Source organism: Nocardia sp. NPDC060249 (assembly GCF_042728755.1).
Lineage (GTDB): Bacteria > Actinomycetota > Actinomycetes > Mycobacteriales > Mycobacteriaceae > Nocardia.
Genome location: NZ_JBHXAQ010000005.1, coordinates 400,902 through 458,572, shown reverse-complemented (window position 1 = coordinate 458,572; position 57,671 = coordinate 400,902). Strand labels below are relative to the sequence as shown.

The window sequence follows — 57,671 nt, the reverse complement described above, 5'->3', positions numbered from 1 at the left end:
CCACCCAATAGCCCGCGACCAGTGACCCGATCACGATCGTGGCAGCCATCGGCGCGAAGATCGTCGCGGTGCGCGCAGCCGAATACGACTGCATCACTTGCAGATACAGCGCGGTGAAGAAGAAGATCGAGAAGATGCCGAAGTAGACGGAGAAAGCGACCACCAGCGCGCTGCGCACCGCGGGCAAACGGAGATAGCGGAAGTCGAGCATGGGTGCGCGCGCCCGCAATTCGACGGCGATGAATCCGGCGAACGCGAGACCACCGACCGCGAACAGCGCGAGCACCGACGGCGCGGTATAGCCCCGATCCTGACCGACGGTCGCGGCGTAGATCACCGACCCGAACGCTGTCGCGCCCAGCAGGGCTCCGGCCCAATCGATCGGTTCGGGGCGCGGGTCCGCGCTCTCCGGAATCGACCACAGCGCGGCGGCGAGTGCCACCGCCGCGATCACCAGGTTGAACCAGAAGATCGAGCGCCAGCCATACGCGTGGACCAGGACGCCACCCAGCACCGGTCCGGCCGCCAGGGCCAGGCCCGACACCGCCGCCCACACCCCGATCGCCTTCGCGCGTGTGCGGTCGTCCGGGAAGATGTGCCGAAGCACCGACAGCGTTCCAGGCTCCGACGCCGCCGCGCCGAGCCCCATGATCGCGCGACCGGCGATGAGCACCGCGACACTGCTCGCCAGCGCCGACACCACCGACCCGGCGCAGAAGATCACCAGCCCGACGATCATCACCCGCTTACGCCCCCAGCGGTCCCCGAGCGACCCACCGGCCAGCATCAGCCCGGCGAAGACCACGGTGTAGGCATTGACCACCCACTGCAGCGCGGTCACGTCCGCGCTCAGATCACGCCGAATTTCCCCCAGCGCCACGCTGACGACGGTGGTGTCGAGGAAGGTCACAAATACCACTACAGCGACTGCGGTCAGAGCAACACGCGGTCGCGCCGTCCCGCCCGGCGCATTGCCCATCGGTCTCACGGGCACAGGGTACTGGTGGGTTCATCCCGACGCCAGACGGCCACCGGCCGACGCCGTCAGCGGGACGCGCACCGGCGGAAGTGCCGGACGCCCAGCGGAATTCCCTGCGTCACCTGCTGACATTTCCTCGTCGCCTCGCGCCGTTTTCCGGACATACCGCGAAACAGTTCGCCGAGGGACGCACCGCGATTTCATCGAGGTTTCGCGCGCCGCACATGTCGATTCTTCGGCCGCCGAGCGAATACGCACTCGCCACCGCGATGCTGGGCCGGTAACCACGGGCGGTGCACGGGACACACGACGGTCGTCCGCCCAAGGCGCGGGGTGTGCGAGACTGAGGCGGTGAGCGATGCCGATGCGGGCACCTACGTCGAGGCGGGCGAGTTCCGCCGCGATACCAACTACATCACCACGCGGATCACTGCCGACGGACGTGACGGTTACCCGGTCGAACCGGGTCGGTACCGGCTCGTGGCGGCCAGGGCGTGCCCGTGGGCCAATCGCACGCTGATCGTGCGCAGGCTGCTCGGGCTCGAGCCGGTGCTGTCGCTCGGCCTGTGCGGGCCCACCCACGACAAGCTCAGCTGGACCTTCGATCTGGATCCGGGCGGGGTCGATCCGGTGCTCGGCATCCATCGTCTGCGCGATGCCTATCTGGCCCGGTTCCCGGACTATCCGCGCGGCATCACCGTGCCCGCGGTGGTCGACATCGCACCAGGGCAGGTCGTCACCAACGACTACGCGCAGATGACCCTCGACTTCTCGACCGAATGGGCCGCCTACCACCGGCCGGGTGCGCCGCAGCTGTATCCCGAACCGCTGCGCGAGCAGATCGACGAGATCAACCGAGACGTGTTCCGCGACATCAACAACGGCGTCTACCGGTGCGGGTTCGCCGGCGATCAGGATGCCTACGACGCCGCCTACGTCCGGCTCTTCGCCGCGCTCGACCGGATCACCGAGCGGCTGCGCACCCAGCGCTACCTGGTCGGCGACACCATCACCGAGGCGGACGTGCGGCTGTTCACCACGCTGGCCCGTTTCGACCCCGTCTATCACGGCCATTTCAAGTGCAACCGCACCAAACTCAGCGAGATGCCGGTGCTGTGGGCCTACGCCCGCGACCTGTTCCAGACTCCCGGCTTCGGCGACACCATCGACTTCGGGCAGATCAAAGAGCACTACTACGTCGTGCACCGCGATATCAATCCCACCGGCATCGTCCCCGCGGGGCCGGACCTGTCGAACTGGCTGACCCCGCACCACCGCGAGGAACTCGGTGGGCGGCCCTTCGGCGACGGCACCCCACCGTCCGCACCGATTCCCGCTGAGCGAGTACCCGCGATCGGCTGAGCCTTCCCCCGGTCCCGATAGCCAAGCGCGGCAACGGTTTCGGTGTTTCGCCGGAACGGTTTCGTGTCGGTGCCCATCGCTAGCGTGCCGGGTATGGACACCGTGCCCGCTGCCTGGCTCGCCGAATTGCTGACACAGCTGCGCGCGAGCGACTTCCGCGCCTTCACCCGGCTCGATGTCGAGCAGGTCTGCCGTACTGCGGGGTGGCTGATCCAGGGTGAAAGCGCGGTGATCATCCCAGGAACACCGTCCGGTGGCTACATCGACGACGCCAACGACCCCGGTGCCGACAGCGAGCGGCGCGTGCACCTGTCCATCGCCGTCGCGACCATCGAGCCCGAACAGTTCCGTCACTACCTGGACCTGGCGGTGACGACATGGGGTGCACCGACATGGTTTTGCGGCCTGTCGGATCTCGGCGTCGGCTGGGTCGACGGCAACGCCCTGCGCACCCTCGAGCTCTCCGGCCGGGGCGCGGTGTCGCTGCGGATCGAGTCCCTCGACGCGGACACCCATCGCAGGTGGTGGAACTGGAAGACCCAACACCACTACCCGGATCTCGTCGACGAAGGCGACCGGTTCCCGGCCGACGAGCACGATGTCGCGGACACGAGCGCCGACGACTACGAGATCAGCTTCGCCTGGTCGGCCGGTTCGGCCGGGCGCGGACGCGAGATCTGGAGCGTCTACACCCTCGGTCACCTGCGTGGCCTGCTGAGCGAGCTGCTGGGCAGTGTGCACCTCGCCATGCGAGCGCTGGGTCCCGGCCCCGAGCCGCTCGTCCTGCACTTCTTCGACCGCGACAAGACACCGGACCGCTACGCCCAGCTCGAGCTGTCGCCGACCGAGATCCGCCTGCGCGCCTTCACCACCGAGACCACCCGCCCACACCTCGACCGGCTCGACTTCATCGACTGTGGTGAGGGCAGCGCGACCCGGATCTGGCCGACCGACCAGGCACGGGCCGCGGCCACCGTCACCGCGGTCTTCCTGCACCGCGTCGGGCTCGGCTCGCAGAATCTGACGATGACCGAGTCGGGGAATCCGCTACCGCTCGACCATTTCTCGGTGGATTTGCAGGTCGACCTCGAGGGCGAGGGCGGTCTGTCCGACGAGATCCCTCGTCGGTGAGAATCCCGAGGTCACTGGGGCGTGGGATCGCGCCGGTGGTCAGCCCCCGAGGGGTTGCAGTACGCGCAGGATCGGGTCGTAGGCCCAGTTCAGCATGCGCTCGGCGTCCTGCCTCGCGGCGGCGCTGCTGTGGTCGGAGCTGTGCAGAACGACGCCGATCAGCGGAATGCCTGCTCGGATCGTCTCGAACATCAGGCAGTGTCCGGCGGCGTCGGTGTTGCCGGTCTTGATGCCGATGGTGCCGGGATATTCGTCCAGCATGCGGTTCGTGGTTTCCCAGTGGTGCTCGCGGTTGGCGGGTCCGGCGGGAACGTAGAAGTCCCTCGCGGCGACGATCTCGCGGAACAGCGGCAGGTTCATCGCGCGCACGCCCAGGGCCACGAGGTCCGCCGGGGTGGAATAGGTGGAGTAATCGGTGGGGTACGGCATACCGGCCGGATCGCTGAAATGCGTTCCCGCCAAACCCATCACCCGCGCGGTGTCGTTCATTCGGGCCAGGAAACCGCCCTGTCCGGGACCGAACGACTCGGCCACGGTGTAGGCGGCGTCGCAGCCCGACGGCAGCAGCAGCGCGTAGAGCAGTTGGCGCGCGGTGAGCACCTCGCCGGGAACCAGTCCCGCGGTGCTGCCGTTCTCCCTGGCACAGTAGGCACCCGCCTCCTGCGGCACCGTCACCGGCCGTTCGAGGTCCCCGCTGACGATCACCACCACCGCCGTCATCACCTTCGCGATGCTGGCGATCGGGACCGGGGTGTTCGCCTCACGCGACCACACCACCGTCCCGGTGAGCCCCTCCGCCAACGCCGCACCCGAGGCATGGACGCCATCGGGCCCGGCGGCCGGCCACGGCAGCAGACCGTCAGCACTCCCGGAGGGTGCGGCAGCCGCAACACCGTGACCAGCAGCGACGATCAGAATCCCGACAGTGACGGCATGCAACGCCTTGGCGAATGTCCGCATGGCGACATTCTGGCGCACAACTATGCCGACCTCCGGGATTTACCCCCTCGATTCTCAGAACTCGTTACGTTCCGATCGACGGACCGACAGAGCTACGCCCGGAACTCCCGCACGTAGCTCGTGTCGACGCCGAGCACACCGACCGAGGTCGCGCCGCCCGGCTGACCGAGTGGCTCCACCCGTCCGGGTAGCGGTTCGTGAAAGAAGCGCACATTTTCGGTGACGAACTGTTCTTGCCCAGGCGGCAGATCGTCCTCGTAGTAGATCGCTTCGACCGGGCAAGCAGGTTCGCACGCGCCGCAGTCGATGCACTCGTCGGGTTGGATGTAAGCCATCCGATCGCCGATGAAGATGCAGTCGATCGGGCACTCCTCGATGCAGGCCCGATCCAGGATGTCCACGCAGGCGGCGCCGACCACGAACGTCATGTTGTGCTCCTCAGCTGTACTGGCCCGCAACTTGCGGTAGTGCTGATCCTGGTGCGCGCGCCCGCGGGCGGGTAGACCCCGATATCCACCACCTCGTAAGGTTTCCTTATGAGCTTGCCGCCGGGTACCCCTGATCTGGAGGTGCTCGACCTCCTGGTGTCGGTGGCGGAGCTGGGCAGCCTCGGTGCCGCGGCGCGCAGGCACGGCATCAGCCAACCCGCGGTCGGAATGCGCATCAGCGCGTTGGAACGACGGCTGCGGCTGCGGCTGATCGATCGCGGACCCACCGGCTCGGCCTTGACCGATGCCGGTGCGGCCGTGGTCGAACTCGGTCGACCGGTGCTGGCCGCGGGACTGGCCCTGATGGACGGTGTCGCGAACCTGCACCGCGAACTGTCACCACAGCTGCATGTCATCGCCTCGAAAACCATTGCCGACCATCGCATTCCGCAGTGGTTGGCGGCCCTGCGCAAGCTTCGGCCCGAGCTCGCCGTCGAACTCGACGTGGCGAACTCACAGCAGGTCACCACCGCGGTGCGCGATCGCGAGGTCGCGCTCGGATTCGTCGAAGGGCCGCAAGCACCGGCGGGACTCGGGAGCCGGGTACTCGTGGCCGACGAGCTGGTCGTGGTCGTCGCACCGACCCATCCGTGGGCCACCCGCGCGCGCCCGGTGAGCCCGCGTGAACTCGCCGATACGCCGCTGGTGTGGCGCGAGAAGGGATCCGGAACACGCGATACCGTCTGGGCGGCACTGCACATTCACGGCACTCCCGCGCGGCCCGCGGCCGAACTCGGTTCCGCCGCGGCGATTCTCGCGACCACCCGCAGCGGGCTCGCCCCCGCGGTGGTCAGCCGGCTGATCGTCGCCCACGAACTCCGCGCGGGCACTCTGCACGAGGTCGACCTGGCCGACTCACTGGTTCTGACCCGGAAGTTTCGCGCCATCTGGCACCGCAGCACCCCACCATCCGGCCCCGCGGGCGACCTGGTGGACCTCGCTGCCCGCATCGAAGCGGCCCGGCCGACGGTGCGACGATCGCCGAGAGACTGATCCATCGACCGGGCCCTTCGGGCGTCAACCGGCTGGGTGCGACGTAACTACGGCTCCGGGAGGATTTCGACGTAACCGTCGGTGCCGTGCACGCGGATGCGCTGCCCGTCGCGGATCAGCTCGGTGGCGTGTTCCACGCCGACGACGGCGGGGAGGCCGTATTCGCGAGCGATCACCGCACCGTGGGTCATCAGGCCGCCCACTTCGGTCACCAGCCCCGCGATCCCGACGAACAGCGGGGTCCAGCTCGGATCGGTGTACGCGGTTACCAGGATGTCACCGGATTCGAGGTCGGCCTGCGCGATGTCGGCGATGACGCGGGCCCGACCTTCGACCGTCCCGGCCGAGACCGCCAAGCCGGGCAGTGCCCCGCCGGGGAGGTCCTCGCGCCGATACGCCCCGGTGAGCGCCTCGCCGTCGGAGGTGAGCACTCGCGGTGCGGTGAGTGACCGATACGAACGGAACGCGTCGTGTCGTTCGTCGACGAGTTCCCGGTCGGCCCGGCGCGTGCGAACGACCTCGTGCAGCTCATCGAATCTCAGGAAGAAGATGTCGCCGGGCTCGTCCAGCACACCGGCCGCCATCAGCCGTTCGGCTTCGCGCAGCAGCGCCTGCTTGTAGACGAAGTACCGGCTGACCATGCCGTACTTCGGGTATTCCCGATATCCGGAGAAGGTGCGGACACGTTCGATCATCCGCGCGGTCTCGGCGGCTTTCCGGTCTCCCTCGGGGAGGGTGCGCAGGCGACGCAGGATCTGTTGTTCCGATCGCTCGGCTTCGCGCAGGCCGTCCACGAAGCGACGTCTGCCCTCACCGGGCCCGAAGTTCTTGATATTGCCGAGGATTGTCGGCACCAGCGTGGCGGGACTCTCGCTCCAGCGCGGCCTGGTGATGTCGATTTCGCCGGTGCAGCGCATGCCGTACCTGCCGAGGAACTCCTCGATCGCGGCTCGGACGTCACCACCGCCCGGATGATCGGCCAGACCGTCCAAGAAGTCGTCACCCTCGATCCGCTCCAGGTACGCCACCACCTGCGCATGCGGGCGGATCACATCGGCGACATCCAGCAATGCCAGACCCATCTCCGATGTCACGTTGCCGGGGACCGACTGGGTGAGTGCGTCGGCGGCGTTCTTCTCGCCCAGCCATTCTCGCAACCGATCGGTGAGCCACTCCGTGGCCGCCATCGCGGCCATGATCACCTGTAGGCCCTGGGGAGCGAACAGGACCCGCCGCAGCTCCTGCTGGATATCGGTCCGGATGAAGTCGAGCAGCGCCGGTCCGGACAGGTCTCCGATGTCGCGCTTCAGCGCCGCCAGCGATGCCTCGCTCTGCGCGATGAGCTCGGTGACGATGTCGGGATCGGTCTCGATCGGCGCGGGAGCGGTACCGAGCGGCATGCCCGGCGCGCCGGAATCCTCTTCTGGCACTTGACGAACGAAGTCGCCGCGTTCGAGGACCGTGCGCAGCGCGTCTCCCATCAGCGGGTCGGACTTGCCGAGTCCCGCCGCCAAGGCGGCGCCTTTCGCGGGCGCGGACGCCATCGCGGTGACATCGACGAACAAGCGGCCGCCCGCGTCGCGCATGGGCGCGTTGCTCGTCAGCTGCCACACCGACAGGCCCAGCGGCTTCATCGCGTCGGTCATCATCTGCTGATGGCCGACCGACACATAGACGTGGTTCTCCCCGTCATCGGCGACGGGGATCGGGAACAGGGTGGTGATCGGCCTGCTCTGCACGATGCGGAAATCATCGCCGTCCGAACACCATTCGATGTCCTGAGGAGTGCCGAAATGCGCTTCGACGCGCCGGCCGAGCCGCGCGAGCCGCAGCACCTGCGCATCGGAGAGGACCTGTTCGTTTCGGCGCCCGCCCGCGATCTCGCGCACCTGAGTACCGCCTGCCTGCACCGGCTCCACGCGCACCTTCTTGGTGGCGATCGCCTTGCCGGTGATGTGGCCGTCGCGGACCCGATAGACGTCGGCATCGACCAGACCCGACACGAGCGCCTCGCCGAGACCGAAACCGGCGTCGATGGACACGACGGTCCGGTCCGAGGTGAGGGGGTCGGCCGTCATCAGGATGCCCGCGGCGCGCGCGAACACCATTCGCTGCACGACCACGCCCATCCGGATCTTCTTCTGGTCGAAGCCGTTTCGCAGTCGGTAGGTGACCGCCCGCTCGGTGAACAGCGAACCCCAGCACAGACGGACATGCTCGACAATCGCCGCCGACCCCACGACATTCAGGAAGGTGTCCTGCTGGCCGGCGAACGAGGCGCCCGGCAGATCCTCGGCCGTCGCACTGGATCGCACGGCGTAGGCGTCCGCTGATCCGAGCCGAGCATGCGCGGCGAGGATCGCCTCCACCACCGCGTCCGGCACGACCAGCTCTTCGAGCATGCGCCGCAGTTGCGCGCTCAGCTGAGAAATCGCCGCCCGATCCCCCGGCTCGAGGAGCGACAACTCGTCGAGCCGATCGTCGAGCGACGGCTCACCCGCCACCGTCCGCGCGAAGGCATCGGTTGTCACACAGAACCCGTCCGGTACGTCGACACCGTCGATCCGCGACAACTCACCGAGGTTCGCCCCCTTACCACCGACGATCGCGACCATTGTTCGATCGACCTCGTCGAACCCGAGCACATAGGCCATCCCGCTACTCCTCACCTGGTGGTTTCGGTCCAACGCGAGCGATTATGGACCAGGAATCAGCGCCTCATGAGGGCCCGGAATCGTGTATACAGTAAAAGGGGGAAGCAACAGGAGCGCCCGCGCACTCGACGCCGGCGACGAATCCGTGAGCACACCGGGTTCCCGCCGACCACAGCTTCGATCGGCGCCGATTCGACTCTGGTTACCGCACCTCTGGTGAGCCGATCTCCGCGTGCCGGGTGTTCATGTTGCCGATAGATTGCGGATGCCGAGATTTTCACCTCGCGCGCCGATCCGGGCCGTCTGCGACCCCGAATATCTGACAGATCAGCTAGCACGCAGCATCCAGCCCCGGCTTTGCCTGTGAGGACAACATGGCCACCGAGAACCCTTTCGATTCCCCGCCCACGGCCGATTCTTCCGGCGAACCGGTGCCACCGTCCTGGGCCGCGCCTGCCCTGCTCCTGTCGCTACTGATGCTCGGTCTCGACCTGGTGGCCCTGATTCCTCTCGGTGCGTGGATGCGCGACTACGGCATCGGCCTGGTCTGCACGATCTACCTGATCCATGTCCTGGCGTCGACCGCGATGGCCGCATGGACCGTGAGCCAGTTCCCGCTGCGGCTCGATATCGAACCCGACCAGCCGAACACCTAGCCGTCGCGCCTCGGCCACGGGACGCGAGTGCATCCCTGCTGAATTGTCGGCGAACACCCGGTACGCGGCACCGTCGGGCCTCTCACGCGCGGTGCGCCGATGGGATGATGGGAGGCGGAGTTCGCCTGATCTATCCGGAGCACCGCTGCACCATGACTCGCATTCACACCCCGCACTCTTCCGATGTGTCGCGAACCGCCGGCGGCGACCTGGTGAATGTGCGACTCATCGTGCTGGCGTTGACCATCGGCGTCACCCAGCTGTTCGTGATCCCGCTGGTACTGCTCCCACTGGATGCCGCCTGGGGCTGGGCCCTGGTGCCGCTGACGCTGACCATCACGCCGTTCTGGTCACTGATCCACGAGGCCGTGCACGGGTCGCTGCTGCGGAATCGCACACACAACGACCGGCTGGGACGCATCCTCGCGGTGGTGTACGGGTCGCCTTTCGCGATGCTCAAAGTGGGCCACCTGCTCCACCATCGATACAGCCGGGTCCGTGAGCGCAGCGAGATCTACGACCCGCAGACGACCAGTTGGCGGGGCGCCGCTCCCCCGTTCTATCTGAAACTGTTCGGCGGTCTGTACCTGCTCGAGGTGCTCGCGCTGCTGCTCGCGCCGATGCCCGAGCGAACCATTCGCGCACTGGGACGTCGGGTGGACGCACCGGATTCGGTCGGTGGTCTCGTGCTCGACCGAGTCGCCCAGCCGGTGATTCTGGGCAAGTTCCGCACCGACGCCGCCGCGATCGTCGTCGTCCACACCGCCGCGTTCCTCGCCTACGGCGCACACGGCTGGATGTTGCTCGCCGCGTTCGGCGGCCGCGCCCTCATCATCTCCCTCTCCGACAACGCCTACCACTACGGCACCGACCTCGAATTGCCCAGGGCCGCGATGAATCTGCGCCTGCCGCGCATGCTCGAGCGTTTCGCCCTCAGCTTCAATCTGCACGACGTGCACCACCGACACCCCGGCCTGCGCTGGTACGAGCTGCGCTCCCGATTCGACACCGGAGGCGCCGAGTACCACCTCGGCTGGTTCCGCGCGGTTGCCCGTCAACTCCGCGGACCGATCGAACTGACCATGATGTCGACGCCCTCGGCGGATCCGCTGCGGCATCCAGAAGCGACGGCTTCGTAGCTGATCAGCGCAGGTCGAGGTGGGTGACCGCTTCGGGGCCGAGTGCGATGCGGGCGTGCCATGTCGGTGGCTCCCATGGATCGGGAGCCATGCCCTGATAGCGGGCGGACAGGTCGAGGTAGCGGGAGCCGCCCACCTCGGCGGCCACGAATTCGTAGTCGTACCAGGTGAGGTCCGACCCGGTCGGCACGTGGAGTTCGATGGCGCCGTCCGCATCCTCGCGAGCCTCCCTGGCCTCGAGATCTCGGACCAGAATCGCCACCGCCGCATAGAGTTCCACGCTGGTCGCCGTGGTGAACCGGTCAGCCGGATAGCGGCCCTTCCAGGTCGACGGATCGGCGAGTACCACGTCCTGGAGCGGTTCGACGACAACGCGATTCGACGATGCCGAGTCCGTTGCCACTGCGCTGCAACCGGATTGACCGCGCAGGAGCGCGTTCGCGGTCACCAGGACCGAGGTGGGTTGTCCGGACCCCGGACTCGCCCCGGTGGACCAATGTCGTGGGGCATCCTCGTCGTGTCCGGCCATGAGCTCGATGATCGCGGCAGCTTCGGCGCCGTCGACAGTCGCGCACAGTGCTCGACCGTAGCCGCCGACACCCAAGGGGCGCTGCGTGAGTGGGACGGCGAACGGCCATCCGGTCGGCGCGGGCAACGGCTCGTCGTCCGAGGACACCGCGGGCTGGAACGCGATGTCGAGGGCGGTCGGCGTGTACGGCGCACGGCGCCGCACCGTGAGCTGCTCGTCGTCGGGTAGTGCTCGCAAACGGTCGATCACGGTCGCCAGCCTGCCCGTCTCACCAGTGCCGGAACGGGTTCGCGACTCGGTATCCAGACCGTAGACCGAGACACCGACCGGCCCGTCGAAGTTCGCGTACCCCACCGTCGTCGGCTGGTCCGTCGGCGGCGAGAACTCGCGGTAGTGGGCGTCGTTGAAGGAGAGGTCGTCGAACCACGCGCGAACCTGCTCGATGCCGTCCTCGGTGAGCCGGGCCCAGTAGACGCCGAACATGCTCTCTTCGGCGCCGTCGGCCACGTTGGTGAAAACCGTACCGTCGCGCCGCAATTCGAAGAAGGGAACGCGGCGGCTGCCAACACGTTCGGTCTCCAGGAACCCCGGCGATTCGGCGATCGACACCAGCACCTCCGCGTCACGCGCGGCGGGCGGATCGCTCTCGCCGCGGCCGAACACAGTGCACGCACAGAGCAACGACGTGGCGATGAGCATCGCACCGAGAACAGCCGATCGGTGGGCCATATCCGAGGGTAGCGCGCCCGGTGATCTTGCACGGCCGAGTCGCCCGCTCCTTCCGCCGGCCGCGGGACGCGTATTCGGTGGGGCGTCATCGTGGCGATTTCACGACCCGGCCTCGTAGGCTTGCGCTATGGCACACGACACCGATCAGCCCGTCGACATCAAGCCACGCTCCCGCGATGTCACCGATGGACTCGAGAAAACTGCCGCTCGTGGCATGCTCCGCGCGGTCGGCATGGGTGACGAGGACTGGGTCAAACCGCAGATCGGTGTGGCCTCGAGCTGGAACGAGATCACACCGTGCAATCTGTCGCTCGACCGGCTGGCCAAGGCGGTTAAGCGCGGCGTCCACGCCGGTGGCGGTTTCCCGCTCGAATTCGGCACGATATCGGTGTCCGACGGCATCTCGATGGGCCACGAGGGGATGCACTTCTCCCTGGTCAGCCGCGAGATCATCGCCGATTCCGTGGAAACCGTGATGATGGCGGAGCGCCTCGACGGTTCGGTGCTGCTCGCCGGCTGCGACAAGAGCCTGCCGGGCATGCTGATGGCCGCCGCACGACTGGACCTGGCGAGTGTCTTCCTCTATGCGGGGTCGACCCTGCCCGGCAATATCGACGGCAAGGACGTCACGATCATCGACGCGTTCGAAGCTGTCGGCGCCTGCATCAAGGGTCTGATCACCCCCGCGGAGGTCGACCGCATCGAGCGGGCGATCTGTCCGGGCGAAGGCGCGTGTGGCGGCATGTACACCGCCAACACCATGGCCTCGGCGGCCGAGGCGCTCGGGATGAGTCTGCCCGGATCGGCCGCGCCGCCCGCCCCGGACCGTCGCCGTGACGACTTCGCCGAGAAGTCCGGCGAGGCCGTCGTCGGATTGCTGCGCAAGGGGATCACGGCCCGCGACATCATGACGATGGAGGCGTTCGAGAACGCCATCACGGTCGTCATGGCGCTCGGCGGGTCGACCAACGCGGTGCTGCACCTGCTGGCCATCGCCCGCGAAGCCGGTGTCGGTCTCACCCTCGCCGACTTCAATCGGGTCGGTGACAAGGTGCCTCATCTGGGCGACCTCAAGCCGTTCGGCCGCTATGTCATGAACGACGTCGACCGGGTCGGCGGCATCCCCGTCGTGATGAAAGCCCTGCTCGATGCCGGTCTCATGCACGGCGACGTCATGACCGTCACGGGCGCGACCATGGCCGAGAATCTCGCCCACATCGAACTGGGCCTCGACGGCGACGTCATCCGCCGCCTCGACCGGCCGATCCACCGCACCGGCGGTCTCACCATCCTGCACGGCTCGCTCGCCCCCGAAGGCGCCGTCGTGAAGAGTGCCGGTTTCGACTCCGATGTCTTCCGCGGCACGGCTCGGGTGTTCGACGGCGAGCGGGCCGCGATGAACGCGCTCGAGGACGGCACGATCGTGGCCGGCGATGTCGTGGTCATCCGCAACGAGGGGCCCAAGGGCGGACCCGGCATGCGCGAAATGCTCGCCATCACCGGCGCGATCAAAGGCGCCGGCCTCGGCAAGGACGTTCTGCTGCTCACCGACGGCCGGTTCTCCGGCGGCACTACCGGACTGTGCGTCGGGCATGTCGCGCCCGAAGCGGTGGACGGCGGCCCGATCGCCTTCGTCCGCGACGGCGACCCGATCGTCCTCGATGTCGCCAACCGCATCCTCGACGTCGAGATCGACGAGAACGAACTCGCCGCCCGCAAGATCGGCTGGGAACCGCTGCCGTCCAAGTACACCTCGGGGGTGCTGTCGAAGTACCGCAAGCTCGTCAGCTCGGCCGCACACGGCGCCGTCACAGGCTGACGCCGCCGCGGCGAGCGGCGCTCAGCTCAGTGTCTTCAGCGCCGCCCCGTCGTAGGGCTTCACCTCGTCGATCCGCCCCGCCAGGACCTTGGAGGCCCACTCCGGGTCCTGGAGCAGGGCTCGACCGACGGCGACCATGTCGAATTCGTCGCGCTCCATGCGATCGAGGAGGTTGTCGAGACTGCCGAGCTCGGCACCCTGGCCTGACAACGCACGGAGGAAATCGCCGTCGAGGCCGACCGAACCGACGGTGATCGTGGGCTTGCCGGTGAGCTTCTTGGTCCAACCCGCCAGGTTCAGCTCCGAGTCGTCGAACTCGGGCAGCCAGTAGCGGCGGGTGGAGGCGTGGAACGCGTCCACCCCGGCAGCGGCCAGCGGTGCCAGGATCGCCTCGAGCTCCTGCGGCGTCTCGGCCAGTCGTGCGTCGTAGGCCTCCTGCTTCCACTGCGAGTAGCGGAAGATCACCGGGAAGCCGGGCGAGACGACCGCGCGGACAGCGGCCACGATCTCGGCCGCGAACCTGGTGCGGGCCACCGCGTCACCGCCGTATCCGTCCTCGCGGCGGTTCGTGCGCTCCCAGAGGAACTGGTCGAGCAGATAGCCGTGCGCACCGTGCAGTTCGATGCCGTCGAAACCGATGCGCTCGGCCGCCGCGGCGGCCTCGGCGAACGCGCCGATGACGTCGTCCAGGTCACGCTGGGTCATCGCCTTGCCGGCGCCCTCGGTGCCGTCGACGCGAATGCCGGAGGGGCCGACCGCGGGCGCGTCGACGTAGGGCTGCTCGCCCTGATTGCGCACCATGCCGATATGCCATAACTGCGGCACGATCGTGCCGCCCGCCGCGTGGACGTCCTCGGCGACCTTGGCCCACCCCGCCAACTGCTCCGCACCGTGGAACCGCGGCACCCGATCGCTCTGCCCCGCCGACTGGTGGCCGACGTAGGTTCCCTCGGTGACGATCAGGCCGACGCCCGCGGCGGCGCGGCGGGCGTAATAGGACCGAACATCGTCACCGGGAACGCCGCCGGGCGAGAACATCCGCGTCATCGGCGCCATCACGATGCGGTTCGGGACGGTCAGGCCGTTCAGCGTGACGGGCCGCGACAGGATCTCCGCCGTGCGGGAGGCCTCGGACTGGGTGACGATCACTGGATACTCCTCAGAGGTACTTGACAAAGTAGAAGGTTGAGAACTTCAAGCAATGCCCCCACGCTAGAGCCAGATATTTGAGATAGTCAAGTTTCTGCGGATAAGCTGACCCCATGGAAGAAGCTCCGCGCGTCGATACGGCCCAGCTCATGGAGCTGCTCTCGGTGGCGCTCGGTGTCTATTACGGGGACTTCACCGCGGCGGCGGCGAGTGAGAACCTCACGGCCAGCCAGGGCAAAACGCTGACCGTGCTGCGCCGAGGACCTGTCGCGATGCGCGCCCTGGCCGAGACCTTGGCCTGCGACGCGTCCAACGTCACCGGGATCATCAACCGGCTGGAGAAGCGCGACCTCGTGCGCCGCGAGGCCAGCGCGTCCGACCGGCGCGTCACACATCTCGTCATCACACCCGAAGGCGAGCGTGTCACCGATACGATCCGGGCGAGGATGCACGCCACGCAAGACGGCCTGAAGAAGCTCGGCGACCGAGACCGAGACCGCCTGTTCGCCCTGCTGGAGCGCGTTTTCGTGACCGGCGCCGACTGAACTGTCGATCGGGGCTCGGCCTCAGAAGGTCGACCCGAGCAGGGTCCGCACGAAGGTGTCGGTCGAATTCCCGAGTTCCGCGGTCGTTCCCGCGGCAAGGACGCGGCCCGCGTGCAGGATCACCATTCGGTCGGCGACGCCGCCGTGAGTCAGCATCCGCACCTCGTTGCTGACCACGAGTACCGCCGCACCGGAGTCGGCGTACTCGCGCAATGATCTCCACACCCCGTACGCCGTCCCCATATCGAGGGAATTGGTCGGACCATCCGCAATGAGGACGCGCGGAGCCGGCAGCAGCGCGGCAGCGAGCGCGGCCCGCTGGATCTGGCCTCCCGAGTGCTGATGCGGGAGAAGGTCCGAGGCCTCGGCCGGATAATGAGCCGCAGCACATGCCCGCTCGACACTCCACGCACGATGACGTCGCTCCAGCGCCCGCAATTGGGCACCTACGGTCTTGTCGGTGTCGAAGGCCGTGACACCTTCTTGCGCGACATAGCCGACGACGCCTTCACGCAATGCCGACCACCGCTGACCGTCGATAGCAGCACCGTCGATCAAGACTTGGCCCCGAGACTGCGCTGTGGCGGGCAATCGCCCCGCGAGAGCCGAAGCGGCCATGGACTTTCCGGCGCCAGGCCCACCGAGCACAGCGGTGATCTGACCAGCCGGCACTACCAGATCGACTTCCGTCAGGACGGTTTCGCTCCACCGCGCGGTGTCGACACGGACGGTCAGGCAACAAAGTTCCGCGGTCATAGCTCACCTTGGCACGCTCGACTTCGGAGCGTCCACCGTTGGCCGGATGCGATCGGAGCCCGTCGCACGGGTGCTGTCATGATTGCCGGCCAGAATCGCGAATGCTTTCGCGACCTGCGCGGAACTGGTAGAACCGGATCACACACGAGGTGCCGGTCGCGAGGCGCCGAGACGTTCGTCGGCGGACTCTCCCGTTCGGTCGAACGCCGCGGCTGACATAGGCGTTCGCAGATCGGCGTGCTGCCACGAGGAGACGTCATGGCTACCGACCAGAGCTTGCTGCACCGTTTCGTCATTTCCCAGCTCGGTGCGGCCGGGCTCGATCGTGCGCAGCTGATCCGGGATACCGGGGTCCCGGACTGGACGATGACCGGCCACGATGTGCATCTACCGAGCGCGACGTTCTCCCGGTTGTGGGAGGTCGGCGAACATCGTCTCGGCCCGGACGTCGCGCTGCAGGTGGCCCAGCGTTACGAGCTGTCCAGCCTCGGGCTGTACGACTATCTGTTCGCGTCGGCGCCGACACTGGGAGCCGGGCTGGCCACCTGCGGTCCGTACATCACCGCGGTCACCACCAATCACCGGTTCGACCTGGTCGCCGAGACCGAGGACGAGTCCACGCTGTACCTCGAGATGCTCGATGGCGAAGGCCGAGGTAGGGACCATACCCAGCTGTGGGGGTTGTCGGCCGTCCTGAGCCGCGCCCGCCGGGTCGTCGACGATCCGTTGAACCCGGTGCGTGTCTCGCTGCGTCAGGCCGCTCCCGCGCACGTCGACGGCTTTCGTGCCGTCTTCGGCTCCGCCACGCTGGAGTTCGGCGCACCGACCGACTCGATGACCTTCCGCTCCGCGGACCTGAATATGCCCCTGAACACCGCTGATCCCGTCCTGGCCGCGGTCCTGGAACCACTGGCCGCCGCTCTGGCGCCGCCGCCGACCCTGGCCACGGCCTGGCCCGCACGAGTGGCCGACGCGGTGGACGAGGCCATCGACGGCGGAGCGGTCTCGCTCGACAGTGTCGCCCAGATCCTCAACATCAGCCCTCGCACCTTGCAGCGACGGCTGGCCGAATCGGGCACCACCTGGCGGGCCGAGCTGGACCGGGCCCGCAGCGCGAGGTTGTCGCGAGCGGCGTCCGGCGGCTCGCTCAGCGGCACCAAGCAGGCGGAACTGCTCGGCTACTCCGATGCGGGCTCGCTACGCCGGGCCGCGCGGCGCTGGGAAACGGGTTCGCATCCGGTTCGCAACGTCACGTCCTGAGGTAGGTCGAGGCGATCTGCCAGAACGTTTCCCGCTCCAGCAAGCGGAAGTCCCACCCGTCGATGAGGTCGCGGAACGTGGCGACGATGCCGGCTACGTCGAAGTCGTCGCGGGTCGCGGTTCCTTTCGACTCCAGCGCGGAAATCACATAGACAGTGGCACTCTCCCTTGTCACCGCACACTCCCATCGTTCACTCATCGACCATTCGAACGTAAGTGTCGAATTACCTCGCGGCCACGACAAGAACAGAACGCGCCAACCTCGTGCCGAACACGCCAACCTCACCGTCGGGGCACCGGATTCACCCGTTCCGGATGAGGCCGGCGCCGCCGCTCGCTGGTTCGCTGGAGCTCGCCGACCGCGTGCACAGCGGTCCGAGGCGAGGAGCGCTCGTGAACCCGTACCCGCCGATCGACGAGCACGGCATCGTCGGTGATCTGCAGACAGCGGCGCTGGTATCGGCCGCCGGAACGATCGACTGGTGGTGCGCGCCACGGTTCGATTCACCGAGCATTTTCGCGTCGCTGCTCGACAGCGAGAAGGGCGGACACTGCTCGCTCGCCGTCGACACCACCAACCCGGTGACCATCCGGCAGCTGTACCTGCCCGACACCGCCATCCTGCTGACGCGGTTCTCCGGGCCCGACGGCGTGGGCGAAGTGGCCGACTTCATGGAGCCGATTCGCGGCACCGAACCCGCCGACCGGCACAGATTGGTGCGATTCGCGCGGGTGGTGCGCGGAAGCTTCACGTTCACTCTCGCGTGCCGTCCCCGGTTCGACTACGCACGCGCCACCCACACCCTCGACCGAGTCGATGAACGAACGGCCGTCTTCCGTTCCGGCATCGCCGATCTGCACCTGCAATCCACCGACCCGATCGCACTGCATCCCGACGGCGCCGACGTGACCGCGCGATTCACCTTGTCCGCCGGTGAGCGAGCCGCGGTCGTGCTGACCACCGCACCGGCGGGCGCGGATTTCTCCTCGGCGCCGATGTGGGCAACGATCGCCCACGAGTTCGACCAGTGCCGTCGCTTCTGGCAGACCTGGTTGCGCTCGTCCACCTACCGCGGACGCTGGCGGGACATGGTCAATCGCTCCGCGATCACCCTCAAACTGCTCACCTACGCCCCGACCGGCGCGCCGATCGCCGCGGCCACCATGGGGTTGCCCGAACAGATCGGCGGCGAACGCAATTGGGACTATCGCTACACCTGGATCCGGGACGCCTCACTGTCGGTGCGGGCGCTGAGCGACCTCGGCTTCACCGAGGAGCCCTATGCCTTCCGTCGCTGGCTGCGCGCCCGCGTCGACGCGGGCGGCACCGCCTCCGGCGAACCCTTGCAGATCATGTACCGCGTCGACGGCGACCCACGCCTGGACGAAATAACGCTGCCCCACCTGGAGGGCTACCAGGGATCGGCGCCGGTCCGGGTCGGCAACGGCGCAGCTGACCAGATCCAGCTCGACATCTACGGCGAAGCGGCCGACGCGCTGGCGCAGGGGACCGATATGGCCGCCATCGCCGGCTGGCGGACATTCAGCGGCCTGGTCGACTGGCTCGCCGACAACTGGGATCGCCCCGACGAGGGCATCTGGGAAACTCGCGGCGGCCGCCAGGAATTCACCTACAGCCGGCTGATGACCTGGGTGGCCTTCGACCGCAGCATCCGCATGGCGAACGCGCAGGCAAGGCCCGCTGACGTGGTCCGCTGGACTGCCGAACGCGATGCGGTCTTCCGGCAGATCATCGACCGCGGCTGGAGCGAGAAGCGCCGGGCGTTCGTGCAGCACTTCGCCACCGACGTACTGGACGCCTCGCTGCTGCTCATGCCCCGGATGAGATTCCTGTCCCCCACCGACCCGATGTGGCTGAGCACCCTCGACGCGATGGACAAGGAGCTCGTCAGCGACAGCTTGGTCTACCGATACGACCCCGATGCCTCACCGGATGGCCTGCGCGGCACCGAAGGCACCTTCAATCTGTGCAGCTTTCTCTATGTCGAGGCACTCGCGCGGACCGGCCGCCTGCAGCAGGCCCGCTACGCCTTCGAGAAGATGCTCACCTACGCCAACCACGTCGGTCTTTTCGCCGAGGAGATCGGTCCCTCGGGTGAGCAGCTGGGCAACTTCCCGCAGGCCTTCACCCATCTGGCCCTGATCGCCGCTGCGATCGCGCTCGACGAAGAACTCGATCGCGCCGAGGCCGAGCCGCTGTCGGACTGATCCGCTCATTCGCGAGGCGAACACGTCCGGCAGCACACTGTGCACTTCATGCCACGGTGCACAGCGTGCCAGTTTCGCTCAGCTCTCACCGGCGACGACACAGAACTCGTTGCCGTGCGGGTCCTGCAGCACGGTCCAGGCGAAACCGGGCAGCGAGTGTTCGCCGTGGACTGTGGCCCCCAGCGCCGTCAGCCGGGCGACCTCGGCCGCGCGAGCCGTGGTCTGGAAATCGATGTGCACCCGGTTCTTGGTCACCTTCGCCTCGGGAACCAGCTGGAACGCGAGGTAGCGCCCCTCCCCGAAACCGACGCCGGGCGGGGTGATCATGACGTAGTCACCGGAGTCGACGAGGACCGTGTAACCGAGGGCGGAGCTCCAGAACTCGGCCAGTTCGGCGGGATCGTTGCTGTCGATGGTGATGCCGCCGACGGTGATGGTTTCCGACATGGACGAAACGCTAGCCCGAGGCACCGACAAGTTCCGATGGACGCGGTGAGCGTGCCAGACTGGGCGACGTGAGCGGGCCGGTGAAGAAAACCAGTGGGGCACAACCGAACGACAAGCCTTCGCGTGAACGCGGGGACGTGATCGGTGGCGGGATCCTGTGGCTGGCCAAGTGGTCGCTGTGCATCGTGGCGATCGCGGCGGGCGCATGGGTACTCGGCACGATCACCGCCCGGCTCTGGGTGGTGATCCTGCCCGTCGCGCTGGCGGTCGTGGTGACCACGATCCTGTGGCCGCTGACCCGCTGGCTGATCCGGCGCAAGCTGCGACCTGCGCTCGCCGCGTCGATCACGCTGCTCGGGTTCGTCGCAGTGCTGGCCGGGGTCGTCGCGTCGATCGTGCCCTCGGTGGCCGATCAAGCACCGCAGCTCGCCGACAAGGCCACCGACGGGGTCAACCAGGTACGCGACTGGATCCAGGGACCACCGTTGCGCATCCGCGACGAGCAACTCGATTCCGCGGTCGAGGCGATCGTCGGGAGGCTCCAGTCCAGCGGCGCACAGATCGCCAACGGGGTGTTCACCGGCGTGTCCACCGCGACCTCGCTGCTGATCACCGTGTTCTTGGTCTTGGTGCTGGTGTTCTTCTTCTTGAAGGACGGGCCGCGTTTTCTGCCCTGGATGCATCAGGTGTTCGGCAACCGCAGCGGCCGCCACGTCGAAGCCGTCCTGGACCGGGTCTGGGCGACCCTGGGTGGATTCATCCGCACCCAGGCGATCGTCAGCATGGTCGACGCCGTCCTCATCGGCGCGTCGCTGTTCATCCTCGATGTGCCGCTGGCGCTGGTGTTGTCGGTGATCACCTTCATCGGCGGATTCATCCCGATGGTCGGCGCGTTCGTCGCCGGCGCGCTCGCCGTCCTCGTCGCGCTGGTCGGCAACGGGCTCACTACCGCGTTGATCGTGCTCGGCATCGTCATCGCCGTGCAGCAGCTGGAAGGCAATGTGCTGCAACCGGTCCTGCAAAGCCGCAGCATGGAACTGCACGCCGTCATCGTGCTGCTCGCCGTCACCGCGGGCGGCTCGCTCTACGGCATCACCGGGGCCTTCCTCGCGGTGCCCGTCGTCGCGATGATCGCGGTGATCATCCGCTACATCGGTGAGCAGATCGACGTGGCCACCGGAGCGCGACCAGCAACCGATGAGCCCGATGCCGACGAGGCCGATACCGGCGAGGCCGCGCCGGTATCCGACTCCGGAGCCGCGCCCGACCCTAGTACCTAGCGGCGCGCGCCTGCGGCTCAGCGACCGCGCGAAACCTCCGCACGATCCCGGTCGTCCTCGCCTACCTCGACACCGAACGAACCGGTGCGCGGCCGATCGGCCAGGGCAATGACGCCCGCCGCGGCCGTGGCCGTAGCGGCGGCAGCGACCAGACCGGGCCAGCCGAACCAGCCGATCGCGGCCGCACCGAACGCCGTGCCCAGGCTTCCCCCGACGAAGTAGACCGACATGTAGGCGCTGTTGAAACGGGCAGGCGCGGCGGAATCGATCGCCAGCACCGCACTCTGGTTGGCGACTTGGGCGGCGAACAGGCCGGCATCGAACAGGCCGAGGCAGATCAGCGTCACCACGGTGTTCGACAGCGCGACGGCCAAGACCACGACCGAGCCGAGGGCAAGCGCGAGACCGACCAGGATCACCGTCCGGTGGCCGACCCGATCGGTCCAGCTGCCGGCGATCCTGGTGGCGAGCACGCCCGCCAGCCCAGCGCAGGCGTACAGGCCGATCCGTTCGGGGGAATACGAGTACGGCGGCTGCGACAGCGCCACCGCGAGCCCAGCCCACACCGCACAGAACGCGAAGAACCACAGCGCACCTCGCGTCGCCGCCCAGCGCAGCGCGGCGAAGCGGACGAAGAGTCCGGGTATCCCCCGCACCGTGTCCAGATATCCGGCAGCCGACCGCCCACGCACTGCGGGCAGCACGACATACGACACTGCCGCCACCACGACACAGGGCACCACGAACACCAACAACATGGCGCGCCAGCCGATCACCTCGGTGAGCCAGCCACCGACGATCCGCCCCGCGAGAATGCCGGCCGAAATGCCCGCGGTGACGATCCCCAGAACCGTGGCCTGCCGACGAGACGCCGCGAACCGCCCTGCCACCGAGCTCAACTGAGCCCCGACAGCCGATCCCGCGCCGACAACACCGATGACGATCCCCAGGGCCACCGGCGAATGGACCGCCGCCCCGGCGGCCGAAGCCAGCGCCAGCGCCGCGAACTGCGCCGCCACCACGGTGCGGGGCGCGAACCGGTCCACCAGCGGCACCAGCAGTACCAACCCCGCCAGATAGCCGATCGGGCCGCACGCCAACGCGGTGCCGATCGCCGCCGCGGAGGTGTCCAGCGTTACGGCGACCTCGGCGACGGCCGGTTGCAGCAGGTAGACACTCGCGGTCGCCAGTGCGGCGGCCAGCGCCATGAACCACACGACCGGCGCACGTAACACCGTGGTCGACATCTCCGGAATCCGTTCGCTTTCCATGGAATCGACGATAGGAATCGCACCGCTCCGGGTCCGGCGGAAAACGGACGACACCGTTAGTCCGGTGCTGGTCGGTCAGCCCGGCGCGGGGTGCCCGGAACCCGGTGCGTCATCGTCGCGCCGAACGGTCGGCACATCGCAGCGACGGCTGAACCGATCATGCCAAACCGCACGACCACCGGCGATCGACAGCCCCTGCCGTGCCTCCTCGGCGAGCTCAGGCAGACATGTCCGCCTGACGCCTGACACTGAGCTGCGACATCCAGGCGATGCTGTCGATCGTCGCGACCCGCACCTCGGTGGCGATCACTTTCATGTGCCCGTCGTCGAAGAGCTCGAGCGAGGCGCTGCTGATCATCCCGGTCTCGTCGACGACGGCATTCCAACTGCCCGCCAGCCGTGTGTTCATCTCCGCCACCGCGTGCCGGCGCACCCGATCCCAGCTCAGGTCCGGGTGCACCTCGTTTACGGTTCCGGTGCACAGCCAGTCGTCGAGGGTCATGCCGAACAGTTCCGACCACTGATCGGTATAGGTAGTCACTGACTCGCTCCCTCTGATCGGCGCTGCGGGCGTCGCACGGTGTCCGCTAAGAATGATAGGGCCGCCCTGCCGAAATCAGCAGCGGGCCTTATACATTCGCGATCAGCGAGCCAGATCCGCGGGCGCCGGTTCAGCTCTCCTTGACCAGGTCCGGCTCATCGGTCTCGGCCATCACCGCTTCACCGCGCGCGACCATTCCCGCTTCGTCGGACAGCGTCAGATGCGGGATGAACAGCGCGAGCGCGAATGCCAGCACCGCACCCGGGATCAGGTACCAGAACCCGGGGACCAGCGCGTCGACGTAGGCGCCGACGATCGCGTCGTGCAGGTTGTCCGGCAGGTTCTTCACCACCGAGGGGATCAGTGCGCTCGGGTCGATCTTCGCCGCTGCCGCTTCCTGCCAGTTCGCCTGGAACGCGCCGGTGAGGTTCTCGGTCAGCCTGCTGGTGAAGATCGAACCGAAGATCGCGATGCCCAGCGCGCCACCCATTTCACGGAAGTAGTTGTTGGCGCTGGTCGCCGTGCCGATCTGGTCGGGAGCCACCGCGTTCTGCACCACGAGCACGATGATCTGCATGATCAGGCCGAGACCTGCGCCCATCACGAACAGCATGGCCGAGACCAGCCACATCGAGGTGTTGGCGTCCAGGCGGGTCAGCCACAGCATGTCGATTCCGATCAGCGCGGCACCGATCGGCGGATACACCCGGTAACGACCGGTTTTGGTGATCGCGTTCATCGAGGTGATCAGCGTGAGCATCATGCCGATCATCATCGGGATCAGCAGCAGGCCCGACACCGACGCGGAGGTACCGCTGGCCATCTGCAGGTAGGTCGGGATGAAGCCGATCGCCGCGAACATCACCAGGCCGACGAGGAATCCGATCAGCGAGGTGAGCACGAAAGTGCGATTGCGGAACAGCCACAGCGGCAGCATCGGCTCCTCGGCCCGCGACTCGACGAACACGAAGGCCGCGACCACGACGACGAGCGCGACGATCATCGACACCATCACCGTCGAGCCCCAGGCGTACTGCTTGCCGCCCCAGTCGGTGATCAGGATCAGCAAGGTGGTCGCGGTCGACATGAGCACGATGCCGAGATAGTCGGGCCGGAACTTGGGCCGATGGCTGGGAATGTTGAGGTAGCGGAAGGCGATGAACAGCGCGGCGATGCCGATCGGCACGTTGATCCAAAAGCACCACCGCCAGTCGAGGTGGTCGGCGAACAGTCCGCCGAGCAGCGGTCCGGCGACCGAGGTGATACCGAAGACGGCACCCATCGGCGCCATGTACTTGCCGCGATCCTTGGCAGGCACCACATCGGCGATGATGGCCTGCGCCAGGATCATCAGACCACCGCCGCCCACGCCCTGCAGACCGCGGAACGCGATGAACTCCCAGAACCCGGTCGACGCGGCGGCACCGATCGACGCCACGGTGAAGACGGTGATCGCGAACAGGAACAGCCACCGCCTGCCGAACATGTCGCCGAGTTTTCCGTAGATCGGCATCACGATGGTGGTGGCGAGCAGGTACGAGGTGGCGGTCCAGGCCATGTGGGAGACGCCGCCGAGTTCGCCGACGATGGTCGGCATCGCGGTACCGACGATCATCTGATCGAGGCTGGCCAGGAACATGCCCGCGATCAGCGCGGAGAAGATCAGCCAGATCCGCTTCTGTGTCAGGACGATCGGGGTGGGCGGCGAGTCGGCCGTCGTGGTCATCGGAGCGTCTCCCTTGTGCTGTCGTCCGGCCGGAACAGCCGGGCGGCCATGGCGCAGTGCTCGTGCAGCGCTGCCGCCAGCGACCCGTTCGGGTCCGCGGCCAGCGACATCGCCGCCCGCGTGGTGATGGTTGTCATGATTCCCGCGGTGAGCGAGGCGAATTCGGGGTCGACGTCGGCCCCGCACCTGGCCGTGAGGAGTTCGGCGATGGCGGCCTCCATCCGGGCGCCGGACGCGATGAACGCGGCGAGCACTCTCGGCTCGGCCATGACCAGTTTGGTGACCAGCGAGATACCTTCGCGCACTTCGCTTTCCGGCTGGAAGCCCGCGGCGTGCAGAAAAGTGAGGTCTTCGATGAGCACACCGGTCGGGCCGCCTCCGACGAATTCGTGTCTGGCCTCGGGTGTACCTATCTCTCCGATCGGGCCGACCACCGCATCGAGCTTGGTCTCGTAATAGTTGAAGAAGGTGCGCGGTGAGACGCCCACCGCCTTCGCGATGTCGTCGACGTTCGTCGCGTCCAGCCCGTGTTCGACCGCCAATCGCCGTGCGGCGAGGCACAGATCGAGCAGGGTCCGTTGCTTCTTCTGTTCACGCAGACCGACCGCGGCCTGTTTGACCGGCTCCTGAGTCACGTCCATAAATTAGCATAAACTGCAATATTTCAGGAACTGCAATTTCTTCCGGGGCGGCCGCCCGAGTGTTCGAGCAGGTCAACGCCGCGTTGATGCCGGGAAAAGAGCCGATCCGGGGCGACACTGAGAGTCGTGGACACCACCCCAGAGGACAGCGCCGCGCAGGAGCCCCCGCGTACCAGAATGCCGACGTGGCTACCTCGGGCGATGGTGCTGGCACTGGTGTTCTTCGGACTGTTCCTGCTCGCGAACTGGGCATTCCACCGGCTCACCGGCATCCTGATCATCTTGTTCGTCGCGTTCTTCATCTCGCTGGCGATGGAGCCCCCTGTCGCACTGCTGGTACGACGGGGAATGCCGCGCGGTCTCGCCACCGGCCTGGTCTTCATCGCCACCTTCCTGTGCGTGCTGGCCTTCCTCGCCGCACTGGTGACCTTGCTCGTGGAGACGGCGACCAACCTGGCCCATGAGACGCCACGACTACTCGACGAGGGCGTGGACTGGGTCAATCACACCTTCGGTCAGCACTTCACGATGCGCGACCTGAGTCAGCGGCTGCTGCGCGAATCCGACCTGCTCGAGAGCTACGCCCACACCGCCGCCGACAATGCCTGGGGCGTGTCCACCACGGTCCTCGGCGGCCTGGCCCAGGTCCTGACCATCGCGCTGTTCAGCGTCTACCTCACGGCGGGCGGCCCGAAGGTGCGGCGCACCCTGTGCTCGCTACTGCCGCCCACACGCCAGCAGACGTTCCTGCACGCCTGGGACCTCGCCATCGACAAGACCGGCGGCTACCTGTTCTCGCGGTTGCTGCTGGCGATCGTCTCCGCGGTCGTGCACGCGGTATTCCTGTCGATCCTGCATCTACCCAACCCCATCGCCCTGGGTGTCTGGTTCGGCGTGATCTCCGCGTTCATCCCGACCGTCGGCACCTACATCGCCGCGATCGTCCCGATCTTCGTGGCGCTGACGGTCGACCCGATGGACGCGGTATGGATCATCGTGTTCGCGATCATCTACCAGTGGTTCCAGGACTATCTGCTGCAACCGCGCATCACCGCGCGCACCGTCGACGTCAACGCCGCGATCGCCCTGCTGTCGGTACTCGCCGGTGGCGCGCTACTCGGCGCGGTCGGCGCACTGCTGGCCATCCCGGCCACCGCCACCGTCCAGGCATTCCTGTCCGAATACGTGAAACACTATGCGGTGACCGAGGATCCCCGCATCGACCAGACGATACCGCGGCGCAAACGATCCGCCGCCGCAGCCCAGGACGGCGGGGCATCACAGAAAGAAAGCGACTAGGGCGCGTCTCCGTAGATGACGAGCCAGATCGCGCGGCCGAGTGATTCGGCCAATTCCTCCTCGCCGACGCCGGTTTCGGCGGCGAAGGCGACGGAGATCGTCCGTTCGACCATCGATGTGAGGATCAGGGCGGTGGCTCGGGGATCGAGCCGCGCGGCGACGCGGCCCGCTGCCTGTTCGGCCTCCAGCCGGGCACGCACCAGCTCGGCGAAGGTCGCCACTCGGGAGCGCCAGTAGGCGCCGACTTCCCGGTCGTAGGAGCCCACTTCGGTCAGGGCGAGCAGCAGGTAGCGATGGTCGCGGAAACCGCCGATCATCGCGCGCATGGCCAGCACGACTCCGGCCTGCTGATCGGTGTGCTCGGCACTCCACCACGTCTCCGCCGCGGCGAACAGATCGGTGGTGGCCAACTCGGCCATCCGGATCAGCAGCCTGCTCTTGTCCGGAAAGTAGCGATAGAAGGTCGATCTCGCCGACCCGGACGCCGCGGCGATCTTCTGCACGGCGATCTCGGTGAACGGCGTGCCGTCGGCCAGCAGGTCTTCGACCGCGGCCAGGACGCGACGTTCGAATTCCGCCCGCCGATCGTCGGTGGGTTTGCGCGCTGATCGCGGGACACGGGTCAGTGAGGGCATCGGCCATCCGTCGCCGATGCCGCAACGGGTGCGCTGACATTGCCCATGCGACCCATTGTGCCCGTAGACCCGCGGGCCGCCACGGCGGCAGGGTGCGAGCGACGGCAATCCCCCTGTCCCGGTTGGCTATTGACACAAGAACGCGGCCCGCCTCATCATCATTCGGACACACTGTCCGAGACTCAGTGACCGAGGTGGTTCCCATGGTCGATTCCCCTGTCGCTGTGGTCGAACGGACCGAGGTCGTCGTGGTCGGCGCGCGCTGCGCGGGATCGGCTACCGCGGCGACGCTCGCGAGGGCGGGCCACGCTGTGGTCGTGCTCGACGCCGCCGCCTTGCCGTCGGACACACTGTCCACCCACCTGCTCTGGCCGGCCGGGCTGGCCGAACTCCGGCGCCTCGATGCGTTGGCCGCCGTCGAAGCTCTCGGTGCGCCACGGCTGACCAGGGCCTACGCGCAGGCCGCAGGCCACGGTGTCGGTTCCGGCTTCCCCTCGGTCGACGGCATCGACTACGCGATGTGCGTGCGCCGCACCGGACTCGACGCCGCGCTGCTGCGCACCGCGGTGAACGCGGGCGCCGAGGTGCGGCCGCGTTGCCGGGTCACCTCGGTGGTGTGGGACGGAAACCGTTGCGCCGGTGTGCGATACCTCGACGCCGCGGGCCAGACCAGGGAGATCCGCGCCGCGCTCGTTGTCGGCGCGGACGGGCGGCGTAGCACCATCGCCCGCGCGGTGGGCGCCGAGCGGCCGTTCCTGACCGTGCCGAGCGGGCGCGACTGCTTCTTCGCCTACTGGCGAGACACCGCCGACGCCCCCCGCCACATCGCCGCCCAGTGGCGCGTCGGCGCCGACCTCGGCACCGCCTTCCCATGCGACGACGGCCTGGTGCTCAGCCTGGTGCAGCCGCCCACGGTCAGCGATCTCGGTCGCGGTCCCGGTGCCGCGGAACGCCGCTACACCGAGGCCCTCGCCCGGATTCCGGACCTGACCAGCCGCCTGCGCGGCTGTGAGCGCGTAGGCCGGATCCGTTCCGCCACCGGTATTTCCTCGTACTTCCGGCGTTCGGCGGGCCCGGGCTGGGCGCTACCCGGCGACTCCGGACATTTCAAAGATCCCGTCACCGCGCAGGGCATCCGCGACGCCCTGCACTACGGACGCACTCTCGCCGAGTCGGTCGACGAGGTCCTCGACGACCCGCAGGCCCTCGACGCGGCCCTGTCGGAGTGGGAGCGTCGTCGCGTCGTCGAATGCCGCGAGATCTTCCACTGGACGAACCGGCTGGCACGTGGGGAAACGTTGCGGCCCTTGGAGATCGAGCTCTACCGCACCGCCGCCGGCGACCCGGAGTTGGCGGAGATCACCGCGGGCATCTTCTCCCGCACCCACCGCCCCGCCGACCTGTATACCCCGTCCCGCGCACTGGGCCTCGCAGTCCGTGCCTCGCTCCATCAGTGGGTACACCTGCCCGCCGTCCTCGCCGATATGGCGCGCGAGATCCGCGACTCGACCAGCGAACGGCGAACCACACGAACAACCCTGCGTGGCACCGCACCTGATGCCACCCCACCGCCGAGCCCGCCTTTCACCCTCACCACCGCAGGTCCAGGAGAACACCATGCCTGATCAGCCGACACCGTTGTCAGCACCGATCACCCGCCGCACCGCGTTGCGCGCCGGGCTCGTCGCCGGAGCGGCCCTAGCCGTGACTCCCCCAGCGTTCGCGTCAGCGACGACCGCCCGGCGCTCGCCACTCTTGCGCTCCGGCGGCAAGTCGGTGGCGATTTTCGGTGGCGGCATGGCCGGGCTCAGCGCCGCGCACGAACTGGCCGAGCGCGGCTACGACATCACCGTCTACGAACCCGCGTTCCTCGGTGGCAAGGCCCGCAGCATGGGCGTGCCGGGGACCGCCTCACCCGGTCGTCAGCACCTGCCGGGTGAGCACGGGTTCCGCTTCTTCCCCGGCTGCTATCAGCACGTTCCCGACACGATGAGCCGAATCCCGTTCCCCGGCAACCCGAACGGTGTGCGCGACAATCTGGTGCGGGTCGAGGGTACGGTCGCCGGATTCCAGGACCTTCCGCCGATCTTCGCCCCCGTCGAGCTCGGTGGGCTGAGTCAGCTGACGCCGGAACTGGTGCAGAACAGCATCATCGGCGCGCTCGGCTTCATCCCCGACCTGCCGCCACATGAGCTGGCGTTCTTCGCCAAGCAGATGCTCGTGTGGTTCACCTCCAGCACCGAGCGGCGCTTCGGCCAGTGGGAGTACGTGACCTGGGAACAGATCATGCAGGCCGAAGGAAAGTCGCCCGCCTACCGGAAATACCTGGTGAACGCGCTCACCCGGATCACCGTCGCCGCGAAGCCACAGACCAGCTCGGCACGAACCATCGGCACGATCGGTGAGGCCCTGGTCCTCGCCGCATCCGGCACGGTTCCGCAATTCGCCGGTGGGGTCGACCGAATCCTCAACCGCCCGACCAACATCGCCTGGATCGATCCGTGGGTCGACTACCTGCGCACGCTCGGCGTCCGCTTCGTCATGGGACAGGGCCTTGCCGCATTGCAGATGGCCGGCGGTCGCATCGCGGGCGCGACGATCAGCGGAACAGGCGGGACCTCGACGGTGACTGCTGACCACTATCTGTGCGCCATGCCGGTCGATCGCGCCGTCGACCTTCTCGACGACGCGATCATCGACGCCGATCCGCGCCTGGGCGGGATGCGGAACCTGGTCACCGACTGGATGGTCGGCATCCAGTACTACCTGCGCCGCCCCACCGAGATCCCCGAGGGACACATCGCCGCGCTCGGCTCCCCCTGGGCCCTCACCGCCCTGCGCCAAGCCCCCATGTGGGTGGGCGACTTCCCCGCCACCTACGGCGACGGCTCGGTGCTGGAGTGTCTGTCGGTCGACATCTCCGACTGGGACACACCCGGAATCCACTTCGGCCGGACCGCCAAGGAGTGCACCGCCGCCGAGATCGCCACCGAGACCTGGGCGCAGCTCAAAGCCTGGCTCAACACCGGCACCGACTGGTTGCGTGACGAAGACATCCATTCCTGGCATCTCGACCCCGGCATCACCTGGTCGGGAAACACCATCCACAACGAAACCCCGCTGCTGGTGAACACCGTCGGCTCCTACGACAATCGCCCCGACGCGCACTGCGCGATTCCCAACCTCTACTTCGGCGGCGATCACGTCCGCAACCACATCGACCTGGCCACCATGGAAGGCGCCAACGAATCCGGCCGCGCCGCCGCCAACGCCATCCTCGACGCCGCCGACGACCCGAGCCCCCGAGCCCAGATCTTCCCGCTGGTCTCGCTTCCCGCGTTCGCTGCCGCCAAAGCCATCGACGCGGACCGCTTCCGCGCCGGTTTGCCGCATCTACTCGACGGCTGACCCCTTGACCAACCACGATTTCTGGGGCACGCTGACACCACTTCATTTGTGGTGTCGCGTCGCACCAGAATAGTCCGCGGCGGGCAGCACGAAACCGATCCAGGAGAACAAGTGTCTGATTCCGCCACCCCTACCGTCGACGCCACTGAACTGGCTGTTCGCAACCCGGCGTCCGGAGAACTGGCTGTTCGCAACCCGGCGTCCGGAGAACTGGTCGGCACCGTCGCCGTGTCGACTCCGGCGGACGTTGCCGCGGCCGCGGCCGCGCTACGCACAGCACAGCCGCGGTGGGCTTCGATCAGCGCGGCCGGACGCAAGCAGTGGCTGCTCAAGCTGCAGGATTGGGTGCTCGACCATGCCGGCGAGCTGGCGGACTCGATTCAAGACGAGTCAGGAAAGCCCCGGGTGGAGGCCGAGGTCGAGGTCGCCTTCACCGTCGACCTCCTGGGTTACTACGCCCGAAACGCCGCGAAGTTTCTCGCCGATACCGCCGTGACCCCCCACACCCCGCTGATGCGGGTCAAGAAGCTGACCACCACCTACACGCCGTATCCGGTGGTCGGCATCATCACGCCGTGGAACTTCCCCCTCGCGATGCCCGCTTCCGATCTCGTTCCGGCGCTCGCCGCGGGCGCCGCGGTGCTGCTCAAGCCGTCGGAGGTCACCCCGCTGACGCCGCTCGTCCTCGCCCGCGGCTGGGCCGAGATCGGCGCGCCGCCGGTGTTCACGGTGGTCTCCGGGTCCGGCGCCACCGGTGCCGCGGTAGTCGGCAACGCTGATTTCATCCAGTTCACCGGCTCCGGCAACACCGGGCGCCGCATCGCGGTCGCGTGCGCGGAACGCACGCTGCCCTACAGCCTCGAGATGGGCGGCAAGGACCCCGCGATCGTGCTGGCCGACGCCGACCTCGATCGCGCGGCCAACGGCATCGCCTTCGGCGCGCTGACCAACGCCGGACAGCTGTGCGTGTCGGTGGAGCGGGTGTATGTCGAGGCCGCGGTGTACGACGAGTTCGTGAACAAGCTGGTGGCCCACGTCAAGACGCTGAGGCTCGGCCGCGACGACCGCAGCGGAAACATCGATGTCGGTCCACTCGCCAACCAGGCCCAGCTCGACATCGTCACCCGCCACGTCGATGACGCGCTCGCCCGCGGCGCGCGAGCGCTCACCGGTGGAAAGGCGACCGGCGAGGGGAACTTCTTCGAACCGACGGTGCTGGTCGACGTCGATCACTCGATGTCGTGCATCACCGAGGAAACGTTCGGCCCGACCATCCCGGTCATCAAGGTCGCCGACGCGAACGAGGCGATCCGGCTTGCCAACGACTCCGAGTACGGACTGTCGGCCTCGGTGTGGACGGGCGACAAGTCCCGCGGGCAGGCAATCGCGCGGCGACTGGCCGTCGGCGCGGTGAACATCAACGATGCCACCATCAATCTGTTCAATTTCGCGCTCCCCCACGGTGGTTGGGGCCAGTCGGGCACCGGGTACCGATTCGGCGGTGCGGACGGCGTGCGCAAGTACTGCCGCAAGCAGGCGATCACGGCTCCGGCGCTGCCGACGCAGAAGTCCGAACTCGTCTGGTACCCCTACAGCCTCAAGAACTTCGGATTCATGCGGAATGCGATGCGCGCGACCGGTGCTCGCGGTCGGCGCCGCTTCGGCAGGTAGCCGGGTCTCGCCGCGGAGGGATGTCTCACCAACCGGTGACTCATCCGTCCGCGGCAAGCGATGATCGCTGCCTTCATGCGGGGAACTAGCGAGGTTCGGCGCCGGTTTCCTGGGTCACCGTGCGCACGTCCAGCGGACGGAACCCGGGTGCGATGTGATCGCGGGCGAATCGGCGCGCCGCCGCCTCGTCGTCGAGCGGGATGACCGTCGGCCTGGTCAAAACCAGCGACAGGGCGGTACGAGCCACGAGCTCGGCAACGGGGAGCGGGTCGTAGGCGGGGAGTTTGCCCGCCTCTTGCAAGCGGGTGATGAACTCGGCCAGAAAGTCTCGGCCGAGCTCGATCACCGGCGCCCCACCGGTGGTGAGGTAGGGCAGCACGGTGGCGGCGTCGGTGGCCAGGAGTCGGTCGAGCAGCGGGTTGTTGCGCAGGCCGAGGGCGAAGGCGACGAACAGTTCGACGATCTGATCTTCGGCGCCGGCACCCTCGTCGGCCTGCCGGCGCATGGAGGCATCGGCCTGCTCCAGCAGGTGGCGCACCTGCCAGAGCCCCACCGCCTGGACGACGTCGCTCTTCCCCCCGAACCGGCGGTACAGGGTCGCCAAGGACAACCCGCCACGCCGGGCCACCTCCGCCATGCTGGTGCGCTTGATCCCGAAGTCCAGAAACGCGGCCAAGGCGCCGTTCAGGACATCGGCGTTATCGCGCTCGACACCGCCGTGTCCGCGAATCCGGGCCAACAACCTGATCGACTCGGCCATATCCCATTCCCCTCAGCTGACAAGAGCCCGAACATAATGTGGTCTGCCGGTAGCCCGCAACCTCGACTCTGTCAGACCAGCGGGCGACCGAGCCGCTCACGTCGCCGCATGTCCCGGAGCGCGGTCGAGTACGGCACGATCCGCGCGCGGACCGGTAGCCGGCCGTAGACGGCCCCGATGGCCCGGAACAGCAGCCGATGGCGGCGCTCCTGCTCGTCGGTCCACGGAAGGTAGAGCTGTGCGCGCATGGTGTCGGGCAGCAGACCGGTGACGGCGAACCGATGAAAGTTGGCCAGCCGACGCGGCCTCGGCACATTGCGCAAACCGACCAGCTTGCGCAGATATTCGGCGACCACATCATCGATTTGGATGCTCGCCAGCCCCGATTCGAAGTAACTTTCGAAAGCCGCCAGGTCGGCGGGCCACATGTCCGGCCGCATCTGCAACCCGGTGCCGAACCGCGCCCCGTACTGCACGAAGACCTCCTTGGTGGCCCTGTCCAGTGGCCCGTAGAGGCGTTCGTGGATATCCATGACTCCCCAGCACAGGCAGACCGCGACCCACTTCTGCAGCTCGGGATCGAACGCGTTGTACTTCACCTCGGCGCCGGGCGCCGAACGAACGCGCCGATGGACGCTACCCACGGCCTGCCGATACACATCCCGGTCCTGCTCGGTACCGAGCATCGCCACCGCGATGTAGGTCAGCGTGGTGCGCAAACGCTTCCACGGATGGACGTCGGCGCGGCCGGACTCGACGGTGCTCTCGACGACGCCGTACCCCACCGGCCGGTTCGCGAGCTGCACGATCACATTCGCGCCCGCCCCGGCGAAGGCGCCGATCCCGTCGAGAAATCGCTCGATATCGAAGTCCTCGACGGTGCCGTATCGACACCGCAGGACCCCACCGAGCTCGCCCACCATCACAGGATCGGTCACCGTTGACACTTGACGCATAGTCCTGCGCCTCCTTCTACTGAGAGCCACTAAGGCAATGACATAGTGAGATGATATTCGACTAATCACCTCAGCGATAGCTTTCGGTCAGTGCACGTATCGCAGTGCCGCGGGTGCGGTGGCGGGGACAGCGGGCCGCTCGGGCAGGATCGGTGCGAGGCGGACGTAGGCCGAACCCAGCGCGGGACGGGGGTCGGCCTGACCCTTGTTGGGCCAGAACGCCATCGCACGCTCTGCTTGCGCGGCGATGGTCAACGACGGATTCACCCCGAGGTTGGCCGTGACCGCACTGCCGTCGGCGATGTGCAGACCTGGATACCCGTAGACCCGCTGCCACGGGTCGACCACGCCGGTGTCGGCGCAGTCGCCGATCGTGGCGCCGCCGATGTAATGCGCGGTGGCCGGAATACCCAGCAGGTCGGTGACCAGATTTCCCGCGTCACCATCGATTTCGGCGGCGTACTCGCGCGCGATGTCGTGTGCGATCGGAATCCACTCGGGATTCGGTTCCCCCGACCCCTGCCTGGTAACCAGCCGTCGCCCTTTCAGAAAGGAGGTCAGCGAGTTGTCCAGCGATTGCATCACGAGCAGCACGACCGAGCGCTCGGCAGCACGATGGACATTCTTCAGCCGGATGAACTCGAGGGGATGCGCCGCCACCAGGAGCAGCAGCCGCAGCACCCGGAACGCACCGCCGTCGACCATCGGCAGGCCCTGGGTGAACAGCGCGTTCTGCCCCTTGCCGTACGAGCACACCTCGATATGCGTGTGCGGCTCAGGATGAATCGAGGAGGTGATCGCCACGCCCTGGGACAGGTCGTATCGACTGCGGCTGCACACCGCGACCACGGCCTCGGAATTGCTTCTGGTCAGCTCCCCGAGCCGAGGCGACAACTCGGGCAGCACACCATCGTTGCGCATGCGGTGCAGCAACTTCTGAGTACCCAGCGCGGCCGCGGCGAAGACGACTTGGCCCGCGGTGAATTGGCGCCGATCCCGGCGGACGATACCGCCCGAACGCATGGTCTCGACGAGGTAGCCGCCGTTGCCGTCCGGCCGAACCGAGGTGACCGTGGTGAGCGGGTGCACCTCGGCACCGTTGTGCTCGGCCAGGTACAGATAGTTCACCGTGGTGGTGTTCTTGGCGTTGTGTGTGCACCCGGTCAGACATTCGGAGCAATGAATGCAGCCCGCGCGCGTCGGCCCGGCACCACCGAAGTACGGATCGGGCACCTCCGTGCCCTCCGCACCCTCGTTGAAGAAGACCCCGACGTTCGTGCGGTGGAACGTGTCGGCCACCCCCCGGCGCTCGGAAATCTTGAGCAGTACTTCGTCTTTGGGCCCGACGCGCGGATTGGTCTGCACACCGAGCATCCGTTTCGCCTGGTCGTAATACGGCGCCAACTCCGATTTCCAGTCCGTGATGTGCGACCAGGCGCGGTCTTCGTAGAACGCGGGCAGCGGCTCGTACAGGGTGTTGCCGTAGATCACCGACCCACCGCCGACACCCGACCCGCTGAACACCGCGCACTTGCCGAGAACGCTGATGCGCTGCGGTCCGGTCAAGCCGAGTCGTGGCATCCACAACGACTTGCGGATGTTCCAGTTGGACTTCGGGAAATCCTCGGGATTCCACCGCCGCCCGGATTCGAGAACGCCGACGCGGTAACCCTTTTCGGTCAGCCGCAGGGCAGTGACGCTGCCGCCGAATCCGGAACCGATCACTATCACGTCATAGTCGTATTCGGTCATGACTCTCATCGCCCCCCGTGTTCGTCGAGGACGTGTTCGGTCAGTGCCTTGCGCACGATCTTGCCGGTGGGGTTGCGTGGCATCTCGTCGAGGAACACCACGTCGCGCGGCACCTTGTACCTGGCGAGGTTGTCCTTGACATAGTCCTTGATCTCCTGCGCGTCCGGCTTCTCGTCGGAGGCGGCAACGATGAAGGCACGCAATCGCTGTCCGAAGTCCGTGTCGTCGACACCGATCACCGCGACGTCGGCGATATCGGCGCGAGCTATCAGCAGGTTCTCCACCTCCAGCGGATAGACGTTCTCGCCGCCGCAGACGACCATGTCGTCGTCGCGGCCGTCGATGAACAGCAGCCCGTCGGCGTCGAAGTGGCCCATGTCCCCGGTCGACATGTACCCGTCGATGATCTGTTTGGTCTTCCCGTCGGTGTACCCCTCGAACGGGGCGACGGTGCGGGCGAAGATACGCCCCGAGACGTTCGCCGCGGTGATCCGGCGATCGTCACCGTCGTAGAGCGCGATGCGCGCGGTGACCGGCGCCCGCCCGACTGTGCCCGGCGCACGACGCAATTCGTGCGGCTGGGCAACGGCGGTGATCGCGACCTCGGTGGAGCCGTACCCGTTGTAGAGCACGTCGCCGAAGGCGTCCTGCCATCGGATCGCCAGGTCGGGTGGCAGCGGTGCGCCGCCGACGAACACGGTGCGCAACGTCGAGGTGTCGTACTCGGCGATGGTCTCGGGGCCGAGCGCGAGAATGCGGTTCAACTGGGTCGGCACCGCGACCAGCATCTGGACCGAATGCTTCTCGATCGCCGCCAACGTGGCTTTCGCGTCGAAGCGGCGCCGCAGCACGATGTGCGCGCCGAGCGCGCTGGCTATCGTCCAGGTGCCCATACCCGTGGTGTGAAAGACCGGGGTCGCGATCATCACGACCCCGCCGCGCGGAAACGGGACCCGGTCGACGACGAGTGCGGTGGCGAACGGAGATACCTTCGTCCGCGGAGCGCCCTTGGGCAGACCGGTAGTGCCACTGGTGAGGATGATGAAGCCGGCGGGCCGGTCCGGCGGCGGCAGCGGGTCACCGCTGTTCGCCGACACCAGCATGGCGATGGTCACCGCGCCCGGCAGCGGCGTGTACTCCTCATCGACCCAGCTGAGAATGCGTGGCATGTCCGCGGGCAGAGCATCGACCAGTCCGGCGAATTCGCTGTCGAACAGAATCGCGCGAACCTTCTCCCGCACAGCGACTTCGGTGAGTTGCGGCTTGGCGAAACTGGTGTTCAGCATGGCCAGGCGCAACCCGGCCTTGCCCGCCGCCACCATCGCCAGCACCAGGCCACGATGGTCACGGGCCAGCACGCCGATCACGTCGCCGCCGCGCAGGCCCTGCGCGAGCAAACCGTGGGCCAGGGCGTTGGACTGCTCGTCGAGCTCGCGGTAGGTCAGCACCCCGCGCTCGTCGGTCAGCGCGGGTTGGTCGGGCCGATCGGCCGCCCCGGCGCTGATCATCGCCGCCTGCGGGCCGTAGGAGTTGTTGAGCGCGATCATGCGCTTGATCCGGCGCGGTCGCCATAGGTCGATCAGGCCGGTCTGGTGCAGGCGACGCACCGCCGTCAATTTCTCGCGCACGGCGGCCACGGTGCCGTTCGTCAGCTTCATCGATGATCCTCTGGTGGGTTCTGGTCGGCGAATGTCACTGGCCCGCGGTCGTTGTCGTGGCGGCGCGCAGGTGATAGTGCTCGGGGCGCAGTGTTCGGGTCTGCAGTCGGTAACTCACGACCGCGCCCGGCCAGTTGTTGGTGATCCGGCCTGCGGCGTTGCGGTACCAGCTCGAGCACAGTCCCCACGGCGTACGGGCGAGCCGGGCTTGCAGCTTCACGTCGTATTCCTCGGCCACCGCACGCCGGACATCGAGAGTGCGCGCCGGATTGCGGGACAGTTCCTGCAGTGCCTGGCGGATATACCGAGCCTGCGATTCGATCATGTAGACGATCGAGCCGACGCCCAGGTTCGTATTGGGCCCGTACACCATGAACATATTCGGGAATCCCGGCACCGATACGCCGTGATAGGCGCGGGCACCGCCTTGCCATTCATCGTCGAGCTGGCGTCCGTTCGCGCCGTGGATCGTCATCGGCCACAGGAACTCGGTGCCCTTGAACCCGGTTCCGTAGATGATCACGTCGACCTCGTGCAGCACACCGTCGGCGGTTTTCACCCCGGTCGGCACGATGTCGGCGATCTCGGTCGTCTCCACCCGCACGTTCGGCTGGGTGAGCGCCGGATAGTAGTTGTTGGAGAACAGCCCGCGCTTGCAGCCGGGCGCGTAGTCGGGCGTCAGTTTCGCGCGCAGCTGCGGGTCGGCGACCTGCTTGCGCAGATGATTCACCGCGATCTTGGTGACGAGACCCCTGATCGCGGGGACGTCGGCGATGCCGAGCGACAGGAACTCACACAGCGCCCACACCGCGAACCGCTCGGCGAGCCGAACCGGCGGCACCGCCGCGAACATCCGGTGATGCCATGGCTTGTACTCGACATCAGGCTTGGGCAGCACCCACGCCGCCGAGCGCTGGAACAGCGTCAGCGCCGCCACCCGCGGCTGGATCGCGGGCACGAACTGGATCGCGCTGGCGCCGGTACCGACAACGGCGACCCGCTTGCCCGTCAGCTCGATGCTGTGGTTCCACTCCGCGGAGTGGAACGCGGGTCCGTCGAACGAGCCGATGCCCGCGATGGTGGGCAGCGCGGGCCGCGACAGCTGGCCGACCGCGGAGATCAGCACGTCGGTGGTCACCTCGTAGCCGTCGGCGGTGCGTACCGTCCATGTCCCGCTCGCGTCGTCGAACTCAGCTTCGGTCACCTCGGACTCGAACCGGATCCGCTCGAGCAGACCGTTGTCGCGCGCCACCGCACGCAGATAGGCGTGGATATCGGACTGTCCCGAAAATCGCTTGGGCCAATCGGATTTCGGCACGTAGGAGTAGGAGTAGAGCGGGGACGGAATATCGCAACCGGCGCCCGGATAGGTGTTCTCCCGCCACACGCCGCCCACATCCGAGGCGCGCTCCAGAATGACCAGGTCATCGAAACCATGACGCAGCAGTTCCATCGCCATGCCGAGACCACCGAACCCGGTGCCGATGATGACAGCGGACGGCGTTGTCCGAGTGCGCATAGCGAAGCTCCTCCGGTGATGGATGTCTCCGGTCAACGGTAGGTCGCCGTCGACGCGGCGACGAGGATGCTCGCGGACAGAAAATTGACATTTCAGGCCATAATGGAGCATGCGCACGCGGCAGGAGCCAGAAGTGGACACGTGGGACTTCCCACGCGGTGTCGCCAGTGTCGCCGTGATGAACCAGTTCGCGGTCGAGCACGGCGCCGAGGCCGCGTCCATCCTCGCCGGCACCGGACTGTCGGTCGCCGACCTCGACTCCGCCGACCGCCAGATCGATGCGCGCACGGAACTGCTGGTGGTCCGCAATCTGCTGCGCGAACTCGGCGCCAGGCCCGCGCTCGGCATCGAGGTGGGCCGTAGTTACCGCATCAGCGCCTTCGGCATCTACGGCTACGCCTGGATCACCAGTCCCACCCTCGGCGAGGCGATCTCCTTGGCGCTGAGCTACTTTCAGTTGAGCTTCGCCTTCTGCACCCCGGTCGTGGAAGTCAACGACCAGCAGATGATCGCCCGGATCCGACACGATCGGATACCCGAGGATGTACGGCAATTCCTCGTCGAGCGCGACACCTTCGCGATGCATCGAGTGCTCGGCGACCTCCTCGGCCGGCCGGTCGACATCCACGATGCGCGGTTCGCTTTCCCCGAACCCGACTACCGGGACCGGATCGCCGCGATCCTGGGCGTACACCCCCGGTACGCGCACACCGAAACCAGCATTTCGGTCTCCACCGAAACCCTCAACCAGCCACTGCCGCAGGCGAATCAGGCCACGTTGGCGCTGTGTCTGGCGCAATGCCGAGAGCTGATCGACCGCCGGAGCACCCGCACCGGGATAGCGGCTGAGGTTCGCGACCATCTCCTGGCAGGCAGTGGTAGCGCGGGGATCGCGATCCCACCGTCACTGGACGCGGTCGCCCACGACCTCGGCACCAGCGGCCGCACGCTACGACGACATCTCGCCGCGGACGGGACCAGCTACCGCGTCCTGCTCGACGAGGCGCGGCGCGGTCTGGCCGAGGACATGCTGACCGCCACCGCGCTCTCGGTCGAGGAGATCGCGATACGGCTCGGCTACACCGAGGCAGGCCCCTTCATCCGCGCCTTCAAGCGCTGGACGGCCACCACTCCGGCCGCCTACCGGCGCACCCGAGGTCGCCGCTGATCACCAGGACCCGGGCCGCGCGCAACTCGCTATTGACGTTCTGCCAATATATCTGACAATCTGTTTTCGCAGATTGAGGCAGATGGCGTCCTGGGAGGCACTGATGACCGCACAAGCGGGCTGGGTAGACGACGAGATCGCGGCTGTTCGCGAACTCGCGACGAAGTTCTTCGAGAAAGAGGTGCTTCCTGGCGCCGAGCGGTACAAACAGCAGGGCCACCCCGACCGTGACCTGTACCGGAAGGCAGGCAAGCTCGGATTGCTCGCCCCGTCTGTGCCGGAAGAGTACGGCGGCGGGGGCGGCACCTTCGCCCATGAAGCCGCGATCATCGAGGCCCAATCGCGGGCGGGCGACACGTCCATGGGCATCTCGATCCACTCCGGGATCATCGCGCCCTATCTCGTCGAGTTCGCCTCCGAGGAGCTCAAGCGGCGCATTCTGCCCGAGGTGACCAGCGGCGAGTGCCTGCTCTCGATCGCGATGACCGAACCGGGCACCGGCTCGGACCTGCAGAACATCCAGACCAGGGCGGTGCGCGACGGCGACGAGTACGTCATCACCGGTTCGAAGATGTTCATCAGCAACGGCGCGCTCTGCGACGGGGTGATCATCGCCGCGAAGACCGACCCCGACAAAGGGGCCGCTGGGGTCTCGCTCATCTTCGCGGAGGTCGGTGACGACACCCCCGGCTTCACTCGGGGGCGGACCCTGTCCAAGATCGGCGGCACCGGCCAGGACACCGCTGAGCTGTTCTTCGACGGCTTGCGAGTGCCGGTCGGCAACCTGCTCGGCGAGGCCGAGGGGCAAGGCTTCTACCAGATGATGACGCTGCTCCAGCAGGAGCGGCTCGTCTGCGCGGTGATGGCCGTGGCGTCGATGGAGGCCGCGGTGGCGATGACCATCGCGTACACCAAGGACCGGCAGGCCTTCGGAAAGCCGCTACTCGGCTTCCAGAACACCAAGTTCGAGCTCGCGGAGTGCGCCACCATCGCCCGAATCAGTCGTGTCTTCCTCGACGACTGCCTCACTCGGCACCTAGCGGGCGAACTCGATGTGGCAACGGCGTCGATGGCCAAATACTGGCTCACCGATCAGTTGAGCGTGGTCGCCGATCGATGCCTGCAGCTGTTCGGCGGATACGGATTCATGACCGAGTACCCGATCTCGGAGATCTTCACCAGTGCGCGGGTGCTTCGCATTCTCGCGGGAACGAACGAGATCATGAAAGAACTGATCGCCCGATCCCTGTAGCCGCTCCGACACGGAACCCCCGCCGCCCGGGAATACCGGGCGACGGGGGTTCTGTCGTCGTAGGACGGGTCAGCCGAGTGTGTCCCCGGCAGCCGCCTTGACCCGCAACGACTCCGGGACCTCGAACCGCTCGCCGTAGGCGGCCCGCAGTTCATCGGCCCGTGCGACGAATCCGGCCAGGCCGCCCGCGTACTGGTTGATGTACTGGATCACGCCGCCGGTCCAGGCCGGGAACCCGATGCCGAAGATGGAACCGATGTTCGCGTCCGGCACGGTGCGCAGCACGCCCTCGTCGAAACACCGCACGGTGTCGAGGGATTCGGCGAACAGCATCCGTTCCTGCATGTCGATGAACGCGATGCCGTGATCGTCACGGGTGTACTTCTCGACCAGTCCCGGCCACAGGCCGAGCTTCTTGCCGTCGGCGTCGTATTCGTAGAAGCCTCGGCCCTCGAGTCGGCCCGGCCGATCGAAGTCGTCGACCATGGCGTCGACGAGGGGGTAGGCCTTCGAGTCGACCCAGTTCTTACCTTCGGCGAGCAGATTCTCCTTCAGGCTGCGCCGGATCTTCTGCGCCAGCTTCATATTGATCTCGTCGGCCAGCGCGAGCGCGCCGACCGGGTAGCCGGCCTGGGTGGCGGCCTGCTCGACCGAGGCCGGATGCACGCCCTCGGCGACCAGCGAGATCGCCTCGTCCATGAACTGGCCGATCACCCGGCTGGTGAAGAAGCCGCGGCTGTCGTTGACCACGATCGGGGTCTTCTTGATGGCGAGGGTGTAATCGACGGCACGGGCGATCGCCTCGTCGCTGGTCTGCTCGCCGACGACGATCTCGACCAGCGGCATCTTGTCCACCGGGGAGAAGAAGTGCAGACCGATGAAGTCCTTCGGGCGCTGCACGCCCGTGGACAGGTCGGTGATCGGCAGGGTCGAGGTGTTGGACCCGAGCAACGCGTCCGCGTTCACCAGGTGCTCGATCTCGCCGAACACCTTCTTCTTCAGGCTCGGATCCTCGAACACCGCCTCGACGACGAAGTCGCAGCCCGCGGCGTCGGCCGGATCGGCGGACGGGTGGATACGACCGAGGATCTCGTCGTACTTGTCCTGCGTGATCGCGCCCTTGCCCAGCGCCTTGTCGAGCAGCTTGCGCGAGTAGGCCTTTCCACGCTCAGCGGCCTCGATGGTGACGTCCTTGAGCACGACCTGCATGCCGGCGCGGGCCTGCACATAGGCGATGCCCGCGCCCATCATGCCCGCGCCGAGCACGAGGACCTTCTCCGGCGTACGCACGGGGAAGCCTTCGGGGCGGCTGCCGCCCTTGTTGATCGTGCCCAGATCGAAGAACAGCGACTTGATCATGTTCGTCGAGACCTGGCCACAGATCAGGTTGGTGCAGTAGCGGGTCTCGATCGCGAACGCGGTGTCGATATCGACCTGCGCACCCTCCACCGCGGTCGCGAGCACCGCGATCGGTGCGGGCATCGGCGAACCCTTGAGCTGCTTGCGCACATTCGCCGGGAAGGCGGGCAGGTTCGCCGCCACCGCCGGGCTCGACGGGGTGCCGCCGGGGATCCTGTACCCCTTCACATCCCACGGCTGCGCGGCCTCGGGGTTGGCCGCGATCCAGGCGCGAGCCTGCGCGAACATCTCTTCGCTGGTGGCAGCCACCTCGTGGATGATCCCGACCTGCAACGCCTTGGCAGGCTTCATCCGCTGGCCCTGCCCGACCACATTGAGCACCGCGTTGGTGATGCCGAGCAGCCGAACGGTCCGGGTGACACCGCCGGCACCGGGGAGCAGACCGAAGGTGACCTCCGGCAAGCCGAGCAAGCTGCCCTTGGCGTCGAGCGCGATCCGGTGATGGGTGGCCAGCGCGACCTCGAAGCCGCCACCGAGCGCGGTGCCGTTGATCGCGGCGACGACCGGCTTGCCCAGCGTCTCGAGCCGACGGAACGCCGCCTTGTAGGTGTCGAGGCCGAGCGCGATCTGCGGTGCGGTCTCCGGTGTCGCGTTCATCAGCAGGTTCAGGTCGCCACCGGCGAAGAAGGTGTCCTTGGCCGAGGTGAGGACGACGCCGTCGAAGGTGCCCTTCTCTGCCTCGAGCCGGTCGACGGTCGCGGTGAGGTCGCGGGCGAACGCCTCGGTCATCGTGTTGGTCGACTGGCTCGGGTCGTCCATCGTGAGCACGAGCACCCGATCGGCGCCGAGATCCCAGGCAATCATGTTGTCAGTCATAGCTTTTCGTTGTTCCTTCGGTATCGGAGTCCGACGCTCAGACGCGCTCGATGATGGTGGCGATGCCCATGCCACCGCCGATGCACAGCGTGATCAGCGCGCGCCGCGCCCCCCGGCGCTCGAGCTCGTCGACCATGGTTCCGGTGATCATGGCCCCGGTGGCGCCGAGCGGGTGGCCCATGGCGATCGCGCCGCCGTTGACGTTGAGCTTCTCGTCGGGGATGTTCAGCTTCTTCTGGAAGTTGAGCACCACCGAGGCGAAGGCCTCGTTGAGTTCGAACAGGTCGATGTCGTCGACCGTGAGCCCGGCCAGCGCGAGTACCTTCTCGGTCGCCGGGACCGGCCCGGTCAGCATGATCGTGGAATCGGCACCACTCACCGCGGAGGCGACCACCCGGGCGCGCGGCGTGAGACCCGCGGCGGCACCGGCGGATTCACTGCCGATGAGGACCAGGGCCGAACCGTCGACGATGCCGGAGGAGTTGCCGGCGTGGTGGACGTGGGCGATCTTCTCGACGTGGTGGTAGCGCTGCATCGCGACGGCGTCGAAGCCGCCCATCTCCCCCATCGCCGCGAACGACGGGGTCAGCCCGGCCAGGCTTTCCACCGTGGTATCGGGGCGCATGAACTCGTCGTGATCGAGCAGCACCGCGCCGTTGATATCACGCACCGGGACAATGGATTTGGCGAAGTAGCCGCCCGACCAGGCAGCGGCGGCCTTGCGCTGCGAGCGCACCGCGAAGGCGTCGACGTCCTCGCGGGTGAAACCCTCGATCGTGGCGATCAGGTCGGCGCCGACACCCTGCGGCACGAAGTAGGTGTCGAAGTTGGTGACCGGGTCCATCGCCCACGCCCCGCCGTCGGAGCCCAGCGGAACCCGCGACATCGACTCCACGCCGCCGGCGATCACGAGCTGCTCCCAGCCCGACCGAACCTTCTGAGCGGCGGTATTGACGGCCTCGAGACCCGAGCCGCAGAACCGGTTGAGCTGCACACCGGCAACGGTGTCGGGCAGCCCGGCCGCCAAGGCGGCGGTCTTGGCGATGTCGGCACCCTGATCGCCGACCGGCGATACGACGCCGAGCACGATGTCATCGATCGCCGCCGGATCGAGTCCGGGATGGCGGGTCTTGAGTTCGTCGATGAGCCCGACCACCAGGTCGAGCGGCTTGACGCCGTGCAGGGCGCCGGTCTTCTTGCCGCGCCCACGCGGAGTGCGGATCGCCTCGTAGATGAATGCCTCGGTCATGATTCTCTCCTCGCTCGAATCTGACAAAAGGATGCAGCAGATTTGGAAATCTGACAAGGCTTTGTGGCAGACTCGGCGTATGGCCAAGGATCGTGCGTACGCCGGTGTACCGGCCGAACAGCGGCGCGCCCAGCGTCGGGTGACGTTCCTGGAGGCCGCCAGGGAGATCATCGGCACCCAGGGCTCGGCTCGACTGACCGTCGGCGGCCTCTGCCGCCAGGCCGGACTGACCGAGCGATACTTCTACGAGAACTTCACCAACCTGGACGCCGTCGTCGCCGAGGTCTACGACCAGGTCATCGGCGAGCTGACCGAGCTGATCGCCCTCCGCGTGCGCGCCGCCCCCGACCCCCTGCGCGACAAGGTGCACGCCGCCATCGCCGCGGGCCTGCAAGCGGTCGCCGACGATCCGCGGCTGATCCGCATCGCCTTCACCGAAGCCCAGCTCAATCCCGCCCTCAACGCGCGCCGCACCGCGACGATCCGCGGCTTCGCCGCCCTCGTATTGGCGACAGTGAACAAGCAACTCAGCCCCGAAAGCACGGGAGCCGCGGGGGCGTACGGCGAGCTCGCCGCCATGCATCTCGTCGGCGGGCTGTACGAGACGGTGTACGGCTGGCTCAACGGAGCACTCGACCTGACCCGAGACGAGCTGGTCGACGAGTCGACCGAGATCTTCCTCGTCGTCGTCGAACAGATTCTGGGACCCGAAAGCCTCCTGCGGCGCCGGCGCGGACCGGGCGGCGAAGCCACCCTCTAGCCGCGGACGAGCGGATTTCGAATCACGCGGCGAGTTCCGTTCTGCACGAGCGTGTTCCGCCCTGTACGAACACGTCGATGCTGTGCGAGTATGACGCCGAGACTCTCTCATCAACTCTCACATTCATCGATTGCCCGGAGGTACCGATGGGGCAGCAAGAATCCCCGCACATCCTGGTCGCGGGCGCGGGCCTGGCCGGATTGGCCACGGCGGTCTGGCTGGCGGAGGCAGGCCATCGGGTCACCCTCGTCGAGAAGCGGGGACGGCTCGGCGGTCGCACGATCTCGTTCGAGGTACCCGGTATCGACGGCAGGGTCGACAACGGTCAGCACCTGTTCGCCGGTTGCTACGACGCGCTGCTGCGTTACGTCGACACCATCGGCACGCGGGAGCATCTCTTCTGGGACGCGCCACCTTTCGCGATCAGGACCGGACCCGACCGGCTGCTGACCCTGCGCGCGCCCACATGGCTGCCGGGCACGCTGCGCCGCGCCGTCGGGCTGTCCTGGATGGTCTGGCCGCCGATCCCGCTGCGCGAGCGGCCCGCCGCCCTGCGCACCTGGGCGCGGATCGCCCGCGCCGCGCTGCGTCCGGCACCGGAACTCGACGATCTGACCGTCGATCGCTGGTTCAGGCAGATCGGAGCACCGCCATCGTTGCGCGCGCTGGTGCTCGATCAGTTCGTCATCGGTCTGCTCAACGAGAAGACCGAGCGGGTGTCGGCCTCCCTGTTCGTCCAGACCCTGCACTGGATCGGCCGGCGCGCCCTGTCGGGGAACACCAGGGCCGGCGACGCGGTCTGGCCGCGGGTGAGCCTGCACGAGTTGTTCGTCGCGCCCGCCGAGCGTTACCTGAGGGCGCACGGCGCCGAGATCGTCGTCGGTGCCGGTGTCACCGACTTCGAGATCACCGACGAGCGGCTCACCGGTGTGCAGCTCGCCGACGGGCGGGTCATCGAGGTCGACGCGGCGGTTCTCACCGTGCCGCCGTGGTCGCTGACGACCCTGCTCGATCGTGGTCGGCTCGGGCAGTACGACCATTTCACCCCCGTGCGCAAGATCGAGCCCGCCCCGATCTCGAGCGTCTACGTGTGGCTGGATCGTCCGCTGGGCATGCGCAGGCTCGCGGAGAATCTGCGCGGCAGCACCATCGAGTGGGTTTTCGACACCACGGGCATGCACGGCGTCGAGACCGCGGCAGGGCACTGCTACTCGCTGGCCGTCAGCGCCTCGTGGGATGTCGTCCATCTGCCCAACGCCGAATTCACCGCGGCGGCACTGCAATCGCTGGCCGAGCACTACCCCGAGTTCGCCGAGGCCGAGGTGCTGCGCACCCACGTCATCCACCAGCCGCAGGCGACCTTCTCGGCACAGCCCGGTTTCGACGAGCTGCGCCTGCCGCAGCGCACACCGATCGACGGTCTGTTCCTCGCGGGCGACTGGACCGAGACCGCGATGCCCTCGACGATGGAGGCCGCTGTCGAGAGCGCGGTCCGCGCCGTCGACGCGGTCCACGAATATCTCGGTGCAGCCGGAACTAAGTGACCCACCATTCTAGGCATTGACGCTGTCACATCGCTTGATTCCACGATGAGACAGAAGTACATTGTGTCTCACGCGGCCGCAGGTCTGCACGGACGCAATAGCGCACATCCCTGCGGGAGAGCTGATGGATTACAACTGGTCAGAGACTGATCTAGCGTTTCGAGATGAGGTTCGGACCTTTCTCGACGAGAAGCTGACACCCGACCTACGCCGCGCCGGACATCTCGCGACAAGTGTCTATCCGGACCACGATGCCAGCATGAAGTGGCAGCACATTCTGCACGATCGTGGCTGGGCGGCACCGGCATGGCCGGTCGAATACGGCGGCTGTGACTGGAGCCTGACCCAGCACTACATCTTCGGCCGGGAGCTGATGCAGGCCGGTGCGCCCGCGCTGTCGCCGATGGGCATCAGAATGGTCGCGCCCGCGATCGTCGCCTTCGGAACGACCGAGCAGAAGGCGTACTACCTGCCACGGATTCTCACCGGCGAGGTGTTCTTCTGCCAGGGGTATTCGGAGCCGGAATCCGGATCGGATCTGGCATCGCTGACGATGGCCGCCGTCGACGACGGCGAGGATTTCGTGTGCACCGGCAGCAAGATCTGGACCACCCACGCGACCGAGGCGAACTGGATCTTCTGCCTGGTCCGCACGTCGCGCGAGGGGAAGAAGCAGCAGGGCATCACCTTCCTGCTCATCGATATGACCTCGCCGGGTATCGAGATCCGCCCGCTGGTGATGACCTCCGGCGAGCAGGTACAGAACCAGGTCTTCTTCGACAGCGTCCGAGTGCCGAAAAGCAATGTGCTCGGCCGGATCGACGACGGCTGGACCGTGGCGAAATATCTGCTCGTGCACGAACGTGGTGGGGCCCTGTCACCGATGCTGCAGGTCATGGCACAGGAAGTCGCTACCGCGGCGGCCGGGCAGGCCGGTCCGGACGGCAATCCATTGATCGATGACCCCACTTTCGCGGCGAAGCTGGCCGAGGCTCGGATTCGCACCGAAGTACTCGAGATCCTCGAGTACCGAACGCTGTCGGTGATGGCGCAGGGCAAGAACCCCGGCCCCGCCTCGTCCATGCTCAAGATCCTGTCCACCGAACTGAGCCAGAAGATCACCGAATTGGCGCTCGAGGCAGCAGGTCCGCGCGGTCGGGTGTACCAACCGCATGCGACGAAACCCGGCGGGCCGATCGCCGAATTCCGGCCACCGGCCGACGGCTACCGCAGCGGCGACGAGTGGCAGGCCGTCGCACCGCTGCGCTACTTCAACGACCGGGCAGGCTCGATCTACGCGGGCAGCAACGAAATTCAGCGAAATATCCTCGCCAAGGCAGCGTTGGGGCTCTGATGGACTTCACCTTCACTACAGAGCAAGAACTCCTGCGTGATTCGGTGGCCGCGTTTCTCGGCGCCCGGTACGACCTGGAGCAGAGTCGTCGCGCGGTCAAGTCCGACGCCGGGTGGCAGCCCGCTGTGTGGCGCGGTTTCGCCGAGGAGTTGGGCATCCTCGGCGCGACTCTGCCCGAGGAGGTCGACGGTATGGGCGGTGGGCCGGTCGAAATGATGGTCATCGCCGAGGAACTCGGGCGCGCGCTCGTCGTCGAACCCTATGTCGACACGGTCGTCATCGGGGCGGGTCTGCTGCGACGCCGCGGTGGTACGGCCGCCGATGCGCTGTTGCGGCAGATCGTGGCCGGTACGGCGCGCACCGCGTTCGCCGCACTCGAGCCGACGTCGGGTCACGCGATGCACGATCTTTCGACGACCGCGCGCCGCGACGGCGACTGGTGGGTGATCGACGGCAGCAAGACCGTCGTGACCAGTGCTCCGTTGGCCACCCATCTGATCATCAGCGCGCGCACCTCGGGTGCTCGGCGCGACCGATCCGGTATCTCGTTGTTCCTCAGCGAATTCGACGCGGCGAATCCGCCGGCCGGGGTGGATATCCACTCCTACCGGACGATCGACGACCGGGTCGGCTCCGACATCACCTTCACCGAATTCCGGTTGCCCGCCGCCGCGCTGCTCGGCACCGAAGGCGAGGCGTGGCCGTCGATCGAGGCCACGGTGGACGAGGCGATCGCGGCGATCGCCGCGGAAGCGGTCGGCTGCCTGCGCAAGGTGGTGGCCGATACCGTCGAATACGCCAAGCAACGCCGGCAATTCGGTCAGCCGATCGGCAGCTTCCAAGTTCTGCAGCACCGCATGGTCGATATGTACATGGAGCTGGAACAGGCGATCGCCGCGGCGTATCTGGCGATCCACGCACTGAACGCGGCACCGGAGGTCCGGGCGCGGGCGACCTCCGCGGCCAAGGTCACGGTCAGCCGTGCCGCGCGCTTCATCGGCCAGAATTCCGTTCAGCTGCACGGCGCGATGGGCATGACCGAGGAACTCGCGGTCGGCCACTACTTCAAGCGGCTGACCGCGATCGAGCACGAATTCGGATCCACCGACCACCACCTCGCCCGCTACGCCGAGCTGACGAGGCCGTAGTCGTGGCCAGCGGCGAGAGTTCGTCGCCGGAACCCGATATCCCGGTAACGAGCACGCCTGCGAAACCTGTGCGTGAGGACGTCATCGACCTCGCGCACCGGTGGTTTCTCGAGGGCAGGCGAATCGATATGCAACAGCTGGCCCGCGCCTCGGGGATCGGCCGCGCCACGCTGTATCGCTGGTGGGGAAGCCGGGAAGTCGTCATCGGCGAGGTGGTGTGGCGGATCATCGCCGAGGCGATCGATCGCGTCGAGGCTCGTGGCGCCGGCGCCTCTGATGATCGCGCCGAGCGCTTCGTCCGCCACTTCGGCACGCTCGCGGAGACGGTCCGCACCTTCGAGCCGCTGACCCGCTTCGTCGCCGACGACCCGGAATACGGCTTGCGCGTGCTGACTTCCGGCTACAGCGTCGTCCAGGGGCCGCATGATCGACTGGGCCGCGTCACGATTGACCGACCTCCCCGATCTCGATCCGCGCATCGAAGTCCGCGATCTCGCCTACGCGATCGTGCGCGTAGGCGAAGCTTTCGTCTGGAGCGACGTCATCACCGGCGACCCGCCGCAGTCCGGCAAGGCCACCGCCATGGTCGAGTTGCTCGTTTCCGCCGCATCCGGAAAACGCTGAACCAAGGAGTCGAATTGACCTATCAGACCATCGTTTACAGCGTCGATGCGGCCGTCGCCACCATTACGCTGAACCGTCCCGGGGCACGCAACGGTTTCACCACCGTGATGGCCGACGAACTGGGCGCCGCCTTCGCCGAAGCCGACCGCGACGATGCCGTGCGCGCGGTGATCTTCGCCGCCGCTGGGCGTGACTTCTGCGTCGGCATGGATCTCACCGCGGACGGTTCCGACGAGGACGTCACCGATCCCGCATGGGTCGAATGGTCCACCCGGGTCGTGCGCCCGATGACCAACCTGAACAAGCCCGTCATCGTCGCCATGCAGGGTGCGGCCATCGGCGTCGGCGTCTCCATGACCCTCGCGGCCGACTTCCGTCTTGCCGCAACCGATTCCCGCTTCGGTTTCGTCTTCGCCCGCCGGGGCCTGTTCCCCGAGGGTGGTTCGCTCTGGTTCCTGCCGCGGATCGTCAGCCTGGCCACAGCCAAGGAGTGGATGATCACCGGCCGCGTTTTCGGCGCCGACGAAGCCCTCGCCGCGGGCTTGGTCACCAGCCTGCACGCGCCCGAAGACCTGCTGCCCGCCGCTCGGGCCCTCGCCGCCGAACTCACCACCCAGGTGGCCCCGGTCTCCGTGGCCGCCATCCGGCGCGGCTTGGTCGCCATGTCGGGCGACAAAACCCCCGACGACGTCTTCACCCTCGATGCCCGCCTCATCTCCTACGCTTTCTCCAGCGCCGACCTGCGCGAAGGCGTCATGTCCTTTCTCCAGAAGCGCCCACCCCACTTCACCGGCACCGTGGCCACCGAGCTCCCCCACCTCGACGATTGGCTGTCCTGAACGGGCACAGCTGCTTCGGCGGGCTCCCCCGCAGGCTCGAGAGACCACCCGGACCGGGACAGCGGGCAATTTTGTTCGTAAAGTTCATGATTGTGTCACCGAACTCGAATACCGCGGCTGTGGCCGGGGCGCTGTCCTTGCTGACTGTGAGACTCGATCGCCTACTGCGCCTGCATCACACCGACCAGCCGATCTCGTTGGTCCAACGCTCAGCGCTCACCACGCTCGTCCGCGACGGCGCGATGTCCTCGGGCGCGCTCGCCATCCGAGAAGGGGTGCGGCCGCCATCGATGACGCGCACGATCAACGCGTTGGCCGCGCTGGGACTGATCGAGCGCAGACCCCACCCGTCCGACGGCAGGCAGGTCGTCGTCGCGGCCTCGCGATCGGGCCGGTCACTACTGACCGACAAAGTCTCGGCCCGTGATGCCTGGCTCGCCGGGCAGTTGAGCAAGCTCTCCGACGAGCAGGCCACCCTGCTGAGGCAGGCCGTGGTGATCATGAGCCACATCGGCGAGGCGGAACCCCTCCCTGAATGATCGTCTCGCCAGGGCGTGATGGGCCGGTCGGCTCGCCTCGAGCTCACCGGCCACAGCGATGTCAGGCGACCGTCGTGGCTGGATCCGCCTCAGATCCGGCGCATGAAGGCGAGCATGTAGTAGACGTTGTCGATGTTGCGCTCGACCACACTGACCAGTTGCCACCCCTGCGATTCGAGCATCTCGACACCGTTGAGCAGGTGTACGACAGGTTCGAAGATCGCGCGCTGATACGCGGCCGAACCGAATCCGAAGCCGCCGGTCTGCGGTGAGCTCAGCACCAGGTTGCGACGCGGATAGGACCGCAGGTCCACCGCACCGTTCAACACGGCGATGACATCGAAAACAGGCCCGGGCGCAGGAGCATTCACGCCCTCATCGTCCTACACCCACCGCACGCCCGGCACCTCGTACCACCACGACCGAACGCGGAGATCGTTCTCGCCGTGACCTATCCGTGCGAGACCACGGTTTCGGCGGTCTTGTCGGTGCGTCGTCTGCCCGGCGCCCACCCGGCGATGAGGACGGCCGCCCCGATGGTCAGGAATCCCAGCACGGTCGCGGACTCCTGCATGCCGTGAATGAACGCGGACTTCGCGAAATCGCCGAGCTGCTGTGCGGGCGGGCCCGCGCGCTCCACCACCTCGAGCGCGGCCGCGAGCGAGTCACCGACCGGTTCACGCGCGGCCTCGGGGAGACTGGGCAGGGCGGGGGCGATGCGCTCGCCGTACCCCGCCGCGAGCACGCTGCCCGCGATCGCGATGCCGATGGCGGCACCGATTTCACGGGCGGCATCGTTGACAGCCGCGGCTACACCGTGCTTCTGCACGGGGGTGCCGTCGACGATCGCCGCTGTCGCCGGCGCAGTGCACAATCCGATCCCTGTGCTCATCAGCAGCAACGGGCCGAGCAGGTCACCATAGGAAGTGTGGGAATCGACTTGCGCGATCATGAGCATCGCGACCCCGATCGCCAGCAACCCGGCACAGGCGGGGATTCGCAGGCCCACCCGTTCCGCCACCCTGGGCGCGATCACGGAGATCACCACCATCGGGATGCCCATGGGAGCGAGAGCGAGTGCCGACATCAGCGGACGGTAGCCCAGAATCAGCTGAAAGTACTGCACGACCAGCATGAACAGGCCGAAGGTGACCAGGAACTGCACCGTCACTATCGCGGTGCCACTGCCGAAGCCCCGGTGCGCGAAGAGCCGGATATCGATCAACGGGTGCGTGACCCGTCGTTCGACAAGGACGAAAGCTGTTGCCACGGTCAGCCCTACAGCGCTCGCGCCGATCACCACCGGATCGAGCCAGCCGCGTACGGGCACCTCGATCGCCGCGACCACGATCGCACCGATCGCCACGGCGCTGGTGACCGCGCCGAGCGGGTCCATCGCGGACCTCGAGGTGTCCACCGATTCGGGCAGTGTGCAGGCTGCCGCCGCGAGCATCGCGCCCGCGACCGCCATCCCGGCGAAGATCGAAGCCCAAGACCAGTTTTCGATCAGAAGGCCCGAACCGAGGATGCCGAGGATCGCGCCGACGCCCGCGACACCGGCCCACAATCCGACCGCGCTGCCTCGCCGTTCCTCCGGAAATCCGGCGGTCAGCAACGACAGCGTGGACGGCATCACCAGCGCCGCGCCGACCCCTGTCACGACCCGCGCGACAATCAGCCACGTCGGGCTGTTGAGCAACAAGGGAGCCACTGACGCGAACGAGAAGATGACGAGCCCCGTGACGAGAACTACGCGCCTGCCGTACCTGTCACCGATCGCACCCCCTGGCAGGACGAGACAGGCCAGCGCCAGCGTGTAGCCGTCGACAATCCAGGTGAGTTCGGCCTGGCTCGCCCCGGTGTCGGCCGCGATCTCCGGCAACGCCGTATACAGCGCCGCCATCGACGAGGTGACGAGAACTACCGCGAGACAGGACAAGGTGAGCAGCCAACGCTGGGCCGCGGACAATCGATCGCGTCCGGTGGGAACCATCGGGCCTCCGCTACTGTCAGTATCGCTTCGCTACTATGTGTAGCATAAGTACGCGACGGGAGGTAGACCGTGGGAAAGGTCCACCGGCAGAGGAATACTGGGCGATATGAGCGGAACTGACGCCGCCGAGGTCGACCCGCGCCGGGTGCGCTCACGCGCCCGGCTACTCGACGCGGCCTCCGCGCTCCTCCAGGACGGCGGCTTGGAAGCGGTCACCGTCGAGGGCGTGACCAGGTTGTCCAAGGTCGCCAGAACCACCCTGTACCGGCATTTCGACAACGCGCTACAGCTACGCGCCGCCACGATCGAACGACTGCTGCCGTCGGCACTGGAGACCCCGCCCGAAGGCCCGCTGCGCGAGCGCCTCGTCGCTCTGCTGGAACGCCAGGCCGAGGCGATCCGAGACACGCCACTGCAGGTGTCGACCTTGGCGTGGCTGGCGACCGGCTCGGACCACAACGCCGACAACGCGGCCATCAGCTCGCTGCGCCGGCGCATCATCGACCACTATCGGGTGCCGTTCGACCAGGTGCTCGATACCCCCGAGGCCCACCGGCAACTGGGGGAATTCGACACGTACTTCGTACTGTCGCAATTGGTCGGGCCACTCGTTTTCGCGAGGCTCATCGGCTTGCGCGCATCGACCCCGCAGGATTGCGCTCGGATCGTCGACGACTTCCTCGCGGCGCGCGCCAAGACTCCTCCGGAGTCCTGAACCGCCTGCGCGCCAACATCATTCGCACAGCCGTCGGCACAGTCCACCCGGATATGCTGCCGGTCGCGGGGACCAGCAGCACGACATCACAGATCCGATGTCAGCGAGTTGCCCTCGGGAATCGTGCCGCAACTCGATCCAGCGGCCTCGCCCGCGAAACGCGCATCGATCCACGAGACAGCGCCGACACTCCACGCAGCCAAGGTCGGGATGTGGCTGAGCTCGTCGTATTGCCGGTACTCGACGAAGGGGTTGCCGTCCGCGCAGTACCGGCGGGCGAGGCTACGGACATCTCCGGCGACCATGACGCCGTCACCGGCGCCGACCGTCGGCTTGCTCCCGTCCGTACCTTCCATGACCCCGTTGGCGCCCTGGGCGATGTAGAGCGGGATGGTCGGGGTCGGCGCGTTCGCGAGGTTGACCTTCTCGACCGCTTCCACCAGGGGCGCAACACTATTGGGGTCGGCGTACTCGGGCTTGACCATCTGCTGCCACGACAGGCCGGGATACTGGAACAGCACGTTGGCGATCGACGCGGACCGCAGTGCGGCGACGACCCGCGCGCCGTACGCACTCAGGTAGGGCGAGAAATCGAGGTCATAGGAGCGGGCGACACCGATGACCGCCATCGCGGCGACACCGGACCAGCCGACGCTGCCGCTGACATAGCGCAGGTTGTGCGCGGGGTTGACCAGCAGACCGCCCTGGGTGGCCCCGACGAGCTTGGCGTTCACATCAGGGGCGTAGTCCGGCGCCAGCGCCGCGGCCCAGTCGGTCGCGATCGCGCCGCCGGAATAGCCGACCAGACCGATCCGTGTCTGCGCCGTGAGCCCGGTGGCTTCCGAACGGACCGCCGCGCGGATCGAGTCGAGCGTGTTCATGCCGTACTCGGGCCCCGCCGCGAAATTCGCCTGCTGCCCTTCGGTATCGGCGATGATCACCGTGTAGCCGCGCGCGAGGAGGTCCGCGATCACCGTGGCCTCCGAGGTCAGCACCATACCGCCGAAGCTGACGTCACCGGCGATCGAGCGTGAGGGTCCGTGCTCCGGGTCGAGCGAGTCATAGAAGGACTGGTAAGCGACCGCCCGAGCCGGATCCACTCCACCGGGCGGGATCAGGATCGAGGTGACGTTGGCACTCGGCCGGTACCGGGCATCGGTGGTCCGGTATAGCAGTTGCACCGCGGTGATCGGCGTGGGAATGCCGACGAGGTGATAGGTCGTGGTCCGGCTGTCGAGGACAGTTCCGGGCGCGAGGCCGGCCAGCGACGTGTTGTCGCGGTAGCTGTAGAACGGATCCGATGCCGCAGAGACCGGTGGCGCGAATACTGTGGTCGAGGCGAACGCGACCGACAGCGCGGCGATCGCCGACATCATCGGGGCGACCGAGCGTGCATTCTTCAAGAATTTCCCCTGAAATCTGATACCGCTACCGGATGAAATCCAGCAGCCATTTCGAACGAGGCCGAGTCCGGGATCGACACGAATTCACGACCGCAACCGGACACGGATATCCGGTTACTGGAACGTATTGTTGACGAAATAGCCCCACTCCGTCAAGTACGCGAGTTCTAGTCACACAGGGCGTGCAGCAACAGGCCCCGGCATTTGCCCGCCACCGATGCCCGTTCCCGTTCCGGCGTCTTGTTCAGCAGCGCACCCAGCATTCCCACGGCGAGGAAGATCTCCTCGGCGGTGACGCCCCGGCGCACACTGCCACGACGGCTGTCGTCGGCGAGTTTCTCGTCGAGCAAGGCGTACAGGCGGCCGATGATGCCCACCAGGCGCGGGTCGCTGCTGTCCGCGACACGGAACAGGTCGAACAGCACCGCGACCTCGACTATCTGGTCGAAGATCTCCGCCAGCAGCTCGTCCAGCGTCGAGTCGACATTGGCGACCATCGACTCCAATTGGCCGAGGTTCTCCTCGAAGACCGCGAGGATGATGGCCTCACGGTTCGGAAAGTGCCGGTACAGGCTGCCTTGACCGACGCCCGCCGTGCGCGCGATCAGATTCAGCGCGACGTCGAGGCCGTGTTCGGCGAAGGCGGCCTTCGCCGCGACGAGCAGTGCGACACGATTCTCCGCGGCGGCGGCGGGTCCCCTGTTGGTACGGCGCGGCGAGCTCATCCGGCCAACGTTACCCAGCGGCCGATCCCGTCCGGCACCGAACGGCGCCGGACGCCGCTGCCGACGCGCGCGCCCGAGCGCCGGCGACGCGCGCCGATCACCTGCAAGAATTGATGAACCAACAATTCGAAGAATTGAGCCGACGCCAGACAGCTTCCGGTACCACACTGTACGGAATTCATACGCGGCCCGGCGTTGACCTATTCGAATCTAGCAGCGAAACCCTGCCTTACCAAACGAATGTCAGACATTTGTCCGCCGTTCCAACCGCGAATGCGCGATTGGTACGCACCCACAATCTCTACCCGCCTTCCCTCGCGGACCGGGAAATATCCGGACACGACAGTCCGGTTGCGCTAAGGTGCACCTATGCCGGCTTCCGCTCCCTCCGACAGCACATCCGGGCGCCGCGCGCGGCCGACCCGGCGCGACCACCACCTGACCGTGCGGTGAAGACGGCGATCCCGCGCACGCAACGTCACGTCCGCGAGCCGATGCCCGCGTCCGCGGAGGACACGGCGCCGGCCTTCGAATGGCTCACGGCTTTCGCACTGCGGATGCGATCGGAGTCCGAGTCCGAGCCGATCCTGTCCGCTGTCGACTCCGCGATCCAGGAGACCTTCCCGCACTACCTCACCGATGTCGAAGTCCATCGGGAAGTCCGGGCAGCCACCAGGGCCCACTGGTTCGGTTTCCTCGCGGTGATCGGGCGCTCGCAGTTCGAGGCGCGCCCACCCGCCGAGGCCGTGAACGGCGCACGGACCGTGGCCCGCCGCGGCTATGGCGTGGACATGCTGCTCAAGACCTACCGCGCCGCGCAGCGGGGGTTGTGGCGATACATCACCCAGGTGCTCCACCAGCAGATCCCCGATCCCCAACTGCGCGGGGCCGTCCTGGTCATCTTCTGGGAGCACAGCACCCTGTGGCTCGATACCTGCCTCGACGGCATCGTCGCCGCGTACATGGACGAGCGTGAGCACCACACCCGCAATTCCGATGCCCAGCGCACAGAGATCGTGCAGGCCATCCTGCGCGGGGAACCGGCTCCACCGGCCGATTCGCCCGACCACCTCGCACACTCGATGGACAACGTCCATGTCGCGCTCGTTCTCTGGACCGACCCCGAGGTGCCGGCGCGATACGCCACCGGTCTGCTGCGTGACTACGCGGCCCAGATCGCG

General features: G+C 67.2%; 51 protein-coding genes (2 of these 51 cut by a window edge). 25 read left to right on the top strand and 26 right to left on the bottom strand.

Annotation, left to right across the window (positions count from 1 at the left end; genetic code table 11):
• Positions 1–910, bottom strand: partial view of an MFS transporter gene (locus ACFWFP_RS21530; RefSeq protein ID WP_379297649.1) — the 5' portion only. 566 nt of this gene lie to the left of the window's left edge; 910 of the gene's 1,476 nt are visible here — the first part of the coding sequence; the start codon lies at positions 908–910; its stop codon lies beyond the left edge, outside the window.
• 420 nt (positions 911–1,330) lie between these two features.
• On the opposite strand from ACFWFP_RS21530, the gene ACFWFP_RS21525 reads away from it, so the two are divergent.
• Together ACFWFP_RS21525 and ACFWFP_RS21520 are read left to right on the top strand one after the other, a co-directional pair.
• On the top strand, positions 1,331–2,341 hold the full coding sequence (locus ACFWFP_RS21525; protein ID WP_379297647.1) for a glutathione S-transferase family protein: 1,011 nt from the start codon (positions 1,331–1,333) through the stop codon (positions 2,339–2,341).
• 93 nt (positions 2,342–2,434) lie between these two features.
• Positions 2,435–3,472, top strand: coding sequence for a hypothetical protein (locus ACFWFP_RS21520; protein WP_379297645.1), 1,038 nt, complete (start codon positions 2,435–2,437; stop codon positions 3,470–3,472).
• Positions 3,473–3,511: 39 nt separating this feature from the next.
• Here the strand turns inward: ACFWFP_RS21520 and ACFWFP_RS21515 are convergent, their stop codons facing one another.
• Positions 3,512–4,432 carry a D-alanyl-D-alanine carboxypeptidase family protein gene (locus tag ACFWFP_RS21515; RefSeq protein WP_379297643.1) on the bottom strand — a complete coding sequence of 307 codons (921 nt, stop codon included), beginning with the start codon at positions 4,430–4,432 and terminating at the stop codon, positions 3,512–3,514.
• Positions 4,433–4,524: 92 nt separating this feature from the next.
• The gene (fdxA, locus tag ACFWFP_RS21510) at positions 4,525–4,860 is read right to left on the bottom strand and encodes a ferredoxin (protein WP_379297641.1); all 336 of its coding nucleotides are present in this window, start codon (positions 4,858–4,860) and stop codon (positions 4,525–4,527) included.
• A gap of 108 nt (positions 4,861–4,968) precedes the next feature.
• On the opposite strand from fdxA, the gene ACFWFP_RS21505 reads away from it, so the two are divergent.
• Positions 4,969–5,913: a LysR family transcriptional regulator gene (locus ACFWFP_RS21505; protein WP_379297639.1), complete on the top strand. Its 945-nt coding sequence runs from the start codon at positions 4,969–4,971 to the stop codon at positions 5,911–5,913.
• 47 nt (positions 5,914–5,960) lie between these two features.
• Here ACFWFP_RS21505 and rph read toward each other — a convergent pair whose 3' ends face one another.
• Positions 5,961–8,567, bottom strand: coding sequence for a rifamycin-inactivating phosphotransferase (gene rph, locus ACFWFP_RS21500; RefSeq protein ID WP_379297637.1), 2,607 nt, complete (start codon positions 8,565–8,567; stop codon positions 5,961–5,963).
• A 374-nt stretch (positions 8,568–8,941) separates the two neighbouring features.
• On the opposite strand from rph, the gene ACFWFP_RS21495 reads away from it, so the two are divergent.
• The gene (locus ACFWFP_RS21495) at positions 8,942–9,223 is read left to right on the top strand and encodes a hypothetical protein (protein WP_379297635.1); all 282 of its coding nucleotides are present in this window, start codon (positions 8,942–8,944) and stop codon (positions 9,221–9,223) included.
• A 185-nt stretch (positions 9,224–9,408) separates the two neighbouring features.
• Positions 9,409–10,362: a fatty acid desaturase family protein gene (locus ACFWFP_RS21490; RefSeq protein WP_379297633.1), complete on the top strand. Its 954-nt coding sequence runs from the start codon at positions 9,409–9,411 to the stop codon at positions 10,360–10,362.
• A gap of 4 nt (positions 10,363–10,366) precedes the next feature.
• Here the strand turns inward: ACFWFP_RS21490 and ACFWFP_RS21485 are convergent, their stop codons facing one another.
• Positions 10,367–11,620, bottom strand: a complete 1,254-nt coding sequence (locus ACFWFP_RS21485; RefSeq protein ID WP_379297632.1) for a hypothetical protein — start codon at positions 11,618–11,620, stop codon at positions 10,367–10,369.
• Between the two features lie 127 nt (positions 11,621–11,747).
• Here ACFWFP_RS21485 and ilvD point away from each other — a divergent pair, with 127 nt between their 5' ends.
• Entirely contained in the window at positions 11,748–13,439 is a 1,692-nt protein-coding gene (ilvD, locus tag ACFWFP_RS21480) for a dihydroxy-acid dehydratase (RefSeq protein WP_379297630.1), read from the top strand.
• A 21-nt stretch (positions 13,440–13,460) separates the two neighbouring features.
• On the opposite strand, the gene ACFWFP_RS21475 is transcribed toward ilvD, so the two are convergent.
• Entirely contained in the window at positions 13,461–14,588 is a 1,128-nt protein-coding gene (locus tag ACFWFP_RS21475) for an NADH:flavin oxidoreductase (RefSeq protein WP_379297628.1), read from the bottom strand.
• Between the two features lie 113 nt (positions 14,589–14,701).
• Here ACFWFP_RS21475 and ACFWFP_RS21470 point away from each other — a divergent pair, with 113 nt between their 5' ends.
• Complete coding sequence (locus tag ACFWFP_RS21470; RefSeq protein WP_379297626.1) at positions 14,702–15,133, top strand: MarR family winged helix-turn-helix transcriptional regulator; 432 nt, start codon at positions 14,702–14,704, stop codon at positions 15,131–15,133.
• Positions 15,134–15,154: 21 nt separating this feature from the next.
• Here ACFWFP_RS21470 and ACFWFP_RS21465 read toward each other — a convergent pair whose 3' ends face one another.
• Entirely contained in the window at positions 15,155–15,889 is a 735-nt protein-coding gene (locus tag ACFWFP_RS21465) for an ATP-binding cassette domain-containing protein (RefSeq protein WP_379297624.1), read from the bottom strand.
• A 258-nt stretch (positions 15,890–16,147) separates the two neighbouring features.
• On the opposite strand from ACFWFP_RS21465, the gene ACFWFP_RS21460 reads away from it, so the two are divergent.
• The gene (locus tag ACFWFP_RS21460; RefSeq protein ID WP_379297622.1) at positions 16,148–17,149 is read left to right on the top strand and encodes an AraC family transcriptional regulator ligand-binding domain-containing protein; all 1,002 of its coding nucleotides are present in this window, start codon (positions 16,148–16,150) and stop codon (positions 17,147–17,149) included.
• On the opposite strand, the gene ACFWFP_RS21455 is transcribed toward ACFWFP_RS21460, so the two are convergent.
• The gene (locus ACFWFP_RS21455; RefSeq protein ID WP_378652994.1) at positions 17,139–17,324 is read right to left on the bottom strand and encodes a hypothetical protein; all 186 of its coding nucleotides are present in this window, start codon (positions 17,322–17,324) and stop codon (positions 17,139–17,141) included. The genes ACFWFP_RS21460 and ACFWFP_RS21455 overlap by 11 nt on opposite strands.
• Before the next feature lie 218 nt (positions 17,325–17,542).
• Between ACFWFP_RS21455 and ACFWFP_RS21450 the strand changes: the two genes are divergently transcribed.
• Positions 17,543–19,378: a glycoside hydrolase family 15 protein gene (locus ACFWFP_RS21450; protein ID WP_379297620.1), complete on the top strand. Its 1,836-nt coding sequence runs from the start codon at positions 17,543–17,545 to the stop codon at positions 19,376–19,378.
• A gap of 78 nt (positions 19,379–19,456) precedes the next feature.
• On the opposite strand, the gene ACFWFP_RS21445 is transcribed toward ACFWFP_RS21450, so the two are convergent.
• The gene (locus ACFWFP_RS21445) at positions 19,457–19,825 is read right to left on the bottom strand and encodes a VOC family protein (protein ID WP_379297618.1); all 369 of its coding nucleotides are present in this window, start codon (positions 19,823–19,825) and stop codon (positions 19,457–19,459) included.
• A 68-nt stretch (positions 19,826–19,893) separates the two neighbouring features.
• Between ACFWFP_RS21445 and ACFWFP_RS21440 the strand changes: the two genes are divergently transcribed.
• Complete coding sequence (locus ACFWFP_RS21440; RefSeq protein ID WP_379297616.1) at positions 19,894–21,105, top strand: AI-2E family transporter; 1,212 nt, start codon at positions 19,894–19,896, stop codon at positions 21,103–21,105.
• 17 nt (positions 21,106–21,122) lie between these two features.
• On the opposite strand, the gene ACFWFP_RS21435 is transcribed toward ACFWFP_RS21440, so the two are convergent.
• From ACFWFP_RS21435 to ACFWFP_RS21420, 4 genes are all read right to left on the bottom strand, one after another.
• The gene (locus ACFWFP_RS21435; RefSeq protein ID WP_379297614.1) at positions 21,123–22,376 is read right to left on the bottom strand and encodes an MFS transporter; all 1,254 of its coding nucleotides are present in this window, start codon (positions 22,374–22,376) and stop codon (positions 21,123–21,125) included.
• Between the two features lie 217 nt (positions 22,377–22,593).
• Complete coding sequence (locus ACFWFP_RS21430) at positions 22,594–22,878, bottom strand: hypothetical protein (RefSeq protein WP_379297612.1); 285 nt, start codon at positions 22,876–22,878, stop codon at positions 22,594–22,596.
• 169 nt (positions 22,879–23,047) lie between these two features.
• The gene (locus tag ACFWFP_RS21425; protein ID WP_379297610.1) at positions 23,048–24,643 is read right to left on the bottom strand and encodes an MDR family MFS transporter; all 1,596 of its coding nucleotides are present in this window, start codon (positions 24,641–24,643) and stop codon (positions 23,048–23,050) included.
• Positions 24,640–25,278: a TetR/AcrR family transcriptional regulator gene (locus tag ACFWFP_RS21420; RefSeq protein ID WP_379297608.1), complete on the bottom strand. Its 639-nt coding sequence runs from the start codon at positions 25,276–25,278 to the stop codon at positions 24,640–24,642. Before ACFWFP_RS21420 ends, ACFWFP_RS21425 begins: the two co-directional genes overlap by 4 nt.
• Before the next feature lie 132 nt (positions 25,279–25,410).
• On the opposite strand from ACFWFP_RS21420, the gene ACFWFP_RS21415 reads away from it, so the two are divergent.
• Positions 25,411–26,583, top strand: a complete 1,173-nt coding sequence (locus ACFWFP_RS21415) for an AI-2E family transporter (RefSeq protein WP_379297606.1) — start codon at positions 25,411–25,413, stop codon at positions 26,581–26,583.
• Here ACFWFP_RS21415 and ACFWFP_RS21410 read toward each other — a convergent pair.
• On the bottom strand, positions 26,580–27,218 hold the full coding sequence (locus ACFWFP_RS21410; protein WP_379297604.1) for a TetR/AcrR family transcriptional regulator: 639 nt from the start codon (positions 27,216–27,218) through the stop codon (positions 26,580–26,582). The genes ACFWFP_RS21415 and ACFWFP_RS21410 overlap by 4 nt on opposite strands.
• Before the next feature lie 203 nt (positions 27,219–27,421).
• Here ACFWFP_RS21410 and ACFWFP_RS21405 point away from each other — a divergent pair, with 203 nt between their 5' ends.
• From ACFWFP_RS21405 to ACFWFP_RS21395, 3 genes are all read left to right on the top strand, one after another.
• Positions 27,422–28,843: an NAD(P)/FAD-dependent oxidoreductase gene (locus ACFWFP_RS21405; RefSeq protein WP_379297602.1), complete on the top strand. Its 1,422-nt coding sequence runs from the start codon at positions 27,422–27,424 to the stop codon at positions 28,841–28,843.
• Positions 28,836–30,626, top strand: a complete 1,791-nt coding sequence (locus ACFWFP_RS21400; RefSeq protein ID WP_379297600.1) for an FAD-dependent oxidoreductase — start codon at positions 28,836–28,838, stop codon at positions 30,624–30,626. The genes ACFWFP_RS21405 and ACFWFP_RS21400 overlap by 8 nt, the downstream gene beginning before the upstream one ends.
• Positions 30,627–30,776: 150 nt before the next feature.
• Entirely contained in the window at positions 30,777–32,297 is a 1,521-nt protein-coding gene (locus ACFWFP_RS21395; protein WP_379297709.1) for an aldehyde dehydrogenase family protein, read from the top strand.
• Positions 32,298–32,382: 85 nt separating this feature from the next.
• Here ACFWFP_RS21395 and ACFWFP_RS21390 read toward each other — a convergent pair whose 3' ends face one another.
• The 5 genes from ACFWFP_RS21390 to ACFWFP_RS21370 form a co-directional block, all read right to left on the bottom strand.
• Positions 32,383–33,057, bottom strand: a complete 675-nt coding sequence (locus ACFWFP_RS21390) for a TetR/AcrR family transcriptional regulator (protein WP_379297598.1) — start codon at positions 33,055–33,057, stop codon at positions 32,383–32,385.
• 71 nt (positions 33,058–33,128) lie between these two features.
• A complete protein-coding gene (locus tag ACFWFP_RS21385; protein ID WP_379297596.1) occupies positions 33,129–33,995 on the bottom strand; it encodes an oxygenase MpaB family protein in 867 nt (288 codons plus the stop codon).
• A gap of 105 nt (positions 33,996–34,100) precedes the next feature.
• On the bottom strand, positions 34,101–35,765 hold the full coding sequence (locus ACFWFP_RS21380; protein WP_379297594.1) for a GMC oxidoreductase: 1,665 nt from the start codon (positions 35,763–35,765) through the stop codon (positions 34,101–34,103).
• Between the two features lie 5 nt (positions 35,766–35,770).
• Complete coding sequence (locus tag ACFWFP_RS21375; protein WP_379297592.1) at positions 35,771–37,423, bottom strand: acyl-CoA synthetase; 1,653 nt, start codon at positions 37,421–37,423, stop codon at positions 35,771–35,773.
• Between the two features lie 34 nt (positions 37,424–37,457).
• Positions 37,458–38,942, bottom strand: a complete 1,485-nt coding sequence (locus tag ACFWFP_RS21370; RefSeq protein WP_379297590.1) for a flavin-containing monooxygenase — start codon at positions 38,940–38,942, stop codon at positions 37,458–37,460.
• A gap of 133 nt (positions 38,943–39,075) precedes the next feature.
• On the opposite strand from ACFWFP_RS21370, the gene ACFWFP_RS21365 reads away from it, so the two are divergent.
• Together ACFWFP_RS21365 and ACFWFP_RS21360 are read left to right on the top strand one after the other, a co-directional pair.
• On the top strand, positions 39,076–40,110 hold the full coding sequence (locus ACFWFP_RS21365) for an AraC family transcriptional regulator (RefSeq protein ID WP_379297588.1): 1,035 nt from the start codon (positions 39,076–39,078) through the stop codon (positions 40,108–40,110).
• 103 nt (positions 40,111–40,213) lie between these two features.
• Positions 40,214–41,362, top strand: coding sequence for an acyl-CoA dehydrogenase family protein (locus tag ACFWFP_RS21360; protein WP_379297586.1), 1,149 nt, complete (start codon positions 40,214–40,216; stop codon positions 41,360–41,362).
• A gap of 69 nt (positions 41,363–41,431) precedes the next feature.
• Here ACFWFP_RS21360 and ACFWFP_RS21355 read toward each other — a convergent pair whose 3' ends face one another.
• Both ACFWFP_RS21355 and ACFWFP_RS21350 read right to left on the bottom strand, forming a co-directional pair.
• The gene (locus ACFWFP_RS21355) at positions 41,432–43,597 is read right to left on the bottom strand and encodes a 3-hydroxyacyl-CoA dehydrogenase NAD-binding domain-containing protein (protein ID WP_379297584.1); all 2,166 of its coding nucleotides are present in this window, start codon (positions 43,595–43,597) and stop codon (positions 41,432–41,434) included.
• Between the two features lie 37 nt (positions 43,598–43,634).
• Positions 43,635–44,849, bottom strand: a complete 1,215-nt coding sequence (locus tag ACFWFP_RS21350; RefSeq protein ID WP_379297707.1) for an acetyl-CoA C-acetyltransferase — start codon at positions 44,847–44,849, stop codon at positions 43,635–43,637.
• 76 nt (positions 44,850–44,925) lie between these two features.
• Between ACFWFP_RS21350 and ACFWFP_RS21345 the strand changes: the two genes are divergently transcribed.
• The 4 genes from ACFWFP_RS21345 to ACFWFP_RS21330 all read left to right on the top strand — a co-directional run bounded on the left by ACFWFP_RS21345 (position 44,926) and on the right by ACFWFP_RS21330 (position 49,652).
• On the top strand, positions 44,926–45,606 hold the full coding sequence (locus ACFWFP_RS21345) for a TetR/AcrR family transcriptional regulator (RefSeq protein ID WP_379297582.1): 681 nt from the start codon (positions 44,926–44,928) through the stop codon (positions 45,604–45,606).
• 146 nt (positions 45,607–45,752) lie between these two features.
• Positions 45,753–47,150, top strand: a complete 1,398-nt coding sequence (hpnE, locus tag ACFWFP_RS21340; RefSeq protein WP_379297580.1) for a hydroxysqualene dehydroxylase HpnE — start codon at positions 45,753–45,755, stop codon at positions 47,148–47,150.
• 124 nt (positions 47,151–47,274) lie between these two features.
• Complete coding sequence (locus tag ACFWFP_RS21335) at positions 47,275–48,504, top strand: acyl-CoA dehydrogenase family protein (protein ID WP_379297578.1); 1,230 nt, start codon at positions 47,275–47,277, stop codon at positions 48,502–48,504.
• Complete coding sequence (locus ACFWFP_RS21330) at positions 48,504–49,652, top strand: acyl-CoA dehydrogenase family protein (protein ID WP_379297576.1); 1,149 nt, start codon at positions 48,504–48,506, stop codon at positions 49,650–49,652. Before ACFWFP_RS21335 ends, ACFWFP_RS21330 begins: the two co-directional genes overlap by 1 nt.
• Here ACFWFP_RS21330 and ACFWFP_RS21325 read toward each other — a convergent pair.
• A complete protein-coding gene (locus tag ACFWFP_RS21325) occupies positions 49,628–50,077 on the bottom strand; it encodes a hypothetical protein (RefSeq protein ID WP_379297574.1) in 450 nt (149 codons plus the stop codon). The genes ACFWFP_RS21330 and ACFWFP_RS21325 overlap by 25 nt on opposite strands.
• Here ACFWFP_RS21325 and ACFWFP_RS21320 point away from each other — a divergent pair.
• From ACFWFP_RS21320 to ACFWFP_RS21310, 3 genes are all read left to right on the top strand, one after another.
• Entirely contained in the window at positions 50,076–50,276 is a 201-nt protein-coding gene (locus ACFWFP_RS21320) for a QsdR family transcriptional regulator (RefSeq protein WP_379297572.1), read from the top strand. The two genes, ACFWFP_RS21325 and ACFWFP_RS21320, sit on opposite strands and share 2 nt — an antisense overlap.
• Before the next feature lie 14 nt (positions 50,277–50,290).
• A complete protein-coding gene (locus ACFWFP_RS21315) occupies positions 50,291–51,115 on the top strand; it encodes an enoyl-CoA hydratase-related protein (protein ID WP_379297570.1) in 825 nt (274 codons plus the stop codon).
• A gap of 86 nt (positions 51,116–51,201) precedes the next feature.
• Entirely contained in the window at positions 51,202–51,654 is a 453-nt protein-coding gene (locus ACFWFP_RS21310) for a MarR family winged helix-turn-helix transcriptional regulator (RefSeq protein ID WP_379297568.1), read from the top strand.
• Positions 51,655–51,743: 89 nt separating this feature from the next.
• Here ACFWFP_RS21310 and ACFWFP_RS21305 read toward each other — a convergent pair whose 3' ends face one another.
• Positions 51,744–52,025 (bottom strand): hypothetical protein, encoded by a 282-nt coding sequence (locus ACFWFP_RS21305; protein ID WP_379297566.1) that lies wholly within the window; start codon positions 52,023–52,025, stop codon positions 51,744–51,746.
• Between the two features lie 80 nt (positions 52,026–52,105).
• Positions 52,106–53,647, bottom strand: a complete 1,542-nt coding sequence (locus ACFWFP_RS21300; RefSeq protein ID WP_379297564.1) for an MFS transporter — start codon at positions 53,645–53,647, stop codon at positions 52,106–52,108.
• Between the two features lie 106 nt (positions 53,648–53,753).
• On the opposite strand from ACFWFP_RS21300, the gene ACFWFP_RS21295 reads away from it, so the two are divergent.
• Positions 53,754–54,362 carry a TetR/AcrR family transcriptional regulator gene (locus ACFWFP_RS21295; protein ID WP_379297562.1) on the top strand — a complete coding sequence of 203 codons (609 nt, stop codon included), beginning with the start codon at positions 53,754–53,756 and terminating at the stop codon, positions 54,360–54,362.
• Between the two features lie 86 nt (positions 54,363–54,448).
• Here the strand turns inward: ACFWFP_RS21295 and ACFWFP_RS21290 are convergent, their stop codons facing one another.
• Both ACFWFP_RS21290 and ACFWFP_RS21285 read right to left on the bottom strand, forming a co-directional pair.
• On the bottom strand, positions 54,449–55,765 hold the full coding sequence (locus tag ACFWFP_RS21290) for a lipase family protein (protein ID WP_379297560.1): 1,317 nt from the start codon (positions 55,763–55,765) through the stop codon (positions 54,449–54,451).
• A gap of 167 nt (positions 55,766–55,932) precedes the next feature.
• A complete protein-coding gene (locus ACFWFP_RS21285; protein ID WP_379297558.1) occupies positions 55,933–56,490 on the bottom strand; it encodes a TetR/AcrR family transcriptional regulator in 558 nt (185 codons plus the stop codon).
• 449 nt (positions 56,491–56,939) lie between these two features.
• On the opposite strand from ACFWFP_RS21285, the gene ACFWFP_RS21280 reads away from it, so the two are divergent.
• On the top strand, positions 56,940–57,671 hold the 5' portion of the coding sequence (locus tag ACFWFP_RS21280; RefSeq protein ID WP_379297556.1) for a PucR family transcriptional regulator. The gene runs 567 nt beyond the window's last position; only the first 732 of its 1,299 coding nucleotides appear in the window; its start codon is at positions 56,940–56,942; its stop codon lies off the right edge, out of view.

Excerpts from the sequence above, each read along its gene's own strand:
- ACFWFP_RS21495 (WP_379297635.1), top strand. The coding sequence starts at position 8,942 with ATGGCCACCGAGAACCCTTTCGATTCCCCGCCCACGGCCGATTCTTCC.
- ACFWFP_RS21435 (WP_379297614.1), bottom strand. The coding sequence starts at position 22,376 with ATGGAAAGCGAACGGATTCCGGAGATGTCGACCACGGTGTTACGTGCG.
- fdxA (WP_379297641.1), bottom strand. The coding sequence starts at position 4,860 with ATGACGTTCGTGGTCGGCGCCGCCTGCGTGGACATCCTGGATCGGGCC.
- ACFWFP_RS21345 (WP_379297582.1), top strand. The coding sequence starts at position 44,926 with ATGGCCAAGGATCGTGCGTACGCCGGTGTACCGGCCGAACAGCGGCGC.
- ACFWFP_RS21355 (WP_379297584.1), bottom strand. The coding sequence starts at position 43,597 with ATGACTGACAACATGATTGCCTGGGATCTCGGCGCCGATCGGGTGCTC.
- ACFWFP_RS21300 (WP_379297564.1), bottom strand. The coding sequence starts at position 53,647 with ATGGTTCCCACCGGACGCGATCGATTGTCCGCGGCCCAGCGTTGGCTG.
- ACFWFP_RS21320 (WP_379297572.1), top strand. The coding sequence starts at position 50,076 with ATGATCGACTGGGCCGCGTCACGATTGACCGACCTCCCCGATCTCGAT.
- ACFWFP_RS21285 (WP_379297558.1), bottom strand. The coding sequence starts at position 56,490 with ATGAGCTCGCCGCGCCGTACCAACAGGGGACCCGCCGCCGCCGCGGAG.
- ACFWFP_RS21520 (WP_379297645.1), top strand. The coding sequence starts at position 2,435 with ATGGACACCGTGCCCGCTGCCTGGCTCGCCGAATTGCTGACACAGCTG.
- ACFWFP_RS21335 (WP_379297578.1), top strand. The coding sequence starts at position 47,275 with ATGGATTACAACTGGTCAGAGACTGATCTAGCGTTTCGAGATGAGGTT.
- ACFWFP_RS21295 (WP_379297562.1), top strand. The coding sequence starts at position 53,754 with ATGAGCGGAACTGACGCCGCCGAGGTCGACCCGCGCCGGGTGCGCTCA.
- ACFWFP_RS21375 (WP_379297592.1), bottom strand. The coding sequence starts at position 37,423 with ATGAAGCTGACGAACGGCACCGTGGCCGCCGTGCGCGAGAAATTGACG.
- ACFWFP_RS21380 (WP_379297594.1), bottom strand. The coding sequence starts at position 35,765 with ATGACCGAATACGACTATGACGTGATAGTGATCGGTTCCGGATTCGGC.
- ilvD (WP_379297630.1), top strand. The coding sequence starts at position 11,748 with ATGGCACACGACACCGATCAGCCCGTCGACATCAAGCCACGCTCCCGC.
- ACFWFP_RS21425 (WP_379297610.1), bottom strand. The coding sequence starts at position 24,643 with ATGACCACGACGGCCGACTCGCCGCCCACCCCGATCGTCCTGACACAG.
- ACFWFP_RS21410 (WP_379297604.1), bottom strand. The coding sequence starts at position 27,218 with ATGCCCTCACTGACCCGTGTCCCGCGATCAGCGCGCAAACCCACCGAC.
- ACFWFP_RS21370 (WP_379297590.1), bottom strand. The coding sequence starts at position 38,942 with ATGCGCACTCGGACAACGCCGTCCGCTGTCATCATCGGCACCGGGTTC.
- ACFWFP_RS21505 (WP_379297639.1), top strand. The coding sequence starts at position 4,969 with ATGAGCTTGCCGCCGGGTACCCCTGATCTGGAGGTGCTCGACCTCCTG.
- ACFWFP_RS21330 (WP_379297576.1), top strand. The coding sequence starts at position 48,504 with ATGGACTTCACCTTCACTACAGAGCAAGAACTCCTGCGTGATTCGGTG.
- ACFWFP_RS21485 (WP_379297632.1), bottom strand. The coding sequence starts at position 11,620 with ATGGCCCACCGATCGGCTGTTCTCGGTGCGATGCTCATCGCCACGTCG.
- hpnE (WP_379297580.1), top strand. The coding sequence starts at position 45,753 with ATGGGGCAGCAAGAATCCCCGCACATCCTGGTCGCGGGCGCGGGCCTG.
- ACFWFP_RS21430 (WP_379297612.1), bottom strand. The coding sequence starts at position 22,878 with ATGACCCTCGACGACTGGCTGTGCACCGGAACCGTAAACGAGGTGCAC.
- ACFWFP_RS21465 (WP_379297624.1), bottom strand. The coding sequence starts at position 15,889 with ATGACCGCGGAACTTTGTTGCCTGACCGTCCGTGTCGACACCGCGCGG.
- ACFWFP_RS21390 (WP_379297598.1), bottom strand. The coding sequence starts at position 33,057 with ATGGCCGAGTCGATCAGGTTGTTGGCCCGGATTCGCGGACACGGCGGT.
- ACFWFP_RS21310 (WP_379297568.1), top strand. The coding sequence starts at position 51,202 with ATGATTGTGTCACCGAACTCGAATACCGCGGCTGTGGCCGGGGCGCTG.
- ACFWFP_RS21405 (WP_379297602.1), top strand. The coding sequence starts at position 27,422 with ATGGTCGATTCCCCTGTCGCTGTGGTCGAACGGACCGAGGTCGTCGTG.
- ACFWFP_RS21325 (WP_379297574.1), bottom strand. The coding sequence starts at position 50,077 with ATGCGGCCCCTGGACGACGCTGTAGCCGGAAGTCAGCACGCGCAAGCC.
- rph (WP_379297637.1), bottom strand. The coding sequence starts at position 8,567 with ATGGCCTATGTGCTCGGGTTCGACGAGGTCGATCGAACAATGGTCGCG.
- ACFWFP_RS21460 (WP_379297622.1), top strand. The coding sequence starts at position 16,148 with ATGGCTACCGACCAGAGCTTGCTGCACCGTTTCGTCATTTCCCAGCTC.
- ACFWFP_RS21360 (WP_379297586.1), top strand. The coding sequence starts at position 40,214 with ATGACCGCACAAGCGGGCTGGGTAGACGACGAGATCGCGGCTGTTCGC.
- ACFWFP_RS21515 (WP_379297643.1), bottom strand. The coding sequence starts at position 4,432 with ATGCGGACATTCGCCAAGGCGTTGCATGCCGTCACTGTCGGGATTCTG.
- ACFWFP_RS21445 (WP_379297618.1), bottom strand. The coding sequence starts at position 19,825 with ATGTCGGAAACCATCACCGTCGGCGGCATCACCATCGACAGCAACGAT.
- ACFWFP_RS21470 (WP_379297626.1), top strand. The coding sequence starts at position 14,702 with ATGGAAGAAGCTCCGCGCGTCGATACGGCCCAGCTCATGGAGCTGCTC.
- ACFWFP_RS21400 (WP_379297600.1), top strand. The coding sequence starts at position 28,836 with ATGCCTGATCAGCCGACACCGTTGTCAGCACCGATCACCCGCCGCACC.